This window comes from Methylobacterium sp. WL8 (genome assembly GCF_008040045.1).
Taxonomy (GTDB): Bacteria; Pseudomonadota; Alphaproteobacteria; order Rhizobiales; family Beijerinckiaceae; genus Methylobacterium; species Methylobacterium cerastii.
In genome coordinates this window covers 1-53,304 of the sequence record NZ_VRVF01000029.1, presented here as the reverse complement: position 1 = coordinate 53,304, position 53,304 = coordinate 1, and the positions used below count along the sequence as shown (strand labels likewise).

Here is a 53,304-nt window from a genome sequence, read left to right as displayed (position 1 = left end):
GCTCATGCGGCCTCCGCGATCGCCGGGGCGGCCTCGAAAGCGGCCCGCAGGAGCCGATCCGCCACCTCCGGGTCGGTGGTGGTCAGGAGCCGCGTGCGCTCGGATGCGCCGAGGCCGCCGGCGGCCTCGGCATAGGCCGCCAGGTGCTTGCGGGCGTGACGCACCCCCATGTGTGGGCCGTAGAGCGCAATGAGCCCAGCGTAGTGCGACGCCGCCAGCGCCGCCCGCTCCGTCCGCGAGAGCGACGGCACCGGGCGCCCGGCCAGGCCCGCGGCGATGGCGCCGACGAGCCACGGCCGCCCGACGGCCGCGCGGCCGACCATGATGCCGGCGGCACCCGAGGCCGTCAGGCACGCCCTGGCGGTGGCCAGGTCCGTCACGTCGCCGTTGGCGATGACGGGGATCGACACCGCGGACACGACCGCGCGAATCGCCGCCCAATCGGCGTTGCCCTTGTAGAATTGCTGGCGGGTGCGGCCGTGCACGGTCACCGCGTTCAGCCCCAGCGCCTGCGCCCGGCGGGCGAGGTCCGCGGCGTTCAGGCTCTGGTGGTCCCAGCCGAGACGCATCTTGACCGTCACCGGGATCGACACCGCCTCGCGGACCGCCGCAAGCAGGCGGCCGGCGTGGTCGAGGTCGCGCATCAGCGCCGAGCCGGAGGCGATGCCGGTGACGACCTTGGCCGGGCAGCCCATGTTGACGTCGATCACGTCCGCGCCGTTCGCCTCGGCGATCCGCGCGGCCTCCGCCATCGGCTCGGGCGCGCAGCCGGCGAGCTGGACGATGTGGGGCGCGATGCCCGAGCCCTCCGCGCGAAGCCGCGCCTCCTCCGACCCGCGGGCGAACTCGGCGGCCGCGACCATCTCCGACACCACCGCGCTCGCGCCGGCGCCTTGAGCGATCCGGCGCATGTGCAGGTCGGTGACACCCGACAGCGGCGCCAGCAGCACCACTGGGTCGACCGAGCGCTCCCCTCGCAGGACGCTCAAATAATGATCAGCCATCATTCTGCACAACAAATAGACAAAAGCGGTTCGATGCAAGCCCCAAGGCGGGGGTCGGGCGGGGAACCGCGCGATTTGATTTCGCTTCATCCCCCGCTTAAACGACAGGCAGATTTTTGAGGACCCGGACCGGCCGCATGGCAGGCGGTCGCGGCCACGGCACGACGGAACCCCAGCCATGTCCGAACCTGGATCGAGCGTCGCCGCCGTCGTCGTGGCGGCCGGTCGCGGCATCCGCATCGGCGGCGGGATGCCCAAGCAATACCGCCGCGTCGGCGGGCAGGCGGTCCTCACCCGCACCCTCGACGCCCTCGGGGGCGATCCCGTCATCGGCCGCATCCAGGTGGTGATCGCGGCCGACGCGGCGGCGTTCTTCGAGACCTGCCGCGCCGAGCTGTCGCCCGCCGTCGCCGACAAGCTGCTGCCGCCGGTCGAGGGCGGCGCGACCCGGCAGGATTCGGTCCGGGCCGGCCTCGAGGCGCTCGCCGCGGCCGGGGCCCCGGACGTCGTCCTCGTCCACGACGCGGCCCGGCCTTTCGTCGATTCCGAGCTGATCGCGCGCGCGGTCGCCGCCGGCCGCGACCACGGCGCTGCGGTGCCGGGCGTGGCGGTCGCCGACACGATCAAGCTCGTCGAGGACCGGGACGGCATCGGGCGCGTGCGCGAGACCCCGGCCCGCGAGAATCTGCGCGCGGTGCAGACGCCGCAGGCCTTCGCCTTCGGCCTGCTGCGCGCTGCGCACCGGGCCGCGGCCGAGGAAGGCCTCCACGCCTTCACCGACGACGGGGCACTGGCCGAATGGGCCGGGCACGCCGTCGTGGTGTTCGCCGGCGACCTGCGCAACCGCAAGATCACCCAACCCGCCGACCTGATCGAGGCCGACCGGGCCTTCGCCGGCCCGTCCGCCACGGGCTCGGGCGCGGAGACCGCCAAGGACATTGCCATGACCACCTACGTGACCCGCCTCGGCACCGGCTTCGACGTGCACGCCTTCACCGAGGGCGACCACGTCTGGCTCGGCGGCGTGAAGATCCCGGCCGACCGCGGCGTGCTCGCCCATTCCGACGGCGACGTCGCCCTGCACGCGCTGACCGACGCCCTGCTCGGCGCCATCGCCGACGGCGACATCGGCACGCATTTCCCGCCCTCCGACGAGCAGTGGCGCGGCGCGTCCTCGGACAGGTTCCTCGCCCACGCCTGCACGCTGGTCCGTGCGCGCGGCGGCCGCATCGACCACCTCGACATCACGGTGCTGGCGGAAGCCCCCCGCATCGGCGCCCACCGCGAGGCGATCCGCGCGCGCATCGCCGAGATCTGCGCCGTGCCGCTCACCGCGGTGTCGATCAAGGCGACGACGACGGAGAAGCTCGGCTTCGTCGGCCGCGCGGAAGGCCTCGCCGCCCAGGCCGCCGCCACGGTGCGGCTGCCGGAGGACGCGGAGGCCGACCCCGTCGACGCCCAGGCCGAGACGGCCATGCGCCAGGGCTGACGGCCTCGGGCCGGCACCGCCGGACTTCCTCATCCCGATGATCCGGTGCAGGATGCGGAAATGACGGATCTTCTCGAACAGGCGGTCGCCGCGGCCCGGGGCTTGGCCCCCGACCGGCAGGACGACATCGCCCGCATAGTCCTGAGGATCGCCGAGGAGGCGCGACGGCCGGCCGCCCTGACCGCCGAGGACGAAGCGTCGTTCGCGATCTCCCGCTCCCAGTCCGCCCGCGGCGAGTTCGCCACCGACGACGTGGTGCGGGCGGTCTGGGCGAAGCACGGCTTGTGAAGCTTCGCTTTACGCCTGCGGCCCTCGCGGAACTTGACGATACGCTAAGCTACGTCCGCGCGCTCGCCGCATGGCGCCGATCGGGTCCAGGCACGGCTGCGCGCCACGTTGGACCTGTTGTTGCTTCATCCCGAGTCTGAACGCGGCACGCGCCTGCCCGGGCTGCGCTGGATCGCAGCCAACCCGTATCCGTACGTCGTCTTCTATGAAGTCTCGGGCGATACCATCGTCGTCATCGCGATCCGCCACGCCGCCCGCGATCCCGATTCGATGCCGGACGGCGAGGAGACCTGAGCGATGTTCGACGACGCCCTCCTGGCCCGCGCCACGGCTCTGGTCGCGGCCTACGCCAAGGCCGGCACCCGAATCGCGACGGCGGAATCCTGCACCGGAGGCCTCGTCGCCGGCCTGCTGACCGCGGTGCCCGGCTCGTCGGCGGTGGTCGAGCGCGGCTTCGTCACCTACTCGAACGAGGCGAAATCCGAGGCGATCGGGGTGCCCGCCGAACTCATCGAGGCGCATGGGGCGGTCAGCGAGGCCGTCGCCCGCGCGATGGCGGACGGCGCGCTCGCGGCCTCGCGGGCCGACGTGGCGGTGGCGATCACCGGGATCGCCGGGCCCGGCGGCGGAAGCGCGGCCAAGCCCGTCGGCCTCGTGCATTTCGGCCTGGCGACAAGAGGTGGCGTACACCACCTGGAGCGGCGCTACGGCGACCTCGGCCGCGCCGAAATCCGACGCCGCGCGGTGCTGGACGCGCTGGACCTACTGGAATCGGCGCTCTGAAGCTGAGCCGCGCGGTTCAGCGACGAGACGAGCTGGACCAACCCTCGCGGAAGCGACGCGCCCCAAACCGCCTGAACCGCCCTCAGGCGGTGCCGTAGACCCGGTCCGCCCGGCTCTCGAAGGCGTCGGTGAACTTGCGGAAGGCGCGGTCGAACATCGTGCCCATCAGCAGGCCGAGGGCGAAGCTCTTAAATTCGTAGGTGATAAAGAAGTCGACGTCGCAACCGCCGTCGCGGCCGGGCTTGAACGCCCAGCGGTTCTCGAGGTGCCGGAACGGGCCGTCGATGTACTCGGCGGTGATCTTGAGGTCCGCGGGGGCGAGGCCGACGCGGGTGGTGAAGCGCTCGCGGATCGCCTTGTAGCCGACGCCCATCTCAGCCACGAGCACCTCCGTCCCCTCCCCGGTTCCAGGCTGGCGCCGCAGCACGCGCAGCGATTCGCACAGCGGCAGGAACTCGGGGTAATGCTCCACGTCGGCGACGAGGTCGTACATCTGCTGGGGCGAGTGACGCACCCAGCGGGTGATCCGGAAGGACGGCATCGACGGCTCAGGCTGTGAAGGGGGCGGAGGCGAGAGCTCCCGCGGGCATCAGCGCGCCGCCCCGCTGCGCGGTTCCCTCGGACGAGGTCCGCACCATCGCCGCAGCCGCCTCCGCCGGCACGCCGAGCCGCGCGTTGCGGGCGGCCCGCAGCTTCGAAAAATCCTCGCCGGCATGGTGCGACGAGCGGGTCAGCGGCGTCGCCGAGACCAGCAGGAAGCCCTTGGCGTAGGCGGTGGTCTCGAAGGCCTTGAACTCGTCGGGTGGCACGAAGCGGATCACCTCGTGGTGCTTCTTGGTCGGCTGCAGGTACTGGCCGATGGTGAGGAAGTCGACGTCGGCCGAGCGCAGGTCGTCCATCAGCTGCACGACCTCGTTCCGCTCCTCGCCGAGGCCGACCATGATGCCGGACTTGGTGAAGATCGACGCGTCGAGCTCCTTGACCCGCTGGAGCAGGCGCACCGAGTGGAAGTAGCGGGCGCCGGGTCGGACCGTGAGGTAGTTGCCGGGCACCGTCTCGAGGTTGTGGTTGAACACGTCGGGCCGCGCCGCGACCACGGTCTCCAGCGCGCCGTCCTTGCGCAGGAAGTCCGGCGTCAGGATCTCGATCGTGGTGCCGGGGCTGAGCCGGCGGATCGCCGCGATGGTGCGGGCGAAGTGCTCGGCCCCGCCGTCGGCGAGGTCGTCGCGGTCGACGGAGGTGATGACGACGTGGTGCAGGCCGAGCTTGGCCACCGAGTCGCCGATCTTCTCCGGCTCGTCGGCGTCGAGGGCGCCCGGCAGGCCGGTGCGCACGTTGCAGAAGGCGCAGGCCCGCGTGCAGGTGTCGCCCATGATCATGAAGGTGGCGTGCCGCTTCTCCCAGCATTCGCCGATGTTGGGGCAGCCGGCCTCCTCGCAGACCGTCACGAGGCCGTGCTCGCGCACGATCGCGCGGGTCTCGGCCCAGGCGGGGGACCCCGGCGCCTTCACGCGGATCCAGTCCGGCTTGCGCAGATGCACCGGCTGGTCCGGCCGGTGCGCCTTCTCCGGGTGGCGGATGCGGGGCGCGAGCGGCGGCCGCGGATCGTTCTTCAGCAGATCGAGGACGGTCGCCATGCCACACCGCGTGCGAGGCACCCGCGGCGCGGGCATCGAGGGAGAGCTTCGACTTAAGGCGTCCGGACCCGTGCCGCAAACCGCCGCGACCGCAGGTCGCCCACGAACCCGAGACAGGGCTTGCGGATTCGTCACGGCGGACCGGCCCGCGCGATCGGCCGCAACCGGCCGCCGGAACCCGGCGGGACCGATCCGGTTCCCTCGGTTTCCAGCCGTACGCGGCCCGCATCGAAGGACGATCGCTTGACCCGGATCCTGCGCCTCGCGCTCGCCGCGCCCCTGTCGCTCGCGCTCGGCGCACACTTTGCGCTCGGCGCCTCTGTCGCCCTCGCCGCCCCCGGCCCGGAGGACAAGCCGGCGCAGAGCGACGGGCTGGTGGTGCCGGGCACCGGGCCGGGCACTAGCGCGGGCGGCGGCCCTTCCGACGTCGGGATCAAGCGCGCCGGATCGAAGGCGGATGCCGAGGGCCGCAACAAGCTCGTGCCCGCCGGCTTCCTCACCACCGACGTGATCGGCATCAAGGTCTCGGACAATGCCGGCAACGCGCTCGGCACCGTCGTCGACCTGGTGATGGAGGACGGGCGCACTCTGACGGCGGTGGTGCTCGACATCGGCGGCTTCCTCGGCGTCGGCACGCGCTACGTCGCGGTGCAGCCGGCCGCCCTGATCCTGTCGCCGGGCGGCGACCGCTACGCCGCCACGCTGGACATGAGCAAGGAACAGCTCGGGGCCGCGCCGGATTTCAAGTACAGCAAGTACAAGCCCCAAAACTGACGCCTCGTCAGGTGGTTGCTGTCGGTTCCGGAGCTTAGGAGCCGGCCGATCCCGGCCCTGCTAGGGCGCCGAAATCCGCCTTCAAGAATGTCGCTTACGGTCAAGCTTGGCTATGACGCCGTCCACGGGATTCTCGGTGGGAACGGTGATGGTCGAGGCCTTGCGGAAGGCGATCCGGTTGCGCGCGACGCGGCGCTCGCGCGACCTGCGGATCGGCACCAGCGGCTGCGCCCGCACGCCGCCGGCCGGCATCGCCGACCGCGCCGCGCCCTCCGCCCACAGCCTCACGGCCCGCGAGCTGATCGCGATGGCGCAGGCCGCGCGCCGGACGCGGAGCCCGGAGACGCGAGAGGACTGAGGTGTCGTAGAGCATGTTCGGTGATCTCTGGATCACCGAACATGCTCTATCTTGTTGTGTGGTCGCATTTTCCTCACGCGAGCCGGCATCCACCTCGCTCAAAAATGCTCTAGCCGCCGCCCGGGGCAGCGCCGAGGCCCGCCACCTGGCAGATGTCGCGGGCGGGTTCGGCCAGCACCGTCTGGGCGGCCGCGACTTCAGGTTGCGCGGGCGCAGACGCGGCGAGGGGCTGGGCGGCGGGGATCGCCTCGGCCGGGATTGTCTCGGCAAAGGCCATCGCCGTCGGGGCGGGAGGCGGCGTCTGGCTTGGGCTACCGGCCTTGCGCTTCTCGTAGAAGGCGTTGCCGCCGGCCACCGCCACGTAGTGCATGTTGTCGTAGGGGTATTTCCGGCCTGCGGTGTGGAAGTACATCGCCCGGCCGACCTTGGGATGGCGTTCGCCGGCCAGGATCGCGTCCGCCGCGTCGGCGACCTTCGACAGATCCTTCTCCGCCATCGGCTTCGTCAGCACGCCGGCCGCGAATTGCCGTGGCTGGCCGACCACCGAGCAGATTCCGCCGTTCGGGAAGGCGGCGTTCTCCAGGCGGTTCATCACCACCGTCCCGACCGCGAGAAGGCCCTCGGGGTCGCTGCGGTTCGATTCGAAGTACATCGCGCGGCCGAGGCAGTCGCGCTCCGCGTCCGACACCACCATCGGCTTGCCGTGCGTCGCGCCGGTGACGAGGGCGGTGTTCGCGCTGGTGTTGCAGGCGCCGAGGCTCGGTCCGAGCAGCAGGACCGACAGGGCCGGCACCGTCCATCTCGCCCGAACACCCTGCATGCCGTCCCGCCTCCCAGCCCGTCGCCCCGCCGATGCGACGCGTTCCGGCCAAGCTCTGTCCGAAAGGCGCGGATTTTGTGGCGCCCGGATTTTTCGGCGTGGTGGTGAACCGACGGTTGCATCAGCGCGGCTGGGCTTGCGCCTTCAGCATCGCCGCGGCGGCTTCGCGGAACGCGGCGGTCGGCACGGCGACGGACGGGGCTCGCCCCTCCTCCGGGTTGCCCGCCACGAGCACGCCGACCACCACGGGGCGTCCGCCTTCGACCTGCAGCAGCGCCGAGCCGGATTCGCCGGGCACCGCGCGGCAATCGTGCAGCAGCAGCGGCGCCGGCCCAGGGTTTCGCCACGCGCTGCAATGCCCCTGCGCGGTCATCAGCTGCGGCTTCAGCCGGCTGTAGCCCGCCCGCCGGATCTCGCGGCGGATCGCGGCCGGGTCGGCGTCGGGGGCTGCATCCTCCAGCGTCAGCGGCGTACCGGGGATCGGCTCGACGAGCTCCACGAGGGCCCAGTCGGCCTGCATGTTCGGTTGCGCGGTGCCGTAGGCGTAGGCGTAGTCGTCCGGCTTGCGGTAGGCGGCGGCCAGGCTGTGGGCGCGGTAGGTGCCCTGGCGATAGCCGGCCACGAAGTGGACCACGCCAGGGTTGACCCAGCGCTTGCGCGGTTCGTCCCACAGGCAGTGGGCGGCGGTGAGCGCGAGCCGCGGCCCGATCAGGGTCGCGGTGCAGGATTGCAGGCGGTTGGTGCCGAGCACCACGTTGAGCTTGCCGATCGCGCTGTAGGGCCAGGCCTCCGCCTCGATGGCAATGTCCTCAGCGCGCGCGGCGCCGGCCCACAGGCCCGCGCAGAAAAGGACGAGGGCGCGCTCCGGCCTCAACCCGCCACGTGGCGGGCGAACGACGCGAGATCGATGTTGCCGCCGCTGATCACCACGCCGACGCGCTTGCCCCGCACGTCGAGGCGGCCGTGCATCACCGCCGCGGCCGCGAGGCAGCCGGTCGGCTCGACGACGAGCTTCATGCGCTCGGCGAAGAAGCGCATCGTGGCGACGAGCTCGTCGTCCGTCACAGTGACGATGTCGGCGACGCGCTCCTGAATGATCGGGAAGGTCATCGATCCGAGGAACGTGGTCTGCGCGCCGTCGGCGATGGTCCGCGGCACCGGGATCGTCACGATCCGCCCCGCGCGGAACGATTGCTGTCCGTCGTCGCCGGCCTCCGGCTCGACGCCGACGACCAAACAGCCCGGCGCGCGCTCGGCGGCGACCAGCGCGCAGCCCGACAGCATGCCGCCGCCGCCGAGGCAGACGACGAGCATGTCGAGCGGCCCGGTCTCTTCGATCAACTCGAGGGCCAGCGTCCCCTGGCCGGCGATCACGTCCGGATGGTCGTAGGGCGGGATCAGGGTTAGGCCACGCGCCTCCGCCAACGTCCGCCCGAGGGCGACGCGATCCTGGGTGTAGCGGTCGTAGCGCACCACCTCGGCGCCGTAGCCCTGGGTCGCCGCGACCTTCATCGCCGGCGCGTCCTCCGGCATCACGATGGTGGCCGGCACGTTCAGGATGCGGCTCGCCAGGGCGATCGCCTGGGCGTGGTTGCCCGAGGAATAGGCGATGACGCCGCGCGCCCGCGCGTCTTCGTCGAGCGCCGCGATCGCGTTGTAGGCGCCGCGGAACTTGAAGGCGCCGGCCCGCTGCAGGTTCTCCGCCTTGAAGAACAGGCTCGCCCCGGTGCGTTCGTCGGCGGTGCGCGAGGTCAGCACCGGGGTGCGGTGCGCCACGCCGGCGATGCGCTCGGCGGCGCGCGCCACGTCGGCGAAGGTCGGCAGGCGCTGGGTCGCATCGGTCATCGGCGGCTCGCTGGGGCGCCCGCACCGCTCGCGCCCCGGGCGCGACCCTTCGGCGAGGGAGCCTCGGCCACATCCTATACGCGCTGCCAGGCGGCTCCGGCACCCTCGGCGCGATCGGAGCCAATCGGCCGCTCGGCTCTTATCTCCCGGTCAGCCCGGTTGGTTGGGCTTGGTGGCTTGCTAAACAGGGATTCACGGGACCATGCGGACAGGTACGAAGATCGGGCTCGGGGCGCTGGCGGTCCTTCTCCTCGGCGGTGCGGCCTTCGTGCGCTTCGCGGTCTATCCCGAGAGCGCGTCGCTCCAGCTCGCCGACGGCCAGGGGGCGAGCCCGACCCTGCCCGCTCCGAACGCCACGCCGCTGCCCACCGTCAACATCGCGCCGGCCGCGGGCTGGGCGAAGGGTGCGAAGCCCGCGCCTGCCTCCGGCCTGTCGGTCGCCGCCTTCGCCGAGGGGCTCGACCACCCGCGCTGGCTCTACACGCTGCCGAACGGCGACGTGCTGGTTGCCGAGAGCAACACGCCGCCCTCCGACGGGAAATTCCCCGGCGTGAAGGCCTGGATCGCCGGGAAGATCATGGATCGGGCGGGCGCGGGCGTGAAGAGCCCGGACCGGATCACGCTGCTGCGCGACGCCGACGGGGACGGCGTCGCCGAGGTGAAGACGGTCTACCTCAAGAACCTGACCTCGCCGTTCGGCATGGCGCTCGTCGGCAACGATCTCTACGTCGCCAACGCCGACGCCCTGGTGCGGGTGCCCTACGAGGCGGGCAAGACCGAGAACGGCGCGACTCCGGAGAAGGTCGTCGACCTGCCGGCCGGGATCAACCACCACTGGACCAAGAACGTCGTCGCGAGCCCTGACGGTACCCGCCTGTTCGTCACCGTCGGCTCGAACAGCAACGTCGCCGAGAACGGGCTCGAGGCCGAGAAGGGCCGCGCCGCGATCTGGGAATACACTCTCGCAACCAAGACCTTCCGCGAATTCGCCACCGGCCTGCGCAACCCGAACGGCCTCGGCTTCGAGCCCAAGACCGGCACGCTCTGGGCCGCCGTGAACGAGCGCGACGAGATCGGCAGCGACCTCGTGCCGGACTACGTCACCTCGGTGAAGGAGGGGGGATTCTACGGCTGGCCCCACAGCTATTACGGCCAGCACGTCGACGACCGCGTCAGCCCGCAGCGGCCGGACCTCGTCGCCAAGGCGATCGTGCCTGACTACGCGCTGGGCCCCCACACCGCCTCCCTCGGCATCGCCTTCTCGCAGGGCGCGAACCTGTCGCCGGCCTGGACGAGCGGCCTGTTCGTCGCCCAGCACGGTTCGTGGAACCGGCGGCCGAAGAGCGGCTACAAGGTGATCTACGTGCCGTTCGCCGACGGCCGCCCCGCGGGCAAGCCAATCGACGTGCTCGCCGGCTTCCTCGACGCCGACGAGAAGGCGCAGGGGCGCCCGGTGGACGTGGTCTTCGACAAGACCGGGGCGCTGCTCGTCTCGGACGACGTCGGCAACGCGGTCTGGCGCGTGACGGGGGCGACCGCCTCGCAGTGAGGGCTCGCGGTCAGATGTGCGCGTACGGGTGAAGTCGAGCGTGGAGATGGTGCTGCCGCGGCCCTGACTGAGGCTGTCCCCAGCGCCTTCGGCGGCGCTGGGAACCGTTGTGATGGTGGCAGGCTTCCGGGATTGGGTCGGTGAATAACTTATGCCGCATCCGTTCATCCTGCACACAGACAGGGTATGCGATGTGCGATCACGGCCTCCGTCGCTGGAAAAACGAGCTTCCGTGAAGATCGCCCTCATCGCCCACCTGAAGTTCCCCATCGCGCAGCCGTATCCGGGCGGTCTGGAGATGCACACGCATCTCCTCGCCGGCGCCCTGAAGCGACGCGGCCACGACGTGACGCTGTTCGCGTCGGAGGGATCCGATCCGGCACTTGCGCCGGTCTACGTCTGCCAGCCCACCGGCGACGGCCTCGGCGATCCATTGCGGCATGCTTCGATCGACCGCGCCGAGAACGCGGCCTATGCGCGGATCATGGACGCGGTGCGCAACGGCGACTTCGACATCGTGCACAACAACAGTCTTCACGATCTCCCGCTGCGCCGAAGCCGAGACCTCGCGATCCCGATGGTGACGGCCCTGCACACGCCGCCGTTCGAATCCCTGGAGGCGGGCGTGCGCGCCGCGCACGCAACCATGCCCTTCGCCGCCGTCTCGAACCACACCGCCGACGCCTGGCGCGAGATCGTCGCCGAGCCGGTGGTGATCGGCAACGGCGTCGAGCTCTCGGTCTTCGTCTACTGTCCGGCGCCGGACCCGGTGCCGTACGTGTTCTGGTCCGGCCGGATCGTGCCCGAGAAAGGGCTCCATCTGGCGATCGACGCCGCACGCGCCGCCGGCCTGCCGCTGCATTTCGCCGGCCCGCGGCCGAACCCCGCCTACTGGGCCGACTGGATCGCCCCGCGGCTCGGGGACGACCTCACCGATCTCGGCCACCTCGGCCATGCCGACCTCGCGCGCCACCTCGGCGGGGCGCGGGCGGCTTTGGTGACCCCGCGCTGGGAGGAGCCGTTCGGCCTCGTGGTCGCCGAGGCGCTGGCCTGCGGCACCCCGGTCGCCGGCTTCCGCCGCGGCGCGCTGCCCGACATCCTCGACGCGTCGTGCGGCGCGCTCGCCGAGCCCGACGACGTCGCGAGCCTGTCCGACGCCATCGTCCGCGCCGTCGCCCTCGACCGCCGGGCCTGCCGCCAGCGGGCCGAGGACCTGTTCGACGCCGACGCGATGACCGCCGGCTACGAGGCGCTGTACGAGGCGGCGCTCGCCGCCCACGACCTTTCGCGCCTTCCGCCGCCGCGCCTGCGCCGCGTCGCCGGGGCCCAGGCCTGACCATGCGCCCGTCCGAACAGGCGGTCGTCTGCGTGCCCGCCCGCGACGAGGAGGTGTGCCTGCCGCGCCTCCTGCGCTCGCTCGCCGCCCAGGACGGCATCGCGGCCGACGTGCGCCTTCGAGTCCTGATCGTGGCCAACAACTGCACCGACGGCACCGTCGCCGCCGTGCGCGCGATGCAGGCCTCCGACATCGCACCCACGCTCGCGATCCGTGTAGTCGAGGCGCATCTGTCGGGTGCCGAGGCCCATGTCGGGACCGCCCGGCGGATGGCGCTGGACGCCGGTGCCGCCTGGCTCGAAGCCGACGGATGCCCCGACGGGATCCTGCTCACCACCGATGCCGACGCGCGGGTGCCGCGCGGCTGGCTCGCGGCCAACCTTCGGGCGCTCGAAGGGGCCGAGATCGTCGGCGGCCGCCTCGTGATCGACCCGGAGGACGCGATCGACCCGGCGCTCGCCGACCTGCACGCCCGGATCGAGCGCTACTGGGCCTCCGTTCGCCGGATCGAGGACGCGCTCGATCCGCCGCCGCACGATCCGGCCCCCCGGCACGGCGACCATACCGGTGCGAGCTTGGCGCTTCGGGCCGCCCTCTACCGGAGCGTCGGCGGCCTGCCGGCCCTGCCGCGCGGCGAAGACAACGCGTTGGTCGCCCGCGTCCGCGAGGCCGGCGGCCGCCTGCGCCACTGCCCCGACGTGTCGGTGATGGTCTCCGACCGCGCCGCCGGCCGGGCCCAGGGCGGCATGGCCACCGAGATGGTGCGCCGCGCCGCGACCGCACGCGCCGGACTGCCCTACCGCCTCCCCGCGCCGCGCCATTGGGAAACGGTGATCGCCCGCCGTGCCGCCCTCCGGCGCACCTGGCTCGGCCTGGAGGGCACGGCGCGCCACGCGGCCCTGGCGGCGTTCGGCCTGACCGCGGCGGACCTCGCGGCCATCGATCCCGACGCCTGCGTCAACGACATCGCCTTCGTCGAGCGGGCGAGCCCGCTTTGCGAGGCCGCCGACGGGCCTGCCCCGGAGATGGATCTCGACGACGCGCTCGCGGGCTTCGACGCGATCCTGCGCCCGAGCGCGGCGGCGTGACGCGACCAGTCGGCTACTACGTCCACCATCAGGGCGCCGGCCACTGGCAGCGGGCCTGCCTGATCGCCCGCGAGATGAAGCGGCCGTGCACGCTGATCGGCACCCTGGCCGCATTCGATCGCGGCGGCGCGCCCGGGGCCACACTCGACCTGCCCGACGACCGACTTCCGGAGGGCGGGTTCGACGGGCGCGACGGCGCGGAGACGCGCCCGGAAGCGTTCCACTACGCGCCCCTCGGTCTGCCGGGCCTGCGCAACCGGATGGCGGCGATCGCGGCCTGGATTGCGGAAGCCGACCCGGTGCTTCTGGTGGTGGACGTCTCGGTCGAGGTCGCGCTGTTCGCGCGGCTGCTGTCGGTACCGGTGCTGATGGTCCGGCTTGCCGGCACCCGCGACGACCAACCCCATCTCGAGGCCTTCCGCAGCGCCGAGCGCCTGATCGCCCCGTTTCCGAGCGTCCTCGACGGCCCGGCCCTCCCTGCCTGGGTCCGCGACAAGACGCATTACGCGGGCTTTCTCGGCGCGACCGCCCGCCCCGGCCCCGCGCCGGAGCCCGACGGCCCGATCGTCGTGGTGTTCGGCCGCGGCGGCGCGGGCGGAACCGTGGCGGCGCTCGCCGCCGCGGCGCGCGCGGTGCCGGAGCGCGCCTGGCACGTCCTCGGACCCGTGGCGGGTGCCGCCCTGCCCTCGACCCTGCCCCCCAACCTGCACCTGCACGGATGGGTCGCCGACATCGGCCCGCACCTCGCTCGCGCCGCCCTGGCCGTCGGCGGCGCCGGCGACGGCGTGGTCGCGGCGGTGGCGGCGGCGAGGCGGCGCTTCGTCTGCCTGCCCGAACCGCGGGCCTTCGGCGAGCAGACCGAGAAGGCGGCCGCGCTCGAACGTCTCGGCGCGGCCGTGGTCCGCTCGTCCTGGCCCGAGGCCGGCGAATGGCCCGCCCTGGTGAAGGCCGGCCTCGCCCTGGACCCCGCGGCGATCTCCGCCCTGCACGATCCCGACGCGGTGCCGCGCCTCGCCGCCGCGATCGAAGGCATCGCCGCCGGCCTCGAAGCGAGCTGAATCGGCGTCGGCGGGCCGAGCCTCAGAACGGCCGGTGCGCCGGCACTTGCGCGGCCGCGATCTCGGCCTCGGTCGGCTGCCGCAGAACGGTGAGTCCGCCGCCTCGGTCGGCCTCCACCAGCCCGAGTTCGGCGAAGGCGTCGAGCCAGCCGTCCATCGGCCAGATCCCGTGGCGGTCGTGGAAGCGCCGGGCGTTGGCGACGATGTCGGAGAAGTGCTGCAGCGGCGGGTCGCACGACAGGTGGTGCTGGTGGAAGGCGTGCATCCCACCCGCGAACAGCACCGGCACCCCGGCCCGCTCCGCTCGGAAGGCGAGGTCTGTGTCCTCGGCGCCGTAGCCGATGAACCCCTCATCGAAGCCGCCGACGCGGTCGTAGGTCGCCGCCCGCACCGCGAAGGCGAGCGACCAGAACAGGCCGGGCTGCGGCGCCGGGATCACGCCGGCCTCCGGGAAGAGCCGCGCGGGATGGCGGTGCCCGACCCGGTCGAGGCCGGCTTCGGTCCAGCCGTCCGCGACCGCGCCGCCGGGCAGGTAGCGGATCTCGCAGCAGATCAGCCCGTCATGCTCGGACACGGCCGCCGCGAGTCCGGAGACCAAGCCGGCGGACGGGATGCAGTCGACGTCGAGGTATACCAGGATGTCGCCGGAGGCCGCGCGGCGCCCGGCGTTGCGGGCCGCGGCGAGCGGCAGGCCGTCGAGGCTCAGGTGCGTGCGCCGGATCGGGAAGCCGAGATCGGGAAGCGTCGCCTTGTCGCCGCCCATCTCGACGACGACGGCCTCGTCCGGCGGGGCGCAGCGCCCGAGGCCTTCGAGCAGGCGCGCGAGGTGGTGCCCGCGGCCCTTGTTGAGGGTGACGACGCTGACGCTCATGCCGACGCCTCGTCCACGTGAAGCACCTCGAGGCGGTACGCGTCGGTGCGGGCCTGATGCACGACCTGGGCGAAGCGCACTTCCGCGATCAGCGCCTCGGCCGCACCGTCGCCCGAGAGCGGATAGTCTGTCTCGCCGAGCCAGTGCACCAGCACGATGTCGCCGCCGGGCAGGATCGATGCGCCGATCCGGGCCGCGATCCGGGCGATGTCCGCGCGGGTGAAGAAGTAGGCGACCTCCGAGAGCACGATCAGGTCGAACCGGCCGGACGGCCAGGCGTCCGGGATCGCGCAGGGCTCGAAGCGCACCCACGGGGTCGCGGCGTTGCGGGCGCGGGCCGCGCTCAGCGCCGTCTCGACCACGTCGACGCCGAGCAGCGTTTCGCAGCGCGGCGCCAGACGTTGCGTCAAGACGCCGATCGAGCAGCCGATTTCGAGGCCCGACGCGTAGCGGTCGCGCGGGAGCGCGGCGAGCGTCGCCGCGTACTTGGCCGCCTCGTAGGCGCTGGTGGTGAAGCCCCATGGGTCGGGATCGGGGTCGGCTCCGTAGAGCCCGGCGAAGTAGTCCGGCGTCAGCGAGGCGTCGCGGCGGGTCATGCTGCCAGGTCCACGAAGCGCTCGTAGGGGCCGCACAGGCGATCGACCATATCCTCCGAGAGTCGGAAGCCCTCGGGATCGTCGGCGATCAGTCCGGTCGTCTGCGAGGCGTGGGCCGCCACCGCGCGGCGCTTGGCGGCGCGGTGGGTCGACACGTCGAGCCGGAACCCGGTCGGCGCCGGCCCGACCTCGCGCTCCGGTGGCAGGGTCCAGCCCCAGACCGGGTAGGCGTAGGCGCGGATGCCGGGAAGCATCGGGCGGGCGAGCCCGACGATGTCGGCCGCCGCGGTGTGATCGCAATGCGGGTCGTGCCGCCAGGTGACGAACACTGCGTCGGCCCCGCTTGCGCTGACGGCGTCCGCGACCGTCTCGGCTGCGGCCTGCGCCGTCGCGCCGGCGCTCGGCACGTGCGCGTCGGGCAGGCGCAGGAAGGTGACATGCTCCGGTGCCAGCCCGAGCTCGGCCACCGCCCGGCGGGTCTCCTCCTCGCGCAAGCCGCGCAGCCGCTCGGGCGGGTACAGGTGGGAGTTCGGATGCGAGCCGCAGCCGTCGCTGACCACGACGAGCCGCACCGGCAGGTCGCGCGCCCGCGCCTCGGCGATCAGCCCGCCGCAGCCGAGGCTCTCGTCGTCGGGATGGGGCGCCACCACGACGAGGCCGCGCGTCGCCATCGCCGACAGGTCGGCGACGGGAAGGCTGTCGAGCAGGGGCAGGAAGGCGTCGGCGCGCATGAAGTCGTCTTCTCGGGTCGGTCGGCGTCAGGCCGGTTCGGAATCGTGCCAGAGCGCGTGGACCGGGGCCTCGGACTCGGCGACGTAGGTCGCCGCGCCGGCAAGCGCCCCGTCGGGGGCCGGCTGGCGCAGATAGGTCGCGAGGTCGCGCGCCAGCCGCTCGAGCGGGTGGGCCTCGAGGAAGCCGGAGAGCCCGACGGAGCGCTGGGCCAGCTCGATCGCGTCGAGGCCGGCCCGCTCGACCGCGCCGCGGGCGAGGGCGACGTAGGCGACTGCGCGGTCGCCCGAGACGGGCTCGGCGGTGGCCATGTGGCCGGCGCGCTCGACGAACAGGCGCGCGGTCTCGGCGGCGGTAGCCGCCTGTCCGAGGCGGGCGCGCTGGTGCGGGTCGGCGCCGCGCCCGGTGGCCGCCAGATGGCCGCGATGTGCCTCCAGCACCGCTTCGATCCCGCCGCACTGCACCGCGAGGAAGCGCCAGGCGCCGGCCGCGAAGAACGGCTGGCGGTAGTAGTCGTCCGGCGCGCCGACCCGGTCCAGGGGGTTGACCCGCAGGCCCGTGAAGTCGACCGTCCCGGTGGCCGAGGCCCGCATCCCGTGCGCGCGCCAGCCGGACAGGTCGGCGCGGGATTCCGGATCGAGTGGCACCACGAGCATCTGGCGGCGCCCGTCGGGCAACCGCGCCGTCACCAGCGGCCGCGTCACGTATCCGGCCCCGGACGCGTAGGACTTCGCGCCGGTGAGCACCGGGTCCGCCTCGGGGCCGATCGCGAGGCCGCCCGGCTCCGCCGGCTCGGTGTTCCACACGCCGAACAGGTGTCCGGCGCGGGCGTCGGCCGCGAGCCGGGCGCGCACCGGGTCGCTGCCGTAGCGCAGCACCAGCGCCAGCGCGTTGACGTGGCCCTCGTAGATCCGGCCGACCGCGAGGTTGCCGCGGCCGATCCCGCGCAGCACGTCGCGCAGGCGCTCGGTGCCCGCGGGCGTGCACAGGCCCGCCCCGCCCAGCGCCTCGGGCAGCGGCGCGGCGAGCAGGCCGGCCCCGCGCAAGGCCGCCATCGCCTCCACCGGGAAGCTGTCGTGGCGATCGGGGGCCGGCGCGCGCGCCACAGCGGAGGCGGCGAGCTCGGCGAGGCCCACGGGACGCGCGTTTACCTGGGCGATGGGGAAGGGAATCGTCATGTTCGGGTCCGCAGGATGCAGCGTGCGCGTGAACGCGCCATGTACGGACGCGCGTCGGACCAATCAGCCCCGCGGTTCGTCGTTCCGGTGCGCCCTGCGGCTTGACCGTCGCACCAGCATGATCCTTGCTCCCCCACGAACCGATGCTTGAAACGGGCGCTTCGGGCCGCCGGCATGCGAGAGGGACCATCGTGCTCCTGACCCCCCGCGAAAAAGACAAGCTCCTCGTGGCGATGGCCGCGCAGGTCGCGCGGAACCGCCTCGCCCGCGGCGTCAAGCTCAACCACCCGGAGGCGATCGCGCTGATCACCGACTTCGTGGTGGAGGGCGCCCGCGACGGGCGCTCGGTCGCCGAGCTGATGCAGGCGGGCGCCAACGTGCTCACCGTCGACCAGGTGATGCCGGGCATCAGTGAGATGATCCACGACATCCAAGTCGAGGCGACCTTCCCCGACGGCACCAAGCTCGTCACGGTGCACCATCCGGTGCGCGGCGTGGCCTCCCCCGACGTACCCGGCGCGATCACCACGCAGCCGGGCGAGATCGTGTTCAACGAAGGCGCCGAGCGCACCCTGGTCGAGGTCGCCAACGTCGGCGACCGACCGATCCAGGTCGGCTCGCATTACCACTTCTTCGAGGTCAACCCAGGGCTGCGCTTCGACCGCGAGAAGGCGCGCGGCCAACGCCTCGACATCGCCCCGGGCACGGCGGTGCGGTTCGAGCCGGGCTCGACGCGGGAGGTCGTGCTGGTGCCGCTGTCCGGCGGGCGGACCGTGTATGGTTTTCGCGGCGACGGGATGGGGGCGCTGTAACGGAGATCGGGTCCACCGTACGGACGGATTTGGAGATGGACGATGGGAAAGTTCGAGACGACCATGTCGATCCGCGGGGAGGTGACGGTCCCTTTCCCGGTGCGGGAAGCGCTCAAGCTTAGGCCGGGCGATACCGTGATCTTCGATCAGGACGAGGCGGGTCGCGTCCTGTTGCAGGCGCAGCCGGGCTTGGGCCGAGAACGGGCTGTGACGCCGAGCGACCTGTCTTCGATGCCGTCGATCGGCCTTGCCGCACGGCGTCGCGCCGTTGCGCATGCCGATGGCGATCCGATTGGAGATTACCTCGTTTCCGAGGACGAGCGGACGAAGACTCGCGCATGATCGGCGTCGATACGAACGTCCTGCTTCGCCATACCCTGCAGGACGACGCGGTACAGGCCCCGATAGGGACCGCCTTCCTGCTCGCTGCCGAACGGCTGGCAGAGCCTGCCCTGGTGAATCCCGTGGTGCTGATCGAGTTCGTTTGGACGTTGATGCGCCGGGAAGGATTCACGAAATCCGATCTCCTCGCGCTCATGGACGTGCTCGCGGCATCCCCGCACGTCGTGTTCACCGATCGGGCCGCGATCTGCGCAGCGATTGCCGACTGGCGGATCGGACGAGCCGACTTCCCAGATTACCTGATCGGGCATCTGAACCGCCTCGCAGGTGCTTCCACCACCGTGACGTTCGATGTCGACGCCGCCGCAGAGCCGGCATTTTCGCTTCTGACGTCCTGAACGGACACGGAGAGCCGTCTTGGCCAACATGCCCCCCCGCGCCGCCCTCCCCCGTGCCGCCTACGCCGACATGTTCGGGCCGACCACCGGCGACCGCATCCGGCTCGCCGACACCTGCCTGGAAATCGAGGTCGAGCGCGACCTCACCACCTATGGCGAGGAGGTGAAGTTCGGCGGCGGCAAGGTGATCCGCGACGGCATGGGACAGAGCCAGGTCACCAACGCCGGCGGCGCGGTCGACACGGTGATCACCAACGCGGTCGTCCTCGACCACTGGGGCGTGATCAAGTGCGACGTCGGGATCGTGAAGGGCCGCATCGTCCGGCTCGGGAAGGCCGGCAACCCGGACATCCAGCCGGGCGTCGACATCGTCGTCGGGCCGGGCACCGAGGTCATCGCCGGCGAGGGCAAGATCCTCACCGCCGGCGGCTTCGACAGCCACATCCACTTCATCTGCCCGCAGCAGATCGACGAGGCACTGTGCTCGGGCATCACCACGATGCTCGGCGGCGGCACCGGGCCGGCGCACGGCACCTTCGCTACCACCTGCACCCCCGGCCCCTGGCACATCGCCCGGATGATCGAGGCGGCCGACAGCTTCCCGATGAACCTGGCCTTCGCGGGCAAGGGCAACGCCTCGCGCCCCGAGGCGCTCGTCGAGATGGTGCGGGCCGGCGCCTGCGCGCTGAAGCTCCACGAGGATTGGGGCACCACGCCGAAAGCGATCGACACCTGCCTGACGGTCGCCGACGAGCACGACGTGCAGGTGATGATCCACACCGACACCTTGAACGAGTCCGGCTTCGTCGAGGACACGATCGCGGCGTTTGCCGGCCGAACGATCCACGCCTTCCACACCGAGGGCGCCGGCGGCGGGCACGCGCCCGACATCATCAAGGTGGCCGGGCTCCCCTACGTCCTCCCGTCGTCCACGAATCCGACGCGGCCCTATACGAAGAACACCATCGACGAGCATCTCGACATGCTGATGGTGTGCCACCACCTCGACCCGTCGATCCCCGAAGACCTCGCCTTCGCCGAGAGCCGCATCCGCAAGGAGACGATCGCCGCCGAGGACATCCTGCACGACATCGGCGCGCTCTCGATGATGTCGTCGGACAGCCAGGCGATGGGCCGGGTCGGCGAGGTCGCGATCCGCACCTGGCAGACGGCGGACAAGATGAAGCGCCAGCGCGGCGCCCTGCCCGGCGACGGGAGCGGCAACGACAACCTGCGGGCGCGGCGCTACATCGCCAAGTACACGATCAACCCGGCGATCGCGCACGGCGTCTCGGCCCATATCGGCTCGGTGGAGCCCGGCAAGCTCGCCGACCTCGTGCTGTGGTCGCCGGCCTTCTTCGGGGTGAAGCCCGATCTCGTGATCAAGGGCGGCATGATCGCGGTGGCGCCGATGGGCGACCCCAACGCCTCGATTCCGACGCCGCAGCCGGTGCATTACCGCCCGATGTTCGGCGCCTTCGGCCGCGCGCCGTTCTCCACGGCGCTGACCTTCGTCTCGAAGGTGGCGATCGAGGACGGCCTGCGCGAGCGCCTGGGCGTCCAGAAGCAGCTCGTCGCGGTGGAGAACGTGCGCGGCGGCATCTCGAAGAAGAGCATGATCCTCAACGACGCGACGCCCGAGATCGAAGTCGACCCCGAGACCTACGACGTGCGTGCCGACGGCGAGCTGCTGGTCTGCGAGCCGGCGGACGTGCTGCCGATGGCGCAGCGGTATTTCCTATTCTGAGGTAGGATGGGAGCGTTCGAGGAGAGCCACGATGTCGAACGCCGCGCTGAAGCCGCCGCCAGTTGCCGATCCGTATGAGACGGACTTCTACCTCTGGACGCAGGCCCAGGCCGAACTGCTGCGGACCCGCCGGTTCGAAGAGCTCGACCTGGAAAACCTGATCGACGAGGTGGCGAGCGTGGGCGGCAGCGAGAGGCGCGAGATCGGAAATCGCCTCGTCGTCCTGCTGGGTCACCTCCTCAAGTGGAAATATCAGCCCGGTGCCCGCAAGAACGGGTGGACGGCGACGATCTTCGAGCAGCGCACGCAGATCGCACTGATCCTGCGGGCAAGTCCCAGCCTGAAACCACATCCGGCGAGCGTCTTCGCGGCGAGCTACCTGTCCGGCCGCCTGCTGGCGTCGAAGGAGACCGGCATCGACTTCACGCTGTTCCCAGAAGTGCCGCCGTTCACGGTCGTCCAGGCGCTCGATCTCGATTACCTGCCCAAGGAGCCCGACCTGCTGGATCAGTCCTGACCCCATGATCCGCGCCACAAGCGTCATCCGCGCCGCCGCCCTGGCCCGGGGCGAGATCGTCGACCGCATCGTCCTCGACCACGGCGACCGCCATCGCCGCCGCATGGCGATGCGCGGGGTCGGCGGGCTCGCCTTCCTGCTCGACCTGCCCGAGCCCACGGTGCTCGACGACGGGGACGCGCTGGCGCTGGAGGACGGGCGGCTGGTCTGGGTCGAGGCCGCGCCCGAGCGCCTGCTGGCGGTGCGCGCAGGCTCGGACCACGCCCTGAAGCGGCTGATCTGGCACATCGGCAACCGGCACATCCCGGCCGAGATCACGGACGACGCGGTGTTCATCGCCTACGACCACGTGCTCGCCGAGATGGTGCGGGGCTTAGGGGGCAGCGCCGAACCGGTGGAGCGCCCGTTCCGGCCGGAAGGCGGCGCCTACGCCGGCGGCCACGCCCCGGCGCATGGCCACGATGCCGGCCACCCCGGCGAGCCTGCGGGCGGCCACGCCCACCATCACGGCGACGGGCGCTACCACATCCATGATTGAACGCATCCGGCTGATGGCGTGGCTTTCGCCGACCTACCCGGTCGGCGCCTACGCCTACTCGCACGGGCTCGAATGGGCGGTGGAGGCGGGCGACGTCGCCGACGAGGCGGGCATCGCCGGCTGGCTCGGCGACGTGATGGAGCACGGCGCCGGCCGCAACGACCTGATCCTGGCAGCCCACGCCCACCGCGCCGCCGCGGCCGGAACGATGCCGGAGCTTGTCGCGATCGACGATCTCGCCCTGGCGCTGGCGCCCTCGCGCGAGCTCCACCTCGAGACGAGCCAGCAGGGCCGCAGCTTCCTCGACGCGACCCTGGCGGCGTGGCCGTGCCCACCCCTCGACGCGGTCGCCGAGGCGCTGCCGGAAGCGGTCGCCTACCCCGTCGCGGTGGGGGCTGCGGCGGCGGCGCACGGCATGGATCGGCCGGCGCTTCTGGCCGCCTACGGCCTCGCCTTCATCCAGAACCTCGTCTCGGCGGCGTTGCGCGCCGCGCCGATCGGGCAGGCCGCGGGCACCCGGATCATCGCGGCCTTGAGCCCCCGCATCGCCGCGCTCGCGGAGCAGGCCGAGGCCTGCAGCCTCGACGACCTCGGCTCGGCGACGCTTCGCCTGGATCTCGGCTCGTTCCGGCACGAGACCCAGTATTCGCGGATCTTCCGCTCGTGATCCTCTGACGGAGCTTGCCCGCATGGCATCGAACAACGGACCTCTGCGCGTCGGCATCGGCGGCCCCGTCGGCTCGGGCAAGACCGCGCTGATGGAGCAGCTCTGCAAGCGGTTCCGCGACACCTACGAGATCTGCGCGATCACCAACGACATCTACACCAAGGAGGACGCCCGCATCCTCACGGTGGCCGGCGCGCTGCCCGAGGAGCGGATCATGGGGGTCGAGACCGGCGGCTGCCCGCACACGGCGATCCGGGAGGACGCCTCGATCAACCTCGCGGCGGTGGCCGAGATGCGCCGGCGCTTTCCGAAGCTCGACCTGATCCTGATCGAGTCGGGCGGCGACAACCTCGCGGCGACCTTCTCGCCGGAGCTTGCCGACATCACGCTCTACGTCATCGACGTGGCGGGCGGCGAGAAGATCCCACGGAAAGGCGGCCCCGGCATCACCCGCTCGGACCTGCTCATCGTCAACAAGACCGATCTCGCGCCGCTGGTCGGCGCCGACCTCGGGGTGATGGAGGCGGACACCAAGCGCATGCGCGGGACGCGGCCCTACGTGTTCGCGTCCCTGCGCGAGGGCGCCGGGGCCGACGCGGTCGCGCGCTTCGTCGTCGAGGCCGGCGGCCTCGGCTAGGTCGCGCCGCGTCATACCAAATCCGGTTGATCCCTCCGGGATGGCGGATTTTACCTTCGCTCGTGCGCCGCGCGGGCTTGCCGATACGGCAGCCGCTTTAATCAAGCGGATGCCGTATCAGTGCTCGGCGTTGGCCGAGCGTGCGCGGGGCGCGGCCGTGCCGCGCGGGACGCCGCCCATCAGCGCGTCGAGCCGGCCCATGCGGGCCGAGAACTTCTGGGCGGTCTCGAAGGCGGCGCGGTCGCGCGGGGTCATCGGCTTCTGATGCGTGTCCCTGGCCTGCGCCGAGGCGATCGGCAGGGCCACGAGCACGAGGGCGGCGATGCGCAGGGACGAGGTCATGACCACCACTCCATGCCGGATGCGGCGCGCCTTGCGCGGACGCAGGCTGGGCTTCGGCAGGATTTCAACGTAGGGGTGAAACTGCGGCCAAGCTGTGCGCTGGCGCACCGCTTTGGCCGGCTGTCCGCGCCTCGACAGCCGGAACGATCGATGCGAGGTTCGCAAGGTCAACGGGTTGCGCGCGACCGCATCGTGTCGCCGGCTTCGATGGAGTGGGCATGTCGCCGGAATTGCAGGAATCGCGTGCGGCCCTGATCCTGATCGCCGCGGTGGTCGTGTCCGTGCTGATCTTCGGGGCCGTGACGCTGTTCAGCCAGATCGGCTGACGCCCCCGCACACCCTGCCTCCCGGCGCCCGACTTCGCTGCGTCTCGGCCAGGGTACCCTTGCGGGGACCGCGAGACATCGCGATCGGCATCGCCGGGGCGGCACGACCGTGAAACCCGTCGGGATCGGTAGAATGCAGCGGGGTCGAGCCTGGAGCGCGTGTTGAATTAACGCTCTATTAATTCCATCCTTGGTTGTATGTCGCCGGTTCCCGAGCGAAATTACAACCGAACCGTGGAGGTCCTCCATGCGCCCCGAAGTCATCGACCGGCCCCGTGCGTTGCCCGTCGACCTCACCGCAGCCCTGTCGGCCTCCGGCGTCGTCGGAACCTGGTCGTGGTCGGCCCAGCCCGATCGCTGCATCCTCGATGCCGGGGCCGCCGACGTGCTGGCGGGGGACCACGCGATCGCCGGGCTGCCCGTCCCGTTCGAGCGCGCCAAGGCCCGGGTGCATCCGGACGACCTGCCCAAGCTGTCGCGCCACTTCAAGCGCCTGCGCCGGAGCGGCGGCCTGTTCGTCGCGGAATACCGCACCGTCTCGGCCACGGGCCGCGTGCGCCGGATCCTCGACCGCGGCCGTCTCGTCCGCAGCGAGGCCGGGACCGTGCTGCACGGCCACGGCATCATCATCGACGTCACCGAGGGCGACCTCGACCTCGGCGCCTTCAGCGAGCGCCCAGACCCGGCGACGATCCTCGACACCGCCGCCGCGCACGCCCTCGCCTGCCGCGAGTCGATCGACCATCTCGACAACTCGGAGTTGCGTCTGCTCGTCGACGTGCTGCTCCTCAGCCTCGGCCAGCAGATCGCCGCCCTGTCGCGCGGGCAAGCACGCGGGTCGGCACGCGGGCTCGGACGCGGGCACTGATCGAAAGCGAGGCCCCCGCCTCGCGCCGTGCACGTGCGGGCTACTGAACCAGCACGGCCTGGTTGCACATCGTGCCGTCGACGGTGACGTCGGCGTAGCCGAGGCGCAGGCCGAGGATGCGCAACGTCGTGTCGAGCACGCCGTCGAGGGCCGGCGTCACCGCCATCAGTGCGGTGGACAGGAGCGGCCCGAGCAGGGGCGGCACGATCATCAGCCCGTTGATCGAGAGGGACAAGCCCTGGACGAGGCTGCCGGTCAGCGACTGCGTCAGGCCGGTCGTGGACACGGTCTTCGTGATCTGGCGCGTGATGTCGTCGTCGGAGAAGGTCAGGGTCTGGGGCGTCGGGCTGGCGATGGTCGCCCGCGCCGTGCCCTGCACGGTCAGCAGCGGCAACGCGATCAGGTTCGCGGGGCGGGTCAGGTCGGGGGTGGGGGCGCCGACCGCGATGCTGCTGCGGGACACGTTGGCGATGGCGAGCGTCGCGAGGCCGGGCTGGGCGTCCACCGTCACCTGCCGCCGGGTCGCGGCGGTCCAGGGGCAGGCGATGGTGCGTAGGGTCGCCGAGGCCTGCGCCGCCTCGACATAGATCGGCAGGGTCACAGTTCCGAGGCCGAGCGGCGCCGTCAGCGTCGTCTCGATCAGCAGGCGCACCTGCGCGGTGTGGACCGTGGCGTTCGCCGTGCCCGGCTGGACGTAGCCCGAATTCTGCCGCCGCTCGCCGATCGCCAACGTCAGGCGGGTGCCGAGCAGGCCCGGCACCGTCGCTCCGAGGTCGAGGGCGATCTGGTTCTGGCCGTTGGCGCCCGCGGCGATGTCGGCGACCACGTCCATCAGGCCGACCAGGGGACCGGCGGCGCCGCGGGCGGGGGACAGCGCTCCCGCGTCGCCGAGGTCGACGACCTGCGCGACGGGAACCAGCGCGCCGGCGTTCGGCAGCGCGGCCATCAGCTTGGCCAGGGCCGTCACCGCGGCGCCGGCACCGGAGGTGCCCTGCGCGGCGACCTTGAGGGCGGCGGTGAGCTGCCCGACGCTGGCCTTAGCGGCGACGAGGTCGGCGTAGTTCGCCGCCTGGAGGTTCAGGCCGACCGCCAGCGCGTCGAGGAAGCGGAAGGCGTCGACTTGGGTCGACAGCAGGGCGTTGTAGTCGAGGACGGAGAGCGACAGCTTGGTGCCCAGCATCGCACCGAGCAGGGCGTTGGCGACGCCGCCGTCGAGCGCCGCCACGCCGGAACCGATCGAGAGGGCCGCGAACCGGGCGCTCGCGGCCGTGCCCGTCACCTGGATCGGCACGGTCTTGGGCAGGCCGAGCACCTGCGCGAAGTGCACCGGCACCCCCGTCTTCAGCCCGACGCGGACGGCGTTGGCTGGGCTGGCGCCGGCCTGGAACCGGCCGGCGGGGGCGACCTTGGCGTCGCCGACGTAGCTGCCGGGCGAGACCGTCACCGCGGCGGCGGCGTAGCCGTTGTCGGCGAGCGACCGGCGGGCGAGCGCGTCGGCCCCGCCTGCGCCGGCGGCGGCCAGCATCGCGGCGATGTCGACCGCACCCTGCGCCTTGCGCTTGGCCTGCATCACCATGCCGAGGTCGATCCCGACCGCGGCCGCGCCCATCAAGGCGGTCGCGCCGAGCGCAACCAGCACCGCGACCGAGCCGCCCCGGTCCGATCGGAGGTCGCGCACCCGGGCCCTCACAGGCCGCCCCGGCGCACGCTGACCGTGCTGGTGAAGACGTCCGGCGGGAGCGGGACCAGCTTGCCGAGGGCCTTCAGCCCGAGGACGGAGGAATCGTAGGTGAGTGTGACCGTGTAGACGGTGGCGTCGCCCGGGCTCGTGCCGACCGAGACCGCGACGCTGCCGGCCTTGAACATCGCGCTGGCGGCGAGGCTGCGCTGCACCACGGCCTGGGCGAGGGAGGCGCGCTCGCCGTCGCTGACGCCGGCGACCGAAGCGCGGGCCGCCTCCGCCGCGACCTGGCGCAGGGTGTGCGCCGCGCCGAGATAGATGCCGAAGGCGCAGATGCCGGCAAACAGCAGCAGCAGGACCGGCGTCACCAGTGCGAACTCGACCGCCGCGTTGCCGCCGCGGCAGGCCGCCAGCTTCCTGCCCTCGCGTCCCGCCGTCGATCCCATCGCGCGACATCCCATAGCTGCATCGCAGATTAGCGATACAACTTATCGTATGGGTCTCCGCTTAAGAAATGATGTAAATACAATCCCGAGTTGTATTAACTCTCAGGCGGCAACCGCCTCCTCGCGCGCCGCCGCAAGCATCGCGGTGATCTCGCCGGCCGGGCGCGGCCGGCTGAACAGGAACCCCTGCATCTCCTGGCAGCCCTCGGCGCGGACGGCGGCGAGCTGCTCCTCGGTCTCGACGCCCTCGACTAGGGTGGTGATGCCGAGGCTGCCGCCGAGGGCGACGAGGGCGCGGATGATCGCGCCGGCCTCGGTCGCCTTGCCGGCGTCTTGGACGAAGGAGCGGTCGATCTTCATCTTGTCGAAGGGGAAGCGGCGCAGGTAGGTCAAGCTCGAATAGCCGGTGCCAAAATCGTCCATCGAGATGCGGATCCCGGTCCGGCGCAGCAGGTGCAGGGTCTCGAGGTTGGCCTCGGTCTCGTCGAGCAGGACGCTTTCGGTGATCTCGAGCTCCAGGCGGTCGGCGCGCAGCCCGCTCGCGGCGAGGGCGAGCAGCACCGTCTGCGCGAAGGTGCGATTGCGGAGCTGGACCGCCGAGACGTTGACGGCGACGCTGATCCCCTCCGGCCAGGCCACGGCGTCGCGGCAGGCCTGGTTCAGCACCCATTCCCCGAGGGCGACGATGAGACCGGTCTCCTCGGCCACCGGGATGAAGGTGGCGGGCGAGATCAGCCCGCGTTCCGGGTGGCGCCAGCGGACCAGGGCTTCCACGCCGGTGATCCGATTGCTGCCGAGGTTGACCAGCGGCTGGTAATGCACCTCGAACAGGCCCTGCCGGAGGGCGTCGGCGAGGTCGCGCTCGATCGCGCGGCGGATTTCGGCGGTCTCGTCCATCGCCGGCTCGAACAGGCAGGCGGTGCCGCGGCCCTTGGCCTTGGCGTGATAGAGCGCGGTGTCGGCGTTCTTGAGCAGCCGGTCGATGTCGTCGGCCGCGTCGTCGGCGATGGCGATGCCGACGCTCATGCCGATCTCGACGGTGTAGCCGTCGAGGTCGTAGGGCGTGCTCACCATCGCGATCATCCGCCCGGCCAGCGCCAGCGCGCCGGCGGCGTCGGAGACCCGGTGCAGCACCGCGAACTCGTCCCCGCCGAGGCGCGCCACGAGGTCCCCCGTGCGCACCCGGGCGCAAAGCCGTTCCGAGACCGCCCGCAGCAGCGCGTCGCCGGCGCCGTGCCCGTGCATGTCGTTGATCGCCTTGAACCGGTCGAGGTCGAGGCAGAGGATCGCCAGCCGGTTGGTCTCGCCCGCGAGCCGCGGCCTGCCGAGCATGTCGAGGCCGTGCTCGCGAAACGCCGTGCGGTTCGGCAGGTCGGTCAACGCGTCGTGGCGCGCCATGTGCGCGATCCGCGCCTCGTTGCGGCGCCGTTCGGTGATGTCCTCGAAGGTCGAGACCCAGCCGCCGCCCTCGATCGTGCGGTAGCACACGGCGAGGATCCGGCCGTCGGCGAGCTCGCGTTGGATCGGTTTCGGGTCGGCGTCGAGCAGGGCCCGGCGCGTGCCCTCGCACAGGGCGTCGGCCGTGGGGTCGCCGCGGTAGCGGCCGGCGGCCACCAGCATCGCGCAGATCTCGCGCTGGGTCATGCCGACGTGCAGCCTGTCCGGAGCGATGCCGAAGAGTTCGCAATACCGCTGGTTGTAGATGACGAGGCGCGCCGCGTCGTCGAACAGGCACAGGCCCTGGGTCATGTTACTCAGCGCCGCCGCGAAGCGGTTGTTCTGCTCGACGAGGCTGGCATGCGAGGCGCGCAGCTCCGCCAGCGTCTCGGCGAGCGCGCTTCGCGTCTGGCCTTCGGAGCCGATGTCGGTGCCGATGCCGCGATAGCCGCGGAAGGTCCCGTCCTGCGCGACCACCGGCTCGCCGCCGATCCGGAACCAGCGCACGTTGCCGTCGGGATGGGCGTAGGGAAAGATGAAGCCGGCGAAGGCCTCCCGCCGGTCGATCGCGGTGACGTACGGCATCCAGGACAGGCGGTCGCCCCCGTTCGCGGCGACCGCGATCCGCGACGTGCCGGTCAGCGTCTCGGCGTTGCGCCCGAGGACGCGTTCCGCCTCGGGAGACAGGTAGCTGAAGTTCTGCGACGCGTCGGTCTCCCAGAACCAGTCGGGTTCGGTCTTCGCAAGATCTACCAAGGTTCGTACGGGCATTCGGGCACCATCGATCGTGACCCTATCCTCCAAGGCAGGCATTAAGATATTATTCGTACCGCACTTCACGATCCTGCGCGTCGTGGGCGGAGCCCCGCGCCTTCCGATGCGTTGCCTGCGGACGCGCGCCGCCGGCGCTCCGGGCCGCGGTCGCGAAACGTCGGAGGAAGGCGCATGCCGAGCGGTGGCGAGGATCTGTTTTCCGGGTTCGAGGCCCTCTGGATGGAGGCGGCCTGGGGCAAGGCCTTCGCCCGGGTCGGCGGCCCGGCGGACGCGCCGCCGCTGCTGCTGCTCCACGGCTTTCCGCAAAGCCACGCGCTCTGGCACCGCGTCGCCCCGGACTTGGCGCACGACCATCGCGTGATCTGCCTCGACCTGCCGGGCTACGGCTGGTCGTCGGCGCCCCCGAGCGATTCCGGACACGAGCCTTACGCCAAGCGCCGGGTCGGCGCGGAGATCGTGGCGCTGATGGAGCGGATCGGCCATGTCCGCTTCGCGCTGGTCGGGCACGACCGCGGCGCCCGCGTCGCCTACCGCCTCGCCCTCGACCATCCGGGCCGCGTCTCGAAGCTCGCCCTCCTCGACGTGGTGCCGACGGCGGTGCAGTGGGCGCGGATCGAGGCCGCGCCGGGCATGAACCCGCACTGGCCGTTCCTGGCCGAGCCCGCCCCGAACCCGGAGACCGCGATCGGCCGGGACCCGGACGGCTACTTCCGGAGGCTGATCGCCGGGTGGACGGCGGGCAAGGACCTCTCGGCCTTCGACCCGCGTGCGCTCGACCTCTACGCCCAGGCCTGGGGCGTGCCCGAACGCATCCACGCGATGTGCGAGGATTACCGCGCCGGCGCCGGCCCCGACCGCGCGGCCGACGAAGCGGACATCGCGGCCGGCCGCACCCTGGCGATGCCGGTTCTGGTTCTCGCCAGCACACGCTACCTGGACCACGAAAAGCCCGAGACGGCGCTCGCGGCCTGGCGGCGGACGCTCGCGCCGGACGCGGTCGGCGCCGCGATCGAGTCCGGCCACTTCCTGGCCGAGGAGAACCCGTCGGCGACGCTCGCGGCGCTCCGCCCCTTCCTCGCCGGTGAAGCTCCGCCCAAAGCGTAACACGGAAGCCGACGCTCGCCGTGGTTGTGCGCCCGGCCTTCGCCTAGCATGCGCCCCGGACCGCCCGAACGGCGGCCGGACGACAAGATCACGACCTCCGGGAGGATACGCATGACCAAGGGACAGGTTCGTCTCGCGCTGGGCGTCGCGCTCGCCGCGCTCGCCGCGCCCGCCGCCGCGCAGGGCTTCTCGGACGGCGTGGTGAAGATCGGCATCCTCAACGACCAGTCCGGCACCTACGCCGAGTTCGGCGGCCGCTCCTCGATCGAGGCGGCGCGGATGGCGGTGGAGGATTTCGGCGGCTCGATGAACGGGACGCCGATCGAACTCGTCTCGGCCGACCACCAGAACAAGCCCGACATCGCGTCCGGCATCGCCCGGCAATGGTACGACCGCGACAACGTCGACGCGATCATGGAGCTGACGACCTCGTCGGTGGCGCTCGCCGTCCAGGGCCTGTCGAAAGAGAAGCGCAAGATCACCATCACCACCGGCGCGGCCACCGCCGACCTCACCGGCAAGGCCTGCACCCCCTACGGCTACCACTGGGCCTACGACACCCATGCGCTCGCCGTCGGCACCGGCGGCGCCCTGGTGCAGCAGGGCGGCGACACCTGGTTCATGCTGACCGCCGACTACGCCTTCGGCTACTCGCTGGAAGCCGAGATCGCCCGCTACGTCACCTCGAAGGGCGGCAAGATCCTGGGCAACGTCCGCCACCCGCTCTCGGCGCAGGACTTCTCCTCGTTCCTGCTGCAGGCGCAAGGGTCTGGCGCCAAGGTGATCGGCCTGGCCAACGCCGGGCTCGACACCTCCAACAGCATCAAGCAGGCGGCCGAGTTCGGCATCGTCGAGGGCGGGCAGCGGCTCGCGGCGCTGCTGTTCACCCTGGCCGAGGTGAAGGGCCTCGGCCTCAAGGTCGCGCAGGGGCTGACCCTCACCGAGGGCTGGTACTGGGACCTCACCGACGAGACCCGCGCGTTCGGGCAGCGCTTCATGAAGCGCACCGGCAAGATGCCGAACATGATCCATGTCGGCACCTATTCGGCGGTGCTGCAATACCTGAAGGCGGTGAAGGCCGCCGGCACCGACGAGACCGAGGCGGTCAACACGCTGCTGCACACGATGCCGGTGGACGACGTCTTCGCCAAGGGCGGCAAGGTCCTGCCGAACGGGCGCATGGTCCACGACATGTATCTGTTCGAGGTCAAGAAGCCCGCCGAGTCGAAGGGCGACTGGGACCTCTACAAGAAGCTCGCCACGGTGCCCGGCCCGGAGGCCTTCGCCACCGCCGAGGCCAGCGGCTGCCCGCTGACGACGGCGGCGAAGTAGGAACGGCAAGAAGGGACGAACCCGCCGACCGCGGCGGCCGACTCCCGTCCACCCCCCTCATCCTGAGGTGCGGCCGCAAGCCGCCTCGAAGGAGACCTCCAGGGATCGCGCGTCGGCTGGAGGCCTCCTTCGAGGCCCGCCAAGGCGGGCACCTCAGGATGAGGTGGCGGGTGGGAGTGACACTTGTCGAAGGGGCGTCTGGAAGACCGCCGCTCAGGCGGACGTCAGCCGCAGCACGCCCTCGCCGCGACGGTGGCCGACGGTGGTCACCGCGACCTCGGCAAGGCCCCGCTCGGCCACGAGCCCGGCCGCAAGGGCCGCGCCGAACGGCGCCGTCACCTCGAGGCCATGGCCGACCAGGTCGCCGAGGGCGTGGACCGGCCGGTCGGGTGCCAGGACCGACAGGCGCGCGCGCTCCTCGTCGGTGATCGCCGCAACGCCGGTGGCGCCCGAGACGATCGCCGCGGCCTGCGCGATGCCCGCTTGCCGCCACAGGGCGTCGAGGCTGGTCGCGACGCCGCCCGGCTCGCGCCGCGTCCGATCGCTCGCCACCGGTCCGAGCCGCGCGAGCGCGCGGGCGCCGCGCGCAGCCGCGGTCTCGGCGGATTCGAGCATCAGGAAGGCGGCGCAGCTGCCGAGGATGAAGCCCGGCGCATCCGCGCGGTCGAAGACCGGCGCGTAGTCGGGCTTGCGCAGGAAACCGCCCATCTCGTGGACGACCATCACGTCCGGCCGCTCGGCGCTGTAGGAGCCGCCGACCAGCATCGCGTCGATCTGGCCCGAGGCGATCCGCGCCTGCCCGATGCGCAGCGCGTCGACGCCCGAGGCCTCCTCGCCCATGAAGGTGCGCGACGCGCCTGTGACGCCGTGGACGATGGCGATGTTGCCGGCCAAGAGGTTCGAGAGCTGCGCCAGGAACAGCGTCGGGCGCAGGTCGTTCTGCAGCCGATCGTTGAGGTAGGCGCCGGCGTGCTCGGCCTCGCGCAGGCCGGTGAGGATCGCCCCGTCGACCGCGTAGTCGCGCTCGCCGCCGCCGGCCGCGACCACGAGATGGAGCGCCTGCTTGAACCCGGCGTCGTCCTTCACCCCGGCCGAGTCGAGCGCGAGGCCGGCGGCGTAGACGCCGAGGCGCTGCCACGCCTCCATCTGGCGCTGGTCGGACTTCTTCGGGATCTGCCCGTCCCAGGCGATCGCCGGAGCCGGGTGGACGGGATACGGCGCGAAGGTCGCCGCGTCGGTCCGTGGCGCGGCGCCGGCGTCGAGGGCGTCGAGGTGGGCGGCCAGGCCCTCGCCGACGCAGGAGACGAGGCCGATCCCGGTGACGACGACGGCGCGGCTCATTCGGTTTCTCCCGGAGCATCCCCGTCGATCACGAGGCCGATCTTCGCGGTGCGCGCGCGCATCAGGGCGTCGAGCCCGTCCGGGAACGGCATGGTGCGGAAGCGGAGCTCGGCGTCGGCCAGGAGCTTGCCGTCGTGGCGGATCGCGGCCTTGGTCACCGCGTAGCCCGAGCCGTCGTGCTCCAGGCTCGCGGTCACGGTCAGCGTCGCGCCGGGGCCGACGAAGGAGCGGAAGCGCGCCTTGTCCACCGCCATCAGGAACGGCATCTGCGCGAAGTTCAGGTGGGCGAGCACGAGGTAGCCCGAGGCCTGCGCCATGGTCTCGGTGAGCAGCACGCCCGGCACCAGAGGGTGGCCGGGGAAGTGCCCCTCGAAGACCGGGCTCTCCGTCGGGACCTGGGCCAGGGCCTCGATCCGGCCGGCGGCGCGGTCGAGGCTCACCACGGAATCGATCATCTCGAAGTATTCGAGGCGCATGGGCTGCCGATCCGCAGGCGTGTTCGGAAGGTCGTTCGCGTCGGCTCAGACCTTGGCGGCCTTTTCCGCGACCAGCGCGTCGATGCGGGCGCAGAGGTTCTTCAGCACGAAGTACTCCTCGGCCGGGACCTTGCCTTCGTTGACCTCCTGGGTCCAGCGCTCCAGCGGCAGCTTGATCCCGAACGCCTTGTCGACGGCGAAGGCGATGTCGAGGAAGGCGAGGCTGTCGATGCCGAGGTCGTCGATCGCGTGGCTCTCGGGCGTGATCTTCTCGCGCGGGATGTCGGCGGTGTCGGCGATGATGTCGGCCACGCGCTCGAAGGTGGCGGTGCCGGTGCTGGGCTGGTCTGACATGCGTTCTCGCCGAATCGGGATGGGTGAGACGGGCCGCCGCCGATGCTCGACGCGGCGCCCCCATCCGCACGGCCCGGTGGCGGAGGGCGCCCTGCGCCGCCCCGTCAAGTGGCCGCGACCTCTACACGAGGGGGTTCGGCCCGGCAACCATGTGGCCCTTCAGGCGGGCTTCGCCGGATGGCAAAGGTCCCACGGCGGCCTACATGAGCGCGCGGCGGATCGCGCCGGAGGACCCGCCTGATGGACCAGACGCTTCGTACCGACCACGCGCCGCCGGACCGCGCCCCGCCGCTCCCGCCGGTGGAGAAGGCGCGCGGCCAGGGGATCGCCCGCGTGGCGCTCGTGCTGGCGCTGTCGGCGCTCGGCCTCTGGATCCTGTCCGGCTTCCTGCCGGCGCTCGCCTGGGCGGTGGTGCTGGCGATCGCGCTGTGGCCGCTCTACGCGCGCGCCGAACGGCGGTTTCCCCCCGGCGGCCACAACGTCGTGCTTCCGCTCGTGGCGACGCTCCTCGTCGCCCTCGTCTTCCTCGCGCCGCTCGTCATCCTCGGCGTCCAGGCGGCCCGCGAGGCGCACGACGTGCTCGACTTCGTGCGCACGGCCGAGAAGGACGGCGTCCCCGTGCCGGACGTCATCAATCACCTGCCCTACGGCGCGGCCCAGGCGTCCGCTTGGTGGAGCGCCAACCTCAGCCATCCCGACGCCGGCTCCGACCTGCTGCGCAAGCTCGACAACGATTCCGTGATCGGGGTGTCGCGCAACGTCGGCAAGGAGGTGGTGCATCGCGTCGTGCTGTTCGGCTTCAGCCTCGTCGCCCTGTTCTTCCTGTTCCGCGACGGCCGCACCATCCGCGACCAGGTCCTCGTGGCGTGCAACCGCCTGTTCGGGCCGCGCGGCGAGCGGGTCGGCCGACAGATGGTCGCCTCGGTGCACGGCACCGTCGACGGCCTCGTCCTCGTCGGCCTCGGCGAGGGCGTCGTCCTCGGCATCGTCTACTACTTCGCCGGCGTGCCGCACCCGGTGCTGCTCGGCGCGTTCACCGCGGTCGCCGCGATGATTCCGTTCGGCGCGGCGCTCGCCATCGCCATCGCGGCGCTGCTGCTCGTGGCGGCGAGCTCGGTGAAGGCGGCGGTGATCGTGGCCGTCGCGGGCTTCGTCGTGACGTTCGTGGCCGACCACTTCGTGCGCCCGGCGCTCATCGGCGGCACCACCAAGCTGCCGTTCCTGTGGGTGCTGCTCGGCATCCTCGGCGGGGTCGAGACCTTCCACCTCCTCGGCCTGTTCCTCGGCCCGGCGGTGATGGCCGCTTTGATGCTGCTGTGGCGCGAGTTCACGGTCGGCGCCGACGCGAAGGCTCCCTGACATACGAACGGCCGCGGGATCCGAGATCCCGCGGCCGTTTTGCGACGACTTCGGCGGCACGGAGCTGCGTGCCGCCGGACTCGGTTCGATTACATCGGCGGGGTGAGGCCGTCCTTGCCGACGGCGATCAGCTTGCCCTCGATCTTCGAGCCGGCCTTGTCGACCACGGCGAAGATCTTGGAGCCGGGGGTGAGGATCGCCTTGTCCGCGGGCTCGAAGGCGACGATCGGTGCGGTCGGCGGCACTTCGATGGTCTTGGCCGCGCCGTCCTTGCCATAGCCGACGGTGAGCGTCTTGGTGCCCGAGGCGCCGGCCGTGTCGGCCTTCACGGTGCCGTTGGTCATCGCGCTCTTGACGCGCGGCGCGCCGGACTCGGCCTTGACCGTGCCGTTGGTCATCGAACTCTTCACCGCCGCGCCGCCCGCGGCGGTCTGGTCGGCGATCGAATCCCAGCCGTAATGGCCCTCGCCGGTGCCGCGCATCGACTCGGGGAACAGCACGACCTCGAGCGCCGTCATCGGGTTCTCGCCCTTGGTCGCCGTGCCGATGAAGACGCCGTCCTTGATCTGGTCGAGGCTCGACTTCACGACCCAGGCGAACTTGGCGCCGCCGACGTCGACGGTCTCGGTGGCCCCGTCGACGGTCTTGATCGTGACCATGCCGCCGTCGGCCTTCTCGATCGTGCCGCGGACGCGCTCCAGCGCCTGGGCGGAGAAGGCGGCGCCGGACAGGGTCATCAGGCCGGCGACGGCGAGTGTGGTGAAGGTCTTCATGTAGCGCTCCGGTTGTCGTGACCGGAGGGTTATGGGGCGCCAACGACCGCAAAACACCCTTGCGCGCAATCTATTTTTGTTTCCGAGTCGCCCGTCATCCCCGTCGGCGCAGCTCGGCGAGGTAGCTGCGCAGCAACGTCACCCGTCGCGGGCGGAAGCTGGTGCCGGCCGGCTCCGCCCCCGCGATCCGGTCTGCCCGGAACATGCGGAACGCCTCGCGCAGGCAGCACCAGGCGAGCACCGTCATCTTGTCGTCGAGGTAGACGATGGAGAGCGGCAGGATCGTGCGGACGCTCGTCGCCCCGTCCTTGTCCGCGTACCGGATGGTCACCGCCTCCTCGCGCCAGCACCCGGACCGGATCGCTGCCATGTCGACGGTCGCCGGATAGCGCGTCCCGAACCGGCGGACCTGCGAGACGGCGTGAAGCAGGTGCTGCTCGCGCCGGTCTGGCAGGGTCGCCGCAACCTTGGCCAGGACCGAGGCGGCGGCCTCCGCGAGCGCCGGGTCGCCCATGTGCCGGACCTCGCCGAGACCCAGCACCAGCGCCTCGATCTCGATCCGGTCGAAGGTCTGCGGCGGCAGCGCGACGTCCTCGACGAGGCGATAGCCGTAGCCGCGCTCGCCCTCGATCCCGGCTCCGGCGGTGCGCAGGCTGTCGATGTCGCGATAGATCGAGCGCAGCGACACGCCGGTCTCCTCGGCGAGCCGGGCCGCCGTGACCGGCGCCGGCAGGACGCGCATCGCGTGGAGCAATCGAAGCAGCCGGTCGGCTCGGGCCATCGTGCAACTGACGGAAACTGGCAGGTGGACCTGGCTAGACCATCCCCTGCCGACCCGCCAGCAGGAGCCCGCCATGATCACGCTCTATCATTCCCCCAACAGCCGATCGACCCGCATCGTCGCCCTGCTCAAGGAGCTCCATGCACTGGATCACGTGCGCATCGAGCGGGTGACGATCCCGCGCACGGACGGATCGGGGGCTCGCGACCCGGCCAACCCGCATCCCGAGGGCAAGGTGCCGCTGCTCGACGACGACGGCACGCTGGTGCGCGAGTCGAGCGCCATCGTGCAGCACCTCGCCGACCTGTTCCCGAAGTCGGGGCTCGCCATCCCCCACGGGCACAGGCAGCGCGGCGCCTACCTCGGATGGCTCGCCTGGTACGCCGGCGTCCTGGAGCCGGTGCTGATCGTCGAGGCTGCCGGACTGGACCATCCGCTCCTGAGGCAGACGTTCCGAGGCGGCGCGGAGGCCCGGGCGCGTCTGGCTTCGGCGCTCGGCGACAGCCCGTTCCTGCTCGGGGACCGCTTCACCGCGGCCGACCTGCTGCTGCACTCGCCCTTCGCGTGGTTCGGCAAGCCCGGCGTGCCGGCGATCGACGCCTGGGTCGACCGCTGCACCGCGCGGCCGGGCGCCGCCTTCGCGGCGGCCTTCGACGCGGCGCCGCCGGCGCCCTGAACTGCCGGGCCACGATCATGAAAAAGCCGCCGCGGGGCGAACCCGCGGCGGCTTGACGATGCTTCGGTTCGGGGCGGCCCGAAGGCCGCCCGGCCCGTGGTTCAGGCCGCGAGCGAGCGCAGCACGTAGGGCAGGATCCCGCCGTTGCGGAAGTATTCCAGCTCGTCCAGCGTATCGATGCGGCAGGTCAGCGGCACCTCCTGCTTGGTGCCGTCGGCGGACGTGATCTCGGCGGTCAGGGTCTGGCGCGGCTTCAGCTCGCCCGAGATGCCCTTGATCGTGATGGTCTCGTCGCCCTTGAGGCCGAGCGAGGACCACGAGGTCTCGCCCTGGAACACCAGCGGCACGATACCCATCCCGACGAGGTTCGAGCGGTGGATGCGCTCGAAGCTCTCGGCCACGACGGCGCGGACACCGAGCAGCTTGGTGCCCTTGGCCGCCCAGTCGCGCGACGAGCCGGTGCCGTATTCTTTGCCGGCGAAGACCACGAGCGGCGTCCCCTCGGCGGCGTATTTCTGCGCCGCGTCGTAGATGTACATCCGCTCGCCCGACGGCTGGAACAGGGTCCAGCCGCCCTCGACCACCTGGCCGGCGGGATCGCGCACCATCTGGTTCTTGATGCGGATGTTGGCGAAGGTGCCGCGCATCATCACCTGATGGTTGCCGCGCCGGGTCCCGTACTGGTTGAAGTCCTGCACCCGGACCTGATGCTCCTGCAGGTATTCGCCGGCGGGCGAGGCTGCGCGGATGTTGCCGGCCGGCGAGATGTGGTCGGTGGTGATCGAGTCGAGGAACAGGCCGAGGATGCGTGCGTCCTGGATGTCCTGGACCGGGGCCGGCTCCATGGTCATGCCCTCGAAGTAGGGCGGGTTCTGCACGTAGGTGGAGCCGCCGTTCCAGGCGAAGGTCTCGGCCTCGACGACCTCGACGCCCTGCCAGTTCGCGTCGCCGGTGAAGACGTCGGCGTAGCGCGACTTGAACAGCGCCGAGGTGATGTTCGCCTCGATGAACTGCGCCACCTCGGCCGTCGTCGGCCAGATGTCCTTGAGGTAGACCGGCTGACCGTCCGACCCGACGCCGAGCGGCTCTGTGGTGATGTCGATCTGCATCGAGCCGGCGAGCGCGTAGGCGACGACGAGCGGCGGCGAGGCGAGGTAGTTCGCCCGCACGTCGGGGTTCACGCGGCCCTCGAAGTTGCGGTTGCCCGAGAGCACGGCGGCGGCGACCACGTCGTTGTCGTTGATCGCCTTCGAGATCGCGGCCGGCAGCGGGCCGGAATTGCCGATGCAGGTGGTGCAGCCGAAGCCGACCAGATTGAAGCCCAGCGCGTCGAGCGGCTGCTGCAGCCCGGCCTTCTCGAGGTACTCGGCGACGACCTGGCTACCGGGCGCCAGCGACGTCTTCACCCAGGGCTTCGAGCGCAGGCCCTTGGCGACGGCGTTGCGGGCGAGCAGCCCGGCGCCGATCATCACCGACGGGTTCGAGGTGTTGGTGCAGCTCGTGATCGCCGCGATCACCACGTCGCCGTGGCCGATGTCGTAGTTCGCGCCCTCGACCGGGTAGCGCTTGGCGATGTCGGCGGCCTTGCGGAACTCGGTCTCCATCGAGCCGGCGAAGCCGGGCTTGGCGGCGTCGAGCAGCACCCGGTCCTGCGGGCGCTTCGGGCCGGCGAGCGAGGGCCGCACGTCGCCCATGTCGAGGGCGAGGGTGTCGGTGAAGACCGGGTCCGGGGTGTCGGCGTCGCGCCACATCCCCTGCGCCTTGGCGTAGGCCTCGACCAGGGCGATGCGCTCGTCGGTGCGGCCGGTGACCGTCAGGAAGTCGATGGTCTTGCGGTCGATCGGGAAGAAGCCGCAGGTCGCGCCGTATTCCGGCGCCATGTTCGAGATGGTGGCGCGGTCGGCGACCGCCATCGCGTCGAGGCCGGGGCCGTAGAATTCCACGAACTTGCCGACCACGCCCTTCTTGCGCAGCATCTGCGTGACGGTGAGCACGAGGTCGGTGGCGGTGGTGCCCTCGGGCAGCTTGCCGGAGAGCTTGAAGCCCACGACCTCGGGGATCAGCATCGACAGCGGCTGGCCGAGCATCGCGGCTTCCGCCTCGATGCCGCCGACGCCCCAGCCGAGCACGGCCATGCCGTTGACCATGGTGGTGTGCGAATCGGTGCCGACGAGCGAGTCGGGATAGGCGACCTCAGCCCCGTCCACCTTCTTCGTCCAGACGGTCTGCGACAGGTATTCGAGGTTGACCTGGTGGCAGATGCCGGTGCCGGGCGGGACCACGGAGAAGTTGTCGAACGCCGACTGGCCCCACTTGAGGAAGGTGTAGCGCTCGCCGTTGCGCTCGTATTCCAGCGCGACGTTGTCCGACAGCGCCTTCGGCGTGCCGAACTCGTCGACGATCACCGAGTGGTCGATCACGAGGTCGACCGGCACCAGCGGGTTGATCTTCTGGGGGTCGCCGCCCAGCGCCACCATGGCGTCGCGCATGGCCGCCAGGTCGACCACCGCCGGCACGCCGGTGAAGTCCTGCATCAGCACGCGCGAGGGGCGGAAGGCGATCTCGGTCTCGGTCTTGCCGCGGTTGTCGACCCAGGCGACGGTCGCCTCGATGTCGCCCTTCTTGACCGAGCGGTCGTCCTCGTAGCGCAGCAGGTTCTCGAGGATCACCTTCATCGAGAACGGCAGGGCGGTGGAGTTGGCGAGGCCGTTCTTCTCGGCCTCCGGGATCGAGTAGTAGGTATAGGTCTTGCCCGCCGCGGTAAGCGTCTGACGGGACTTGAAGCTGTCGAGTGAAGCCACGGCTGGTCTGATCCTCGCTGGCGTTTGTCGAACACGCGCAGGCATAACCCGCGCCACGAAACCGGTGTTCGGCCTGACTGCGCTCGCAGGGAGCGCGCGCCGCCCCGGGGGTGCCCGGGCAGGAGGGTGCGCGAGGAGCGAATTGGACGCTCGAAGGTCGCGCGGCGCAGCCTGGGGACCGTATAGAACGATTCGAATCTGCCCGCTACCGTGTCGCGGGTGACAGTGCCGCGAGGCTGTCCGCCCCCGCGGCCTTCTCCGCCCGGCTCAGGCGGTGGCCTCCGGCGCCGGGCCGCCGAAGCAGCGCCGCACCGCCGCCCAGAACGCGGCCTGCTCGTCCCGGGTGCAGAGCGCGACCCGCGCCTCCACGATCGCGCGGCCGGCGACCGCATCGGGGTCTTGGGCCATCTCGGCTTCCGTCCGGGCTTGCGGATCGTTCACGCGAAGCTTCGCGGAGTGCGAGGGCTTGGTCATGGCGACATCCTCCGTGTCGGCGGTGCGTCCCGGCGTCCCAAGATCGCGGAACGCCGCTTGCCCCGGGACGGGGGAGGTTGCGCGGCTCCGCCGCCTCGCGCAACCGGGCAAGGCGGCGCGGGGGCCGCGGGCTTCATCGTGATCGCAGGACGCGGCAGGGCGAATGGACGGATGCGCGCCGCCATCGTAAGCCTTGCGCGCGCTGGAGACTGCCATGCTCGCCCTCGACTTGCCGCCGGAGATCGAACGCCGCCTCGACGCCCTGGCCAGACGCACCGGCCGCAGCGCGGACGACCACGTGCGCGAGGCGATCCAGGACCATCTCGACGAGATCGAGGACGTCGAGATCGCGGAGAGCCGGGTCGCAGCCCTGCAGCGCGGCGAGAGCCAGGCCGTTCCCCTGCGGGCGGTTATGGACCGATATGGCTTGGCGGATTGAGTTCGAACGGTCCGCGGAACGCGAACTCGACAAGCTCGACCGAGAGACAACCACGCGGATTCTCCGCTTTCTTCAGGACCGCCTATCGCCCTCGAACGATCCGCGAAGCCTCGGTGAAGCGCTGAAGGGTTCGCGGCTGGGCGGCCTCTGGAAATATCGGGTCGGCGACTATCGGATCATTGCATCGATCGAGGACGAGACCGTTCGGATCGGCCACCGCCGGGCCGTCTACCGTTAAATCGAGACGTTTCACCTCCTGAACAGGCAACCTTCGTGCGGCTGACCGTTGACGCCCTCACTTGCCGCCGCTCGGGGCGAAGGATCTTCTCCGGGCTGTCCTTCGCGATCGGTCCGGGCGAAGCGATCACCGTCACCGGCCGCAACGGGGCGGGCAAGTCGAGCCTGCTCGCGATCCTGTCCGGGCGGCTGCGGCCGGATTCCGGGCGCCTCACCGTCCACGACATGGGCGAAGCGGCGCTTCCCGAATGCTTGCACGCGGTCGGCCATCGCGACGGGCTGAAGAGCAGCCTGACGGCGGCCGAGAACCTCGCCTTCGCCCAAAGCCTACTGGGGACGAAGCGGCTGAGCCCGCGGGCGGCGCTCGACCGGCTCGGCCTCGCCCACGCCCTGGACCTGCCGGTCGCCTACCTGTCCGCCGGGCAGCGGCGCCGGGTGGCGCTCGCCCGCCTCCTCGTCTGCGCCCGCCCGCTCTGGCTTCTCGACGAGCCGACGGCGGCCCTCGACACCGCGTCGCAGGGCGTGCTCGCCGGGCTGATGGCCGAGCATCGGGCGGCGGGCGGCCTCGTCATCGCCGCCACCCACCAGGCCCTCGGCCTCGACGACGCGCGCAACCTCCACATCGCGCAGGCCGCGCCGCGGGCGCCCGAGCCGGCGGCCGACTCGGAGGAGGTTTGGGCGTGATCCGCATCCTCGTCGCCCTCGTCGCCCGCGACCTGACGCTGGCCTCCCGCGTCGGCGGGTCGGGCATGCTGTCGCTGGTCTTCTTCCTGATGATCGTCGCGCTGGTGCCGTTCGCGCTCGGCCCCGACCTCAACCTGCTCTCGCGGATCGGCCCGGCGATCCTGTGGCTCTCGGCGGTGCTGGCGACGCTGATCGGACTCGACCGCCTGTTCCAGGCCGACGAGGAGGATGGCTCCCTCGACCTGATGACCGCGGCCCCGGTTCCGCTCGAACTCGTGGTGCTGGCCAAGGTGATCGCGCACTGGCTCACCACCGGGCTGCCGCTGGCGCTGGCCTCGCCGCTGTTCGGGCTGCTGGTGGCGCTGGACGGCACCGCCATGGCCGCGACCGCGCTGACGCTGCTCGTGGGCACGCCGGCGCTCACCTTCGTGGGTGCGGTGGGCGCCGCGCTCACCGCCTCGATCCGTCGGGGCGGCCTGATCCTCGCCGTGCTGGTGCTGCCCCTGATGATCCCGACGCTGATCTTCGGCGTCTCGGCGGCGCAGTCGGCGCTCGGTGGCACCGTGCCCTTCGCGACCCCGCTGATGATCCTGACCGGCCTCAGCCTGATCGCGGCCCTGGTCGGGACCTTCGCCGCGGCGGCGGCCCTGCGCTGGTCGGAATGAGCCCGGGACGCTGAGGCAAGAGATCGGAACGGAGGTGCAATTTCCTTTGCGCCGCACTGCCTTATCAGACGTCCTGCAGGGGCGGCGCGAAGGGTTCGCCCGCCCTGTCAGATTCGATGGGGACGTACCGATGAAGACCCTGATGTCCGCGCTGCTCCTGGCGCTTCTCGCGACCGCACCCGCCGCCGCCGCCGGCGCCTTCGCCGTGGACACCGAAGAGGGCCAGAAGGCCGGCGACGAGGGCTACGGCATCGGCTGGGGCGATTCGCGCGAGGCCGCCGGCGCCGCCGCGATGCGGCAATGCGCCAAGATGGGCAACGACAACTGCAAGGTCGTGGCCCGCTTCGACAGCTGCGGCGCCTACGTCTCCAACCGCACCACCTACGGCGTCGGCTGGGGCCGCACCGAGGCCGCCGCCAAGGAGATGGCCTTCGACAAGTGTCCGAACTGCAAGCTCGTCCTTTCCGAGTGCGAATGATCCGGGGCGCCTGAACGCCGACGGGCTTCCGGGTCCGCGAAGCACGATCCTTCCGCGCTCGACCTTGCGCCGTGGCATCATCGCGCGATATGTACGTTCTCCTGTACAGATCGGATGGTTGTCATGGCGCAAGTCGGCTTGACCGAGCTTCGGCGGAACTTCGCCGCGCATCTCGACCAGGTTGAGAACGACCGATCGGAACTGGTCGTCACGCGGCAGAACCACGAGCCTCTCGTGATTCTGCCGCTCGCAGAACTCGATCAGCTGCGCGAGACGCTCCATCTCCTCGGCACGCCGGCCAACGCGAAGCGGCTTCTCGAAGCCGCCGCCCAGATCGAGGCCGGTGGCGGGTCCGAACACGATCTGATCGAGGGGTGAAGCTCCTCTGGGCCGACCACGCCTGGGAAGATTACCTGTTCTGGCAGGCATCCGACCCCGCAACCCTCAAGCGCATCAACGATTTGATCCGCGAGGTCCGGCGGACGCCGTTCACCGGCATCGGCAAACCCGAGCCACTGCGCGGCAACCTGAGCGGATGGTGGTCTCGGCGGATCACCGGCTCCCACCGCCTCGTCTACCGGGTCGGCGGCCATGGTGAGACGCAGGCCGTCGAGATCCTGCAATGCCGGTGGCGCTACGCCTGAGCTCGGCGGCCTCCAGCTCGGCGTCCCCCTGCGCCAGACGTGCGCATTGCCGCTGCACCGCACCCCGCGCTAAGACATGGCCCATGTCGACGCCCCTCTGGACGCGCCTGTCCAACCCGAGCCACTTCATGCGCTGGTCCGGCACGCTGGTGCCGTGGCTCGCCGCGATCTCGACCGCGATCCTCGCGCTCGGGCTGTACCTGTCGTGGTTCGTCGCCCCGCCAGACTACCAGCAGGGCGAGACCGTGCGGATCATGTTCATCCACGTGCCTGCGGCCTGGCTCGGGGTGTTCTTCTACGGCTCGATGAGCCTGTCGGCGATCGGCACCTTGGTCTGGCGCCATCCGCTCGCCGACGTGGCGCAGCGCGCCGCAGCCCCGATCGGGGCGGCCTTCACCCTGATCTGCCTCGTCACCGGCTCGCTCTGGGGCAAGCCGATGTGGGGCACCTACTGGGTCTGGGACGCGCGGCTCACCTCGATGCTGATCCTGTTCCTGATCTATTGCGGCATCATTGCCCTGTGGCGGACGATGGAGGATCCGAACCGGGCCGCCCGCTCCGTCGCGATCCTGACGCTCGTCGGCGCGATCAACCTGCCGATCATCAAGTTCTCCGTGAACTGGTGGTCGACTCTGCACCAGCCGGCCTCGATCCTGCGCATGGGCGGCTCGACCATCGACCCGTCGATGCTCTACCCGCTGCTGGTGATGATCGGTGCCGCCACCCTCGGCGGCACCACTCTGCACCTCTACGCGATGCGCACCGAGATCATGCGCCGCCGCGTGCGGACGCTGACGATCCGCGAGGCGGAGCGCCTCGACGCCGGCTCGACCGTGACGGCCTCCGAGGCCGGTCGCGCCCTGCCCCTCGGCCAGGCGGTCTGATCGCGGACGCGCCGTCCGCAAGGGAGATGCGGCTGATGACCAAGGCGAGCCCGACGAAAGCGAGCACCTGCCTGTGGTTCGGCACCGACGCGGAGGCGGCGGTCCGCCTCTACGTCGACCTCGTTCCGGACTCGCGCATCGACCGCATCCAGCGCGCGCCGGGCGCGTGGCCGGGCGGGGCGGCCGGCGATGCGATCCTCGTCGCCTTCACCCTCGGCGGCCAGAGTTTTCAGGCGCTGAACGGCGGCACGCCGGCCGAGTACGGCATGGCGGCCTCGATCTCGGTCGCCTGCGCCGACCAGGCGGAGGTCGACCGGCTCTGGGCGGGCCTCATCGCCGACGGGGGCGGCGCCATCATGTGCGGCTGGCTTCGCGACCGCTGGGGCGTGCCCTGGCAGATCGTGCCGGAGGTGCTGCCGCGCCTCCTGGCCGACCCCAACCCCGCCGTCTCGGCCCGCGTCTTCGCGGCCATGCAGACCATGGTCAAGCTGGACGTCGCCGCCCTCGAGCGGGCGGCGCAGGCATGAGCGCGCTTCTGCACAAGCTCCTTCGGATTTCATAAACGCATGAGTCTCGACCTCGGCAGCCACGGCGGCTTCATTCTCGCCTCCTACGCCTTCACCGCGCTGGTGATGGCGGGGCTCGTGCTCAACGCGGTCCGCGACCGGCGCGCGCAGCGGCGGGCGCTGTCCCAGCTCCAGGCGGAGGATCGCCGGTGAGCGTCGAGACCCCTCCGGAGCCGGTCCGCCGCTCGCTCCTCGTCGTCGTCCCGGTGCTGGCCTTCGCGGTGCTGGCGGCGGTGTTCTTCCTGCGCCTGCGCTCCGGCGCCGACCCAGCCGCCCTCCCCTCGGCGCTGATCGGCAAGCCGGTGCCGAGCTTCACCCTGCCGGCGGTGGCCGGCCTCACCGCCGACGGCAAGCCGGTGCCCGGCCTGTCGAGCGCCGACCTGAAGGGCGGCGTCACGGTGCTCAACGTCTGGGCCTCGTGGTGCGCGCCGTGCCAGGTCGAGCATCCGATGCTGATGCGCTTGGCGCGCGAGCCCGGCATCCGGCTCGTCGGGATCGACTACAAGGACGCCGCCGAGAACGGACGCCGGTTCCTGACGCGCAACGGCGTGCCGTTCCAGGCGGTGGGCCACGACGAGACCGGCCGCGTCGGCATCGATTTCGGTGTCTACGGCGTGCCCGAGACCTTCATCATCGGCCCGGACGGCGTGATCCGCGACAAGCTCGTCGGTATCGTCACCCCGGAAAATCTCGCCGAGGTGATCGCCAAGATCCGCGCGGCCGGCAAGGTAGCCGCGAAGTAGGAAGGAAATTCTTCGTTGGCCCTGGCGGGCCGTCCGCCGCACCGGCGGCGGCGCGCGGTCGCGCTTGCCGCCGGCCGACGCCGTCGGGGCTGTCTCTGCGCGAGAACCTGCGCGCCGTTACACGTCGGACTTCCTGCGCTCGTAGCGGGTCAATAGCGGCGTCTGGGCGAGCGCGAACACGACGGTGAGCGGCATGATGCCGAACACCTTGAAGTTCACCCAGAAATCTTCGCTCTGCGTCCGCCACACCGCCTCGTTGAGCACGGCGAGCGCCAGGAAGAACAGCCCCCAGCGGAAGGTCAGCTTCCGCCAGCCCTCGTCGGTGAGCGAGAACACCGAGTCGAGCACCACCGAGAGCAGGGACTTGCCGAAGGCGAGGCCGCCGAGCAGCACCAGGCCGAACAGCGTGTTCACGATGGTGGGCTTCACCATGATGAAGGTCTTGTCCTGCAGGTAGAGCGTCAGCCCGCCGAAGACGACGACCACCACGCCCGACACCATCGGCATGATCGGCAGCCGGCGCACCAGGGCGAAGTGCACGGCGAGCGCCACGACGGTCGCCACGATGAACACCCCGGTCGCCACGAACAGCTTCTGGTCGGGGTCTACGCCGAAGCGCTCGGCGTAGGCGTTGCCGAGGAAGAAGATCACCAGCGGCCCGAGTTCGAGCGCCAGCTTGGGGAGCGGCGCGAGGTGTCGGCGCGGGGGTACGGATTCGATCTGCATCATGCTGGCCAGGGAGCCGGAACGGGCCCATCGCGTCGATGCGTCTGTATCGATGACGACGGGTGCGGTCCACCGGGGCTGCCGGCACGGGCCGGATGCCGGCCGGCCCTGCGCCATCGTGTCCTCGCCCCCGTCAACGCGCCTCGGCGAAACGGCGGACGGTGGCCGGCACGCCCACTTCGAACGGGGTCGGCACGAAGCCGAAGCGGCGGGCGAACTTGCCGCCGTCGATCACGTAGGCACGATCCCAGGTGAATCCGACATCGGCCACCTCGCGCGCGAAGCGGTAGACCAGCCCGAGCGGCCGCAGCATCGCGAAGGGGACGGCCCACAGCCTGAGCCGCTTGCCGAGCACGCCGGCGCCCATCGTCAGCAGGGCGCGCGGGCTCCGCGTCGGCGCGCACGGAACGTTCCAGGCCTGCCCGAAATCCGCGTCGGGGGCGTCGAGAAGCAGCAAAGCCGCCCGCGCGACGTCCGGGACGTAGGCGAAGTCGTGCGCCGTGTCGGCCGGCACGAGCAATTGCGCCGGCCGGCCCTTCGCCAGCGCACCGAATGCGAAGGCGCCGAGATGGGAGTTGGCGACGCCGGGTCCGTAGAAATCGGAGCAGCGCAGGGCCGCCACCGGCACGCGGGCTCGCGCTCCCTGCCAGATCCGGGTGACCTCGGCCAGGATCGCCGGCTTCTCGCCGCCTGCGGTCAGCGGCATGTCCTCGGTGCGCGGCGCCGTCTGCGGCCCGAGTTGGTAGAGGTTGTCGATGAAGACCAGCCGCGCCCCCGCCTCGGCGCAGCCCTCGACCACGGCGTGCATCGTTCGCGGCCAGGCCGTCCGCCACACCCGCGCGTCGTAGGGGAAGCCGACCGCGAGTACCGCCTGCGCCGACCCGTCGAGCGCGCGCCGCACGTCGGCAGGATTCAGGACGTCGCAGACCTGATGCTCGACGCCGGCCTGGAGGTCCGCCGGGCGTGTGCGGGTTGCGACCCGCACGCGGTCTCCGCGTGCGGCCAGCCGCTCGGCGATCGGCCGCCCGACCGCGCCGTAGCCGAAGATCGTGATCTGCTGCGTCATCGTCCTGTCCCTCATCGCTGAAGGCAGGACGATGCACCTCGGCGGGCACATCGAAAATTGGCTAAGTCCGTGGTCCTGCTATACGCAAACGGATGAACCACGATCCCGATTGGGCGCTCTATCGCACTCTGCTCGCCGTGCTCGACGCTGGCTCGCTGTCGGCAGCCGCGCGTGCGCTCGGGACGACGCAACCGACCGTCGCCCGCCACGTGGATGCGCTGGAGTCGGCGCTGGGCGCCGACCTGTTCGTGCGGTCGCAGCGCGGGCTCGAACCGACCGAGCTTGCGGTGTCGCTGCGCCCGCACGCGCGGACCATGGCGACGACCGCCGCCGCGTTGCTGCGGGCCGCCAGCGGCGCCCAGGGCGACTTCGCCGGGACGGTGCGGATCACGGCGAGCGACGTCGTCGGCGTCGAGCACTTGCCGCCGATCCTGACCCGGCTCAGGCGGGCGCATCCCGCTCTGGCGATCGAGCTGGCGCTCTCGGACGTGGTCGGCGACCTGCTCGCGCGCGAGGCGGACATCGCGATCCGCATGGTCGAGCCGACCCAGGGGGCGTTGCTGGCGCGCCGCCTGCCGCCGGTGGATCTCGGGTTCCACGCCCACCGCGACTACCTGGACCGAGCCGGGACGCCGGCCGCCATCGGCGACCTCTCAGCCCATGACGTGATCGGCTACGACACCGAGACCCCGGCGCTTCGGGCCATGGCCGCCCGGTTGCCGCCGCTCGACCGGCGCACGTTCGCTCTGAGGGCCGACAGCAACCTCGCCCAGGTCGCCGCGATCCGGTCAGGGTTCGGCATCGGCATCTGCCAGGTGGCGATCGCCGGGCGCGACCCGGCGCTGGTGCGCGTCCTGCCCGCGATCACCCTGACGCTGCCCCTCTGGATCGTGATGCACGAGGACCTGAAGACGAACGCCCGCTGTCGCGCGGTGTTCGATGCCTTGGTCGAAGGGCTCGACCTTTCGGAGGCGGCACCCGGCGCGACGGCGACCTGCTGACGACCCGCGACTGCACTGCAGGCCGTTCGGTCCGCGTCGGGCGTCAGCCCTTCTCCAGCCCCGCGATCGCCCGCGCGAAGTCGCGCGCCGCGAACGGCTCCAGGTCGTCGACGCCCTCGCCGACGCCGATGAAGTGCACCGGCAGGCCGAACTTCGCGGCCAGCGCGATCAGGATGCCGCCGCGGGCTGTGCCGTCGAGCTTGGTCATCACCAGCCCCGAGACCGGCGCGGCTTTCGAGAACAGCTCGACTTGGGACAGGGCGTTCTGGCCGACGGTGGCGTCGAGAACCAGCAGCGTCGCATGCGGCGCCTCGGGATCGCTCTTGCGCAGCACGCGGATGATCTTTTCCAGCTCCGCCATCAGCCCGGCCTTGTTCTGCAGCCGGCCGGCGGTGTCGATCAGGAGCACGTCGGTGCCCTCGGCCTTCGCGCGCTTGAGGGCGTCGAAGGCCAGCCCCGCCGCGTCCGCGCCCTGCGCCCCGCTCACCACCGGCGTGCCGGTGCGCTCGCCCCAGACCTTCAGCTGCTCGATCGCGGCGGCGCGGAAGGTGTCGCCCGCCGCCAGCATCACCGAGCGGCCCTCCGCCTTAAGGCTGAGCGACAGCTTGCCCAGCGTCGTGGTCTTGCCGGCGCCGTTCACGCCGATCATCAGGATCACGAACGGCTTCTTGGTGGGATCGACGACCAGGGGCTTGGCCACCGGCTCCAGCGCCCGCTCGACCTCGGTCGCCAGGATCGCCCGGACCTCGTCGGGGGAGATGCCCTTCTCGTAGCGGCCCTTGCCCACGGCATCCGAGATCCGCGTCGCGGTCTCGACGCCGAAATCGGCCTGGATCAGCGCGTCCTCCAGGTCCTCCAAGGTGTTGGCGTCGAGCTTGCGCTTCGTGAACAGGCCGGTGACCCGGTCGGACAGGGCCGACGAGGTCCGCTTCATCCCCGAGGTCAGCCGGGTCCACCAGCCGCGCTTCTCCGACGCCGGCTCCGATGCCGTCTCGTCGTCGGCGAGGGCGTCGTGAGCGAGCGCGGCCGCGACGTCGACCGGTTGGATGTCCGGCGCGCCGGCGCCGGCCTCAGGCCCAGCGTCGGGCGCGGTCACCGGCTCGCGGGCGACCGTCGTGGTGTCGGCAGGCTCGGCGCCGCGGGCCGGGTCGTCGCCGGCGGTGCCGGAGGGGGGCGTCTCGGGCTCGCCCGCGATCGGCTGAAGGTCGGCGCCTTCGATCTCGTCGGGCACCGCGTTCCGCTCGGGGTCGACCGGCGACGGCTCGGCCGGCGGCAGCGGCACGTGCGCCACGTCGTCGGCAGCCGTGGCGAAGTCCGGCTGCCCTTCCGCCGGGGAGGCGGGCGAGTCCGGCGGCGGCTCGGGGGCTTCGGTCGCGCCCTTGCGCCCGAACAGGCGGCCGAACCAGCCCGGCTTCTCGTCTTGGCTCATGTCGTCCTTGCTCCCGCGCCCCGGCACCGTTAGCCGGGAGGCATGTCGTCGCCTGCCGCATTCTCGTCTGACATAGGCGCGCGCCTGCTCTACCGCGATGCCCTGGTCCTCGTCATCGACAAGCCCGCGGGTTTGCCGGTGCATCCGGGGCCCAAGGGCGGCGAGACCCTGACCGACCACCTCGACGGCCTGCGCTTCGGCCTGCCGCGGCGCCCGGAGGCCGCGCACCGGCTCGACCGCGACACCTCCGGCTGCTTAGCCCTCGGGCGTCATGCGCAGGCGCTGGCGCGCCTCAACAAGCTGTTCGCCAACGCGCAGGCGCGGAAGACTTACTGGGCGCTGGTCGAGGGTGCGCCCCCGGACGACGAGGGCCAGATCGACCTGCCGCTCGCACGGCGGTCGAGCGATCCACGCTCGTGGTGGATGAAGGCCGACCCGGCCGGCGACCCGTCGACGACGCGCTGGCGCGTGCTCGGTCGGTCCGCGAGCCAGGCCTGGCTCGAGCTGATCCCGGTCACCGGCCGCACCCATCAGCTCCGGGTGCACTGCGCCGCATCGGGGTTCCCGATCGTCGGGGATCCGATCTACGGCACCGCGGCCCGCCACGGCGGCCCCGGCCTGCAACTGCATGCGCGCGGCCTCGCCTTGCCGCTCTACCCGAAGAAGCCGCCCGTGGTCGCCGAGGCGCCGGCACCCGAGCACATGCGGGACGGGCTGTCGGCCTGCGGCTGGGCCGGGTGACCCTCGGACCGGGGCGGCCACGCGCCGGTTCGCTTGCGATCAGGCGGCCAGCAGCGCGCGGCCGTCGTGCCCGGCGATCGTCACGTCGAGGATCGTGCCGGGCTCCGCCGCGATCCGCACCGGCGTGAACCCTTCGGTGCGGCCGACGCCGCCGCGCTCCGCCAGCACCCGGTGCGACCGGCCGACCTCGCCGTCGAGGTGGCGGAGGAGGGCCGCCTCGCCCGCCGCACGCAGGCGCGCGGCGCGGGCGCGGACGACCTCGGGCGCAACCGGCGGCATCCGCGCGGCCGGCGTCCCCGGGCGGGGCGAGTACGGGAAGACGTGGAGATGCGTCAGCCCGCATTCCGCGACGAGGTCGAGGGAGCGGGCGAACTGGTCCTCGGTCTCGGTCGGGAAGCCGGCGATGAGGTCGGCGCCGAACACCGCGTCCGGCCGCAGGCGCCGCACCGCGTCGCAGAAGCGGATCGCGTCGGCGCGCCCATGCCGGCGCTTCATCCGCTTGAGCACGAGGTCGTCGCCGGCCTGGAGCGACAGGTGCAGGTGCGGCATCAGCCGGGGCTCGTCGCCGATCGCCCGCATCAGGGTGTCGTCGGCCTCGATCGAATCGATCGAGGACAGGCGCAGGCGCGACAGCTCCGGCACCGCGGCGAGGATCGCCAGGACCAGCGTGCCGAGGCTCTCGCCAGCGTTCGAGAAGTCGCGGCCGTAGGCGGTGAGGTCGACGCCGGTCAGCACGACCTCGCGCCCACCGTGGGCGACGATGCGCCGGACCTGCGCGATCGCCGCGTCGGGCGCCACCGAGCGCGAATGCCCGCGCCCGAACGGGATGACGCAGAAGGTGCAGCGGTGGTCGCAGCCGTTCTGCACAGGCACGAAGGCGCGGGTGTGCCCGGCCACGCCCGCGATCCGCGTCGGCTCGGCGTGCCGGGCGGCGAACACGTCGCCGACCGCGTCGCGCGCACCTTTCGCGTCCGGCCGCCAGGCCGCGGGCGAGAGCTTGTCGCCGTTGCCGACCAGCCGGGCGACCTCGGGCATCGCGGCGTAGGCGGCGGTCTCGATCTGCGCGCCGCAGCCGGTGACGACGATCTCGGCGTCGGGCCGCTCGCGGTGCAGGCGGCGGATCGCCTTGCGCGCCTGCCTCCCGGCTTCCGTGGTGACGGCGCAGGTGTTGACCACGACGCGGTCGCGCCCATGCGCTCCTGGCTCCGCAAGGCCGCGCATCACCTCGGCCTCGACCGTGTTCAGCCGGCAGCCGAAGGTCAGCGTCTCGACCGCCATCAGGCGGCGTCCTGGGCGAACAGGGCGGGTGCGAACCGGCCTTCGGCGACGAGGAAGACCGGGCCGGTCATCAGCACGTGGTCGTCGGCGCGCCACTCCACGAACAGGTCGCCGCCGGGCAGGCTCACGGTGGCCTGCCGGCCGATCATCCTGAGGCGCGAGGCGGCGACGACGGCGGCGCAGGCGGCGGTGCCGCAGGCCAGCGTCAAGCCGGCGCCGCGCTCCCAGACCCGGAGCTTGATCGCCTCCCGCCCCCGGACCTGCGCCACAGAGATGTTGGCGCGCTCGGGGAAGATCGGATGGTTCTCCAGCATCGGGCCGATCTGCCCGAGGTCGAACGTGTCGGGGTCGCGATCGGTGAAGAAGACCGCGTGCGGGTTGCCCATGTTCACCGCGCCCGGCGAATGCAGGATGGGGTCGTCGATCGGCCCGATCTGCAGCTCGATCCGCCGCGTGTCCGGGAACGGATCGCGCAGCGGGATCTCGTTCCAGGCGAGGCGCGGGCGGCCCATGTCGACGGTGAAGGAGCGTTCGGCGACGCGCTTGACCTCGACGCGGCCGGCGACCGTCTCCAGCACCAGCCGCCCGGTCTCGACGGGCCGCGCCATGGCCGGGTCGTCGAGCATCGCGTAGGCGACGCAGCGGGTGCCGTTGCCGCAGGCGCCCGATTCCGAGCCGTCGGTGTTGTAGATCCGCATGAACGCGTCGGCGCCGCGGCTCGCGGAATCGTGCAGCACCATCAGCTGGTCGAAGCTCGAGGCCGGATCGGCGGCGATGGCGCGCGCCTCCTCGGGGGCGACGCGGATGTCGGTGCCGCGCAGGTCCAGCACCACGATCGCGTTGCCGGCGCCGTGCATCTTCAGGAAGCGTCTGTGGGCGAGTGCGCTCATGCGGCCATGGTGGTTCGAACCGCGTCGTCGCGGGGGTGGGGGCCGGGCGTCGTCCGAGAGCCCGTCGGAGCACCGTATATGGCAAGGCCGGCCTCCGGCGCGAGGGGCGTGGCAGATCCGCCGCGTCCGCGCACCGTGCGATCGGAACGCGCGTGCATGGCCTCGCGAAGGACGGTGTTCGTCACTACCTTCGGGCGAGACGGGACCGTACCGATTCGGTTCGCGGCGGCCTCGGCCGTAGCCTCGACGCCCTTGTCTCCTTTTCCTTTGCCTCCACTGCCCTCGCCTCCACTGCCTTCCCCGGAGCGCCGCCTTGACCCGCCCTCGCCTCACGCTCGTCGCCGGCCTCCTTGCCGCCTCCGCCGCCGCCTGCGGGAGCCTGCCCGCCCTGGCGCAGCAGCCCCCGCCGCCGGCCTCGACGGCGCCC

At 71.6% G+C, this 53,304-nt stretch carries 61 protein-coding genes and 1 pseudogene; 36 read left to right on the top strand and 26 right to left on the bottom strand.

What is annotated here, in order from left to right; translation table 11 throughout:
• Positions 1-2: 2 nt before the first annotated feature.
• Complete coding sequence (gene dusB, locus FV234_RS12605; RefSeq protein ID WP_147829616.1) at positions 3-1,007, bottom strand: tRNA dihydrouridine synthase DusB; 1,005 nt, start codon at positions 1,005-1,007, stop codon at positions 3-5.
• A 175-nt stretch (positions 1,008-1,182) separates the two neighbouring features.
• On the opposite strand from dusB, the gene FV234_RS12600 reads away from it, so the two are divergent.
• The 4 genes from FV234_RS12600 to FV234_RS12585 all read left to right on the top strand — a co-directional run bounded on the left by FV234_RS12600 (position 1,183) and on the right by FV234_RS12585 (position 3,564).
• Entirely contained in the window at positions 1,183-2,493 is a 1,311-nt protein-coding gene (locus FV234_RS12600) for a bifunctional 2-C-methyl-D-erythritol 4-phosphate cytidylyltransferase/2-C-methyl-D-erythritol 2,4-cyclodiphosphate synthase (protein ID WP_147829614.1), read from the top strand.
• A 60-nt stretch (positions 2,494-2,553) separates the two neighbouring features.
• Entirely contained in the window at positions 2,554-2,781 is a 228-nt protein-coding gene (locus FV234_RS12595) for a hypothetical protein (RefSeq protein WP_147829612.1), read from the top strand.
• 108 nt (positions 2,782-2,889) lie between these two features.
• Entirely contained in the window at positions 2,890-3,075 is a 186-nt protein-coding gene (locus FV234_RS26655; protein ID WP_238272281.1) for a type II toxin-antitoxin system RelE/ParE family toxin, read from the top strand.
• Positions 3,076-3,078: 3 nt separating this feature from the next.
• A complete protein-coding gene (locus tag FV234_RS12585; RefSeq protein WP_147829610.1) occupies positions 3,079-3,564 on the top strand; it encodes a nicotinamide-nucleotide amidohydrolase family protein in 486 nt (161 codons plus the stop codon).
• A gap of 82 nt (positions 3,565-3,646) precedes the next feature.
• Here FV234_RS12585 and FV234_RS12580 read toward each other — a convergent pair whose 3' ends face one another.
• Together FV234_RS12580 and lipA are read right to left on the bottom strand one after the other, a co-directional pair.
• Positions 3,647-4,105, bottom strand: coding sequence for a type II toxin-antitoxin system RatA family toxin (locus tag FV234_RS12580; RefSeq protein ID WP_147752042.1), 459 nt, complete (start codon positions 4,103-4,105; stop codon positions 3,647-3,649).
• A 136-nt stretch (positions 4,106-4,241) separates the two neighbouring features.
• Positions 4,242-5,201 (bottom strand): annotated as a pseudogene (lipA, locus tag FV234_RS12575) (lipoyl synthase); the annotation flags it as partial.
• A gap of 243 nt (positions 5,202-5,444) precedes the next feature.
• Here lipA and FV234_RS12570 point away from each other — a divergent pair.
• Together FV234_RS12570 and FV234_RS12565 are read left to right on the top strand one after the other, a co-directional pair.
• The gene (locus tag FV234_RS12570; protein WP_187273667.1) at positions 5,445-5,975 is read left to right on the top strand and encodes a PRC-barrel domain-containing protein; all 531 of its coding nucleotides are present in this window, start codon (positions 5,445-5,447) and stop codon (positions 5,973-5,975) included.
• Positions 5,976-6,087: 112 nt separating this feature from the next.
• Positions 6,088-6,333, top strand: a complete 246-nt coding sequence (locus tag FV234_RS12565; RefSeq protein WP_147829605.1) for a hypothetical protein — start codon at positions 6,088-6,090, stop codon at positions 6,331-6,333.
• A 109-nt stretch (positions 6,334-6,442) separates the two neighbouring features.
• Here the strand turns inward: FV234_RS12565 and FV234_RS12560 are convergent, their stop codons facing one another.
• From FV234_RS12560 to FV234_RS12550, 3 genes are all read right to left on the bottom strand, one after another.
• Positions 6,443-7,153, bottom strand: a complete 711-nt coding sequence (locus tag FV234_RS12560) for a cell wall hydrolase (protein ID WP_147829604.1) — start codon at positions 7,151-7,153, stop codon at positions 6,443-6,445.
• 121 nt (positions 7,154-7,274) lie between these two features.
• Entirely contained in the window at positions 7,275-8,027 is a 753-nt protein-coding gene (locus tag FV234_RS12555; RefSeq protein ID WP_187273666.1) for a trypsin-like peptidase domain-containing protein, read from the bottom strand.
• A complete protein-coding gene (locus tag FV234_RS12550; RefSeq protein WP_147829602.1) occupies positions 8,024-8,998 on the bottom strand; it encodes a threo-3-hydroxy-L-aspartate ammonia-lyase in 975 nt (324 codons plus the stop codon). The genes FV234_RS12555 and FV234_RS12550 overlap by 4 nt, the downstream gene beginning before the upstream one ends.
• A gap of 202 nt (positions 8,999-9,200) precedes the next feature.
• Between FV234_RS12550 and FV234_RS12545 the strand changes: the two genes are divergently transcribed.
• The 4 genes from FV234_RS12545 to FV234_RS12530 all read left to right on the top strand — a co-directional run bounded on the left by FV234_RS12545 (position 9,201) and on the right by FV234_RS12530 (position 14,029).
• Positions 9,201-10,547, top strand: coding sequence for a sorbosone dehydrogenase family protein (locus FV234_RS12545; protein ID WP_147829600.1), 1,347 nt, complete (start codon positions 9,201-9,203; stop codon positions 10,545-10,547).
• Between the two features lie 232 nt (positions 10,548-10,779).
• Positions 10,780-11,883, top strand: a complete 1,104-nt coding sequence (locus FV234_RS12540) for a glycosyltransferase family 4 protein (RefSeq protein ID WP_147829598.1) — start codon at positions 10,780-10,782, stop codon at positions 11,881-11,883.
• 2 nt (positions 11,884-11,885) lie between these two features.
• Positions 11,886-12,971: a glycosyltransferase gene (locus FV234_RS12535; RefSeq protein ID WP_147829596.1), complete on the top strand. Its 1,086-nt coding sequence runs from the start codon at positions 11,886-11,888 to the stop codon at positions 12,969-12,971.
• Positions 12,968-14,029 (top strand): glycosyltransferase, encoded by a 1,062-nt coding sequence (locus FV234_RS12530; RefSeq protein ID WP_147829594.1) that lies wholly within the window; start codon positions 12,968-12,970, stop codon positions 14,027-14,029. The genes FV234_RS12535 and FV234_RS12530 overlap by 4 nt, the downstream gene beginning before the upstream one ends.
• A gap of 22 nt (positions 14,030-14,051) precedes the next feature.
• Here FV234_RS12530 and FV234_RS12525 read toward each other — a convergent pair whose 3' ends face one another.
• Genes FV234_RS12525 through FV234_RS12510 form a run of 4 tightly spaced genes read right to left on the bottom strand, consistent with a single transcriptional unit; the run spans position 14,052 to position 17,403 of the window.
• The gene (locus FV234_RS12525) at positions 14,052-14,900 is read right to left on the bottom strand and encodes a galactosyltransferase-related protein (RefSeq protein ID WP_147829592.1); all 849 of its coding nucleotides are present in this window, start codon (positions 14,898-14,900) and stop codon (positions 14,052-14,054) included.
• Complete coding sequence (locus tag FV234_RS12520; RefSeq protein ID WP_147829590.1) at positions 14,897-15,496, bottom strand: SAM-dependent methyltransferase; 600 nt, start codon at positions 15,494-15,496, stop codon at positions 14,897-14,899. Before FV234_RS12520 ends, FV234_RS12525 begins: the two co-directional genes overlap by 4 nt.
• Positions 15,493-16,227: a PIG-L family deacetylase gene (locus FV234_RS12515; RefSeq protein WP_147829588.1), complete on the bottom strand. Its 735-nt coding sequence runs from the start codon at positions 16,225-16,227 to the stop codon at positions 15,493-15,495. The genes FV234_RS12520 and FV234_RS12515 overlap by 4 nt, the downstream gene beginning before the upstream one ends.
• Positions 16,228-16,254: 27 nt before the next feature.
• Positions 16,255-17,403, bottom strand: a complete 1,149-nt coding sequence (locus FV234_RS12510) for an acyl-CoA dehydrogenase family protein (protein WP_147829586.1) — start codon at positions 17,401-17,403, stop codon at positions 16,255-16,257.
• Positions 17,404-17,594: 191 nt separating this feature from the next.
• Between FV234_RS12510 and FV234_RS12505 the strand changes: the two genes are divergently transcribed.
• From FV234_RS12505 to ureG, 8 genes are read left to right on the top strand one after another with little or no spacing between them, the layout of a single operon-like run.
• Positions 17,595-18,215: an urease subunit gamma gene (locus FV234_RS12505; RefSeq protein WP_147829584.1), complete on the top strand. Its 621-nt coding sequence runs from the start codon at positions 17,595-17,597 to the stop codon at positions 18,213-18,215.
• A gap of 42 nt (positions 18,216-18,257) precedes the next feature.
• Positions 18,258-18,557, top strand: a complete 300-nt coding sequence (locus tag FV234_RS12500) for a hypothetical protein (protein ID WP_147751447.1) — start codon at positions 18,258-18,260, stop codon at positions 18,555-18,557.
• The gene (locus FV234_RS12495; RefSeq protein WP_147829582.1) at positions 18,554-18,955 is read left to right on the top strand and encodes a type II toxin-antitoxin system VapC family toxin; all 402 of its coding nucleotides are present in this window, start codon (positions 18,554-18,556) and stop codon (positions 18,953-18,955) included. Before FV234_RS12500 ends, FV234_RS12495 begins: the two co-directional genes overlap by 4 nt.
• A 28-nt stretch (positions 18,956-18,983) precedes the next feature.
• The gene (ureC, locus tag FV234_RS12490; protein WP_187273668.1) at positions 18,984-20,702 is read left to right on the top strand and encodes an urease subunit alpha; all 1,719 of its coding nucleotides are present in this window, start codon (positions 18,984-18,986) and stop codon (positions 20,700-20,702) included.
• 31 nt (positions 20,703-20,733) lie between these two features.
• The gene (locus FV234_RS12485) at positions 20,734-21,219 is read left to right on the top strand and encodes a DUF29 domain-containing protein (RefSeq protein WP_147829578.1); all 486 of its coding nucleotides are present in this window, start codon (positions 20,734-20,736) and stop codon (positions 21,217-21,219) included.
• Positions 21,220-21,223: 4 nt separating this feature from the next.
• A complete protein-coding gene (locus tag FV234_RS12480; RefSeq protein ID WP_147829576.1) occupies positions 21,224-21,757 on the top strand; it encodes an urease accessory protein UreE in 534 nt (177 codons plus the stop codon).
• Complete coding sequence (locus FV234_RS12475; protein ID WP_147829574.1) at positions 21,750-22,424, top strand: urease accessory UreF family protein; 675 nt, start codon at positions 21,750-21,752, stop codon at positions 22,422-22,424. Before FV234_RS12480 ends, FV234_RS12475 begins: the two co-directional genes overlap by 8 nt.
• 22 nt (positions 22,425-22,446) lie before the next feature.
• Entirely contained in the window at positions 22,447-23,061 is a 615-nt protein-coding gene (gene ureG, locus FV234_RS12470) for an urease accessory protein UreG (protein ID WP_147751441.1), read from the top strand.
• A 117-nt stretch (positions 23,062-23,178) separates the two neighbouring features.
• Here ureG and FV234_RS12465 read toward each other — a convergent pair whose 3' ends face one another.
• Positions 23,179-23,403, bottom strand: a complete 225-nt coding sequence (locus FV234_RS12465; protein WP_147751440.1) for a hypothetical protein — start codon at positions 23,401-23,403, stop codon at positions 23,179-23,181.
• Positions 23,404-23,976: 573 nt separating this feature from the next.
• Between FV234_RS12465 and FV234_RS12460 the strand changes: the two genes are divergently transcribed.
• Complete coding sequence (locus FV234_RS12460) at positions 23,977-24,597, top strand: PAS domain-containing protein (RefSeq protein WP_147762831.1); 621 nt, start codon at positions 23,977-23,979, stop codon at positions 24,595-24,597.
• Between the two features lie 40 nt (positions 24,598-24,637).
• On the opposite strand, the gene FV234_RS12455 is transcribed toward FV234_RS12460, so the two are convergent.
• The 3 genes from FV234_RS12455 to FV234_RS12445 all read right to left on the bottom strand — a co-directional run bounded on the left by FV234_RS12455 (position 24,638) and on the right by FV234_RS12445 (position 28,917).
• Positions 24,638-26,275, bottom strand: coding sequence for a TadG family pilus assembly protein (locus tag FV234_RS12455; RefSeq protein ID WP_238272283.1), 1,638 nt, complete (start codon positions 26,273-26,275; stop codon positions 24,638-24,640).
• 8 nt (positions 26,276-26,283) lie between these two features.
• Positions 26,284-26,724, bottom strand: coding sequence for a TadE/TadG family type IV pilus assembly protein (locus FV234_RS12450; protein ID WP_147751438.1), 441 nt, complete (start codon positions 26,722-26,724; stop codon positions 26,284-26,286).
• Positions 26,725-26,826: 102 nt separating this feature from the next.
• A complete protein-coding gene (locus FV234_RS12445; protein WP_348643060.1) occupies positions 26,827-28,917 on the bottom strand; it encodes an EAL domain-containing protein in 2,091 nt (696 codons plus the stop codon).
• 189 nt (positions 28,918-29,106) lie between these two features.
• Here FV234_RS12445 and FV234_RS12440 point away from each other — a divergent pair, with 189 nt between their 5' ends.
• Together FV234_RS12440 and FV234_RS12435 are read left to right on the top strand one after the other, a co-directional pair.
• On the top strand, positions 29,107-30,039 hold the full coding sequence (locus FV234_RS12440) for an alpha/beta hydrolase (protein ID WP_147829571.1): 933 nt from the start codon (positions 29,107-29,109) through the stop codon (positions 30,037-30,039).
• A gap of 111 nt (positions 30,040-30,150) precedes the next feature.
• Entirely contained in the window at positions 30,151-31,371 is a 1,221-nt protein-coding gene (locus FV234_RS12435; protein WP_147829569.1) for an ABC transporter substrate-binding protein, read from the top strand.
• A gap of 213 nt (positions 31,372-31,584) precedes the next feature.
• Here the strand turns inward: FV234_RS12435 and FV234_RS12430 are convergent, their stop codons facing one another.
• The 3 genes from FV234_RS12430 to FV234_RS12420 are packed head-to-tail and all read right to left on the bottom strand — an operon-like array spanning position 31,585 to position 33,542.
• Positions 31,585-32,712, bottom strand: a complete 1,128-nt coding sequence (locus FV234_RS12430) for a beta-ketoacyl-ACP synthase (RefSeq protein WP_147829567.1) — start codon at positions 32,710-32,712, stop codon at positions 31,585-31,587.
• Complete coding sequence (locus FV234_RS12425; protein WP_147829565.1) at positions 32,709-33,188, bottom strand: 3-hydroxyacyl-ACP dehydratase FabZ family protein; 480 nt, start codon at positions 33,186-33,188, stop codon at positions 32,709-32,711. The genes FV234_RS12430 and FV234_RS12425 overlap by 4 nt, the downstream gene beginning before the upstream one ends.
• Before the next feature lie 45 nt (positions 33,189-33,233).
• Positions 33,234-33,542 (bottom strand): acyl carrier protein, encoded by a 309-nt coding sequence (locus FV234_RS12420; RefSeq protein WP_147727326.1) that lies wholly within the window; start codon positions 33,540-33,542, stop codon positions 33,234-33,236.
• 240 nt (positions 33,543-33,782) lie between these two features.
• Between FV234_RS12420 and FV234_RS12415 the strand changes: the two genes are divergently transcribed.
• Positions 33,783-34,901 carry an AI-2E family transporter gene (locus FV234_RS12415; RefSeq protein ID WP_147751432.1) on the top strand — a complete coding sequence of 373 codons (1,119 nt, stop codon included), beginning with the start codon at positions 33,783-33,785 and terminating at the stop codon, positions 34,899-34,901.
• 89 nt (positions 34,902-34,990) lie between these two features.
• Here the strand turns inward: FV234_RS12415 and FV234_RS12410 are convergent, their stop codons facing one another.
• Positions 34,991-35,674 (bottom strand): metal ABC transporter permease, encoded by a 684-nt coding sequence (locus tag FV234_RS12410; RefSeq protein WP_147829563.1) that lies wholly within the window; start codon positions 35,672-35,674, stop codon positions 34,991-34,993.
• A 94-nt stretch (positions 35,675-35,768) separates the two neighbouring features.
• A complete protein-coding gene (locus FV234_RS12405; protein ID WP_147829561.1) occupies positions 35,769-36,455 on the bottom strand; it encodes a YafY family protein in 687 nt (228 codons plus the stop codon).
• Between the two features lie 73 nt (positions 36,456-36,528).
• Here FV234_RS12405 and FV234_RS12400 point away from each other — a divergent pair, with 73 nt between their 5' ends.
• Entirely contained in the window at positions 36,529-37,131 is a 603-nt protein-coding gene (locus FV234_RS12400; RefSeq protein WP_147829559.1) for a glutathione S-transferase family protein, read from the top strand.
• A gap of 101 nt (positions 37,132-37,232) precedes the next feature.
• Here the strand turns inward: FV234_RS12400 and acnA are convergent, their stop codons facing one another.
• Both acnA and FV234_RS12390 read right to left on the bottom strand, forming a co-directional pair.
• On the bottom strand, positions 37,233-39,932 hold the full coding sequence (gene acnA / locus FV234_RS12395; RefSeq protein ID WP_147829557.1) for an aconitate hydratase AcnA: 2,700 nt from the start codon (positions 39,930-39,932) through the stop codon (positions 37,233-37,235).
• 267 nt (positions 39,933-40,199) lie between these two features.
• Positions 40,200-40,406 (bottom strand): hypothetical protein, encoded by a 207-nt coding sequence (locus tag FV234_RS12390; RefSeq protein WP_147751427.1) that lies wholly within the window; start codon positions 40,404-40,406, stop codon positions 40,200-40,202.
• Positions 40,407-40,620: 214 nt separating this feature from the next.
• Between FV234_RS12390 and FV234_RS12385 the strand changes: the two genes are divergently transcribed.
• From FV234_RS12385 to FV234_RS12335, 11 genes are all read left to right on the top strand, one after another.
• Positions 40,621-40,845: a ribbon-helix-helix protein, CopG family gene (locus tag FV234_RS12385; RefSeq protein WP_147751426.1), complete on the top strand. Its 225-nt coding sequence runs from the start codon at positions 40,621-40,623 to the stop codon at positions 40,843-40,845.
• Positions 40,829-41,083, top strand: a complete 255-nt coding sequence (locus FV234_RS12380) for a type II toxin-antitoxin system RelE/ParE family toxin (RefSeq protein ID WP_147829555.1) — start codon at positions 40,829-40,831, stop codon at positions 41,081-41,083. Before FV234_RS12385 ends, FV234_RS12380 begins: the two co-directional genes overlap by 17 nt.
• A 35-nt stretch (positions 41,084-41,118) precedes the next feature.
• The gene (gene ccmA, locus FV234_RS12375; RefSeq protein WP_147829553.1) at positions 41,119-41,766 is read left to right on the top strand and encodes a heme ABC exporter ATP-binding protein CcmA; all 648 of its coding nucleotides are present in this window, start codon (positions 41,119-41,121) and stop codon (positions 41,764-41,766) included.
• Positions 41,763-42,431, top strand: a complete 669-nt coding sequence (ccmB, locus tag FV234_RS12370; RefSeq protein ID WP_147751423.1) for a heme exporter protein CcmB — start codon at positions 41,763-41,765, stop codon at positions 42,429-42,431. The genes ccmA and ccmB overlap by 4 nt, the downstream gene beginning before the upstream one ends.
• Before the next feature lie 130 nt (positions 42,432-42,561).
• Complete coding sequence (locus FV234_RS12365; RefSeq protein ID WP_147751422.1) at positions 42,562-42,909, top strand: DUF4189 domain-containing protein; 348 nt, start codon at positions 42,562-42,564, stop codon at positions 42,907-42,909.
• Positions 42,910-43,032: 123 nt separating this feature from the next.
• Positions 43,033-43,287 carry a type II toxin-antitoxin system prevent-host-death family antitoxin gene (locus FV234_RS12360; RefSeq protein WP_147751421.1) on the top strand — a complete coding sequence of 85 codons (255 nt, stop codon included), beginning with the start codon at positions 43,033-43,035 and terminating at the stop codon, positions 43,285-43,287.
• Complete coding sequence (locus FV234_RS12355; protein ID WP_147751420.1) at positions 43,284-43,553, top strand: Txe/YoeB family addiction module toxin; 270 nt, start codon at positions 43,284-43,286, stop codon at positions 43,551-43,553. The genes FV234_RS12360 and FV234_RS12355 overlap by 4 nt, the downstream gene beginning before the upstream one ends.
• An 83-nt stretch (positions 43,554-43,636) precedes the next feature.
• Positions 43,637-44,437: a heme ABC transporter permease gene (locus FV234_RS12350; protein ID WP_147751419.1), complete on the top strand. Its 801-nt coding sequence runs from the start codon at positions 43,637-43,639 to the stop codon at positions 44,435-44,437.
• Positions 44,438-44,472: 35 nt separating this feature from the next.
• Positions 44,473-44,964 (top strand): VOC family protein, encoded by a 492-nt coding sequence (locus FV234_RS12345; RefSeq protein ID WP_147829551.1) that lies wholly within the window; start codon positions 44,473-44,475, stop codon positions 44,962-44,964.
• A gap of 39 nt (positions 44,965-45,003) precedes the next feature.
• Positions 45,004-45,156 carry a heme exporter protein CcmD gene (gene ccmD / locus FV234_RS12340; RefSeq protein WP_147829549.1) on the top strand — a complete coding sequence of 51 codons (153 nt, stop codon included), beginning with the start codon at positions 45,004-45,006 and terminating at the stop codon, positions 45,154-45,156.
• Positions 45,153-45,746: a DsbE family thiol:disulfide interchange protein gene (locus FV234_RS12335; protein ID WP_147829547.1), complete on the top strand. Its 594-nt coding sequence runs from the start codon at positions 45,153-45,155 to the stop codon at positions 45,744-45,746. The genes ccmD and FV234_RS12335 overlap by 4 nt, the downstream gene beginning before the upstream one ends.
• A 117-nt stretch (positions 45,747-45,863) precedes the next feature.
• On the opposite strand, the gene FV234_RS12330 is transcribed toward FV234_RS12335, so the two are convergent.
• On the bottom strand, positions 45,864-46,472 hold the full coding sequence (locus tag FV234_RS12330) for a septation protein A (RefSeq protein WP_147829618.1): 609 nt from the start codon (positions 46,470-46,472) through the stop codon (positions 45,864-45,866).
• Positions 46,473-46,605: 133 nt separating this feature from the next.
• Positions 46,606-47,538, bottom strand: a complete 933-nt coding sequence (locus tag FV234_RS12325; protein ID WP_147751415.1) for an NAD-dependent epimerase/dehydratase family protein — start codon at positions 47,536-47,538, stop codon at positions 46,606-46,608.
• A 92-nt stretch (positions 47,539-47,630) separates the two neighbouring features.
• Here FV234_RS12325 and FV234_RS12320 point away from each other — a divergent pair, with 92 nt between their 5' ends.
• Positions 47,631-48,539, top strand: coding sequence for a LysR family transcriptional regulator (locus tag FV234_RS12320; protein ID WP_147829545.1), 909 nt, complete (start codon positions 47,631-47,633; stop codon positions 48,537-48,539).
• Between the two features lie 43 nt (positions 48,540-48,582).
• On the opposite strand, the gene ftsY is transcribed toward FV234_RS12320, so the two are convergent.
• The gene (gene ftsY, locus FV234_RS12315; RefSeq protein ID WP_147829543.1) at positions 48,583-49,968 is read right to left on the bottom strand and encodes a signal recognition particle-docking protein FtsY; all 1,386 of its coding nucleotides are present in this window, start codon (positions 49,966-49,968) and stop codon (positions 48,583-48,585) included.
• A 42-nt stretch (positions 49,969-50,010) separates the two neighbouring features.
• On the opposite strand from ftsY, the gene FV234_RS12310 reads away from it, so the two are divergent.
• Positions 50,011-50,709, top strand: a complete 699-nt coding sequence (locus FV234_RS12310; protein ID WP_147829541.1) for an RluA family pseudouridine synthase — start codon at positions 50,011-50,013, stop codon at positions 50,707-50,709.
• A gap of 39 nt (positions 50,710-50,748) precedes the next feature.
• On the opposite strand, the gene mtaB is transcribed toward FV234_RS12310, so the two are convergent.
• Both mtaB and dapF read right to left on the bottom strand, forming a co-directional pair.
• Positions 50,749-51,987 (bottom strand): tRNA (N(6)-L-threonylcarbamoyladenosine(37)-C(2))-methylthiotransferase MtaB, encoded by a 1,239-nt coding sequence (gene mtaB / locus FV234_RS12305; RefSeq protein ID WP_147829539.1) that lies wholly within the window; start codon positions 51,985-51,987, stop codon positions 50,749-50,751.
• Positions 51,987-52,877: a diaminopimelate epimerase gene (dapF, locus tag FV234_RS12300; protein ID WP_147829537.1), complete on the bottom strand. Its 891-nt coding sequence runs from the start codon at positions 52,875-52,877 to the stop codon at positions 51,987-51,989. The genes mtaB and dapF overlap by 1 nt, the downstream gene beginning before the upstream one ends.
• Positions 52,878-53,304: the final 427 nt, after the last annotated feature.

Excerpts from the sequence above, each read along its gene's own strand:
- FV234_RS12560 (WP_147829604.1), bottom strand. The coding sequence starts at position 7,153 with ATGCAGGGTGTTCGGGCGAGATGGACGGTGCCGGCCCTGTCGGTCCTG.
- FV234_RS12390 (WP_147751427.1), bottom strand. The coding sequence starts at position 40,406 with ATGACCAAGCCCTCGCACTCCGCGAAGCTTCGCGTGAACGATCCGCAA.
- FV234_RS12580 (WP_147752042.1), bottom strand. The coding sequence starts at position 4,105 with ATGCCGTCCTTCCGGATCACCCGCTGGGTGCGTCACTCGCCCCAGCAG.
- FV234_RS12595 (WP_147829612.1), top strand. The coding sequence starts at position 2,554 with ATGACGGATCTTCTCGAACAGGCGGTCGCCGCGGCCCGGGGCTTGGCC.
- ureG (WP_147751441.1), top strand. The coding sequence starts at position 22,447 with ATGGCATCGAACAACGGACCTCTGCGCGTCGGCATCGGCGGCCCCGTC.
- FV234_RS12495 (WP_147829582.1), top strand. The coding sequence starts at position 18,554 with ATGATCGGCGTCGATACGAACGTCCTGCTTCGCCATACCCTGCAGGAC.
- FV234_RS12330 (WP_147829618.1), bottom strand. The coding sequence starts at position 46,472 with ATGCAGATCGAATCCGTACCCCCGCGCCGACACCTCGCGCCGCTCCCC.
- ccmD (WP_147829549.1), top strand. The coding sequence starts at position 45,004 with ATGAGTCTCGACCTCGGCAGCCACGGCGGCTTCATTCTCGCCTCCTAC.
- FV234_RS12545 (WP_147829600.1), top strand. The coding sequence starts at position 9,201 with ATGCGGACAGGTACGAAGATCGGGCTCGGGGCGCTGGCGGTCCTTCTC.
- FV234_RS12325 (WP_147751415.1), bottom strand. The coding sequence starts at position 47,538 with ATGACGCAGCAGATCACGATCTTCGGCTACGGCGCGGTCGGGCGGCCG.
- FV234_RS12410 (WP_147829563.1), bottom strand. The coding sequence starts at position 35,674 with ATGAAGACCTTCACCACACTCGCCGTCGCCGGCCTGATGACCCTGTCC.
- ftsY (WP_147829543.1), bottom strand. The coding sequence starts at position 49,968 with ATGAGCCAAGACGAGAAGCCGGGCTGGTTCGGCCGCCTGTTCGGGCGC.
- FV234_RS12460 (WP_147762831.1), top strand. The coding sequence starts at position 23,977 with ATGCGCCCCGAAGTCATCGACCGGCCCCGTGCGTTGCCCGTCGACCTC.
- FV234_RS12360 (WP_147751421.1), top strand. The coding sequence starts at position 43,033 with ATGGCGCAAGTCGGCTTGACCGAGCTTCGGCGGAACTTCGCCGCGCAT.
- FV234_RS12510 (WP_147829586.1), bottom strand. The coding sequence starts at position 17,403 with ATGACGATTCCCTTCCCCATCGCCCAGGTAAACGCGCGTCCCGTGGGC.
- FV234_RS12365 (WP_147751422.1), top strand. The coding sequence starts at position 42,562 with ATGAAGACCCTGATGTCCGCGCTGCTCCTGGCGCTTCTCGCGACCGCA.
- FV234_RS12350 (WP_147751419.1), top strand. The coding sequence starts at position 43,637 with ATGTCGACGCCCCTCTGGACGCGCCTGTCCAACCCGAGCCACTTCATG.
- FV234_RS12500 (WP_147751447.1), top strand. The coding sequence starts at position 18,258 with ATGGGAAAGTTCGAGACGACCATGTCGATCCGCGGGGAGGTGACGGTC.
- FV234_RS12385 (WP_147751426.1), top strand. The coding sequence starts at position 40,621 with ATGCTCGCCCTCGACTTGCCGCCGGAGATCGAACGCCGCCTCGACGCC.
- FV234_RS12310 (WP_147829541.1), top strand. The coding sequence starts at position 50,011 with ATGTCGTCGCCTGCCGCATTCTCGTCTGACATAGGCGCGCGCCTGCTC.
- FV234_RS12475 (WP_147829574.1), top strand. The coding sequence starts at position 21,750 with ATGATTGAACGCATCCGGCTGATGGCGTGGCTTTCGCCGACCTACCCG.
- FV234_RS12405 (WP_147829561.1), bottom strand. The coding sequence starts at position 36,455 with ATGGCCCGAGCCGACCGGCTGCTTCGATTGCTCCACGCGATGCGCGTC.
- ureC (WP_187273668.1), top strand. The coding sequence starts at position 18,984 with ATGCCCCCCCGCGCCGCCCTCCCCCGTGCCGCCTACGCCGACATGTTC.
- FV234_RS12600 (WP_147829614.1), top strand. The coding sequence starts at position 1,183 with ATGTCCGAACCTGGATCGAGCGTCGCCGCCGTCGTCGTGGCGGCCGGT.
- FV234_RS12425 (WP_147829565.1), bottom strand. The coding sequence starts at position 33,188 with ATGCGCCTCGAATACTTCGAGATGATCGATTCCGTGGTGAGCCTCGAC.
- FV234_RS12400 (WP_147829559.1), top strand. The coding sequence starts at position 36,529 with ATGATCACGCTCTATCATTCCCCCAACAGCCGATCGACCCGCATCGTC.
- FV234_RS12520 (WP_147829590.1), bottom strand. The coding sequence starts at position 15,496 with ATGACCCGCCGCGACGCCTCGCTGACGCCGGACTACTTCGCCGGGCTC.
- FV234_RS12345 (WP_147829551.1), top strand. The coding sequence starts at position 44,473 with ATGACCAAGGCGAGCCCGACGAAAGCGAGCACCTGCCTGTGGTTCGGC.
- FV234_RS12320 (WP_147829545.1), top strand. The coding sequence starts at position 47,631 with ATGAACCACGATCCCGATTGGGCGCTCTATCGCACTCTGCTCGCCGTG.
- FV234_RS12420 (WP_147727326.1), bottom strand. The coding sequence starts at position 33,542 with ATGTCAGACCAGCCCAGCACCGGCACCGCCACCTTCGAGCGCGTGGCC.
- FV234_RS12480 (WP_147829576.1), top strand. The coding sequence starts at position 21,224 with ATGATCCGCGCCACAAGCGTCATCCGCGCCGCCGCCCTGGCCCGGGGC.
- FV234_RS12430 (WP_147829567.1), bottom strand. The coding sequence starts at position 32,712 with ATGAGCCGCGCCGTCGTCGTCACCGGGATCGGCCTCGTCTCCTGCGTC.
- FV234_RS12415 (WP_147751432.1), top strand. The coding sequence starts at position 33,783 with ATGGACCAGACGCTTCGTACCGACCACGCGCCGCCGGACCGCGCCCCG.
- FV234_RS12550 (WP_147829602.1), bottom strand. The coding sequence starts at position 8,998 with ATGACCGATGCGACCCAGCGCCTGCCGACCTTCGCCGACGTGGCGCGC.
- FV234_RS12465 (WP_147751440.1), bottom strand. The coding sequence starts at position 23,403 with ATGACCTCGTCCCTGCGCATCGCCGCCCTCGTGCTCGTGGCCCTGCCG.
- FV234_RS12525 (WP_147829592.1), bottom strand. The coding sequence starts at position 14,900 with ATGAGCGTCAGCGTCGTCACCCTCAACAAGGGCCGCGGGCACCACCTC.
- FV234_RS12515 (WP_147829588.1), bottom strand. The coding sequence starts at position 16,227 with ATGCGCGCCGACGCCTTCCTGCCCCTGCTCGACAGCCTTCCCGTCGCC.
- dapF (WP_147829537.1), bottom strand. The coding sequence starts at position 52,877 with ATGAGCGCACTCGCCCACAGACGCTTCCTGAAGATGCACGGCGCCGGC.
- FV234_RS12440 (WP_147829571.1), top strand. The coding sequence starts at position 29,107 with ATGCCGAGCGGTGGCGAGGATCTGTTTTCCGGGTTCGAGGCCCTCTGG.
- FV234_RS12485 (WP_147829578.1), top strand. The coding sequence starts at position 20,734 with ATGTCGAACGCCGCGCTGAAGCCGCCGCCAGTTGCCGATCCGTATGAG.
- FV234_RS12585 (WP_147829610.1), top strand. The coding sequence starts at position 3,079 with ATGTTCGACGACGCCCTCCTGGCCCGCGCCACGGCTCTGGTCGCGGCC.
- FV234_RS12535 (WP_147829596.1), top strand. The coding sequence starts at position 11,886 with ATGCGCCCGTCCGAACAGGCGGTCGTCTGCGTGCCCGCCCGCGACGAG.
- FV234_RS12380 (WP_147829555.1), top strand. The coding sequence starts at position 40,829 with ATGGCTTGGCGGATTGAGTTCGAACGGTCCGCGGAACGCGAACTCGAC.
- FV234_RS12450 (WP_147751438.1), bottom strand. The coding sequence starts at position 26,724 with ATGGGATCGACGGCGGGACGCGAGGGCAGGAAGCTGGCGGCCTGCCGC.
- mtaB (WP_147829539.1), bottom strand. The coding sequence starts at position 51,987 with ATGGCGGTCGAGACGCTGACCTTCGGCTGCCGGCTGAACACGGTCGAG.
- dusB (WP_147829616.1), bottom strand. The coding sequence starts at position 1,007 with ATGATGGCTGATCATTATTTGAGCGTCCTGCGAGGGGAGCGCTCGGTC.
- FV234_RS12565 (WP_147829605.1), top strand. The coding sequence starts at position 6,088 with ATGACGCCGTCCACGGGATTCTCGGTGGGAACGGTGATGGTCGAGGCC.
- FV234_RS12435 (WP_147829569.1), top strand. The coding sequence starts at position 30,151 with ATGACCAAGGGACAGGTTCGTCTCGCGCTGGGCGTCGCGCTCGCCGCG.